This is a genomic window from Cobetia sp. BL01 (assembly GCF_056493605.1).
Genome location: NZ_JBVBEE010000001.1, coordinates 230,685 through 288,355 on the forward strand (window position 1 = coordinate 230,685; position 57,671 = coordinate 288,355).

Annotated in this window: 49 protein-coding genes and 1 tRNA gene (2 of these 50 cut by a window edge); 17 read left to right on the forward strand and 33 right to left on the reverse strand. The window is 63.4% G+C overall.

The window, feature by feature from the left end; all coding sequences use genetic code 11:
* The 5 genes from rsxG to ACZYGA_RS00950 all read left to right on the forward strand — a co-directional run.
* A protein-coding gene (rsxG, locus tag ACZYGA_RS00930) for an electron transport complex subunit RsxG (protein ID WP_404625223.1) crosses the window boundary here: on the forward strand, positions 1–451 show its 3' portion. It extends 329 nt beyond the left edge of the window; the window shows 451 of its 780 coding nt (coding positions 330–780); its start codon lies beyond the left edge, outside the window; its stop codon occupies positions 449–451.
* Positions 444–1,154 carry an electron transport complex subunit E gene (locus ACZYGA_RS00935; protein ID WP_084208213.1) on the forward strand — a complete coding sequence of 237 codons (711 nt, stop codon included), beginning with the start codon at positions 444–446 and terminating at the stop codon, positions 1,152–1,154. The genes rsxG and ACZYGA_RS00935 overlap by 8 nt, the downstream gene beginning before the upstream one ends.
* A 134-nt stretch (positions 1,155–1,288) precedes the next feature.
* Positions 1,289–1,924 (forward strand): endonuclease III, encoded by a 636-nt coding sequence (gene nth / locus ACZYGA_RS00940; RefSeq protein ID WP_077374212.1) that lies wholly within the window; start codon positions 1,289–1,291, stop codon positions 1,922–1,924.
* Between the two features lie 149 nt (positions 1,925–2,073).
* Complete coding sequence (locus ACZYGA_RS00945) at positions 2,074–4,281, forward strand: EAL domain-containing protein (protein WP_404625221.1); 2,208 nt, start codon at positions 2,074–2,076, stop codon at positions 4,279–4,281.
* Positions 4,282–4,452: 171 nt separating this feature from the next.
* On the forward strand, positions 4,453–4,740 hold the full coding sequence (locus ACZYGA_RS00950) for a hypothetical protein (RefSeq protein ID WP_077374218.1): 288 nt from the start codon (positions 4,453–4,455) through the stop codon (positions 4,738–4,740).
* Between the two features lie 100 nt (positions 4,741–4,840).
* On the opposite strand, the gene ACZYGA_RS00955 is transcribed toward ACZYGA_RS00950, so the two are convergent.
* Positions 4,841–6,175, reverse strand: coding sequence for an NCS2 family permease (locus ACZYGA_RS00955; protein WP_404625220.1), 1,335 nt, complete (start codon positions 6,173–6,175; stop codon positions 4,841–4,843).
* Between the two features lie 477 nt (positions 6,176–6,652).
* Here ACZYGA_RS00955 and ACZYGA_RS00960 point away from each other — a divergent pair, with 477 nt between their 5' ends.
* Positions 6,653–7,546, forward strand: coding sequence for a sulfurtransferase (locus ACZYGA_RS00960; RefSeq protein WP_077374227.1), 894 nt, complete (start codon positions 6,653–6,655; stop codon positions 7,544–7,546).
* Between the two features lie 154 nt (positions 7,547–7,700).
* On the forward strand, positions 7,701–8,609 hold the full coding sequence (gene asd / locus ACZYGA_RS00965; RefSeq protein WP_289864878.1) for an archaetidylserine decarboxylase: 909 nt from the start codon (positions 7,701–7,703) through the stop codon (positions 8,607–8,609).
* A gap of 484 nt (positions 8,610–9,093) precedes the next feature.
* Here the strand turns inward: asd and epmA are convergent, their stop codons facing one another.
* Entirely contained in the window at positions 9,094–10,170 is a 1,077-nt protein-coding gene (epmA, locus tag ACZYGA_RS00970; protein ID WP_404625217.1) for an EF-P lysine aminoacylase EpmA, read from the reverse strand.
* A 120-nt stretch (positions 10,171–10,290) separates the two neighbouring features.
* On the reverse strand, positions 10,291–10,857 hold the full coding sequence (gene efp / locus ACZYGA_RS00975; protein ID WP_077374233.1) for an elongation factor P: 567 nt from the start codon (positions 10,855–10,857) through the stop codon (positions 10,291–10,293).
* A 93-nt stretch (positions 10,858–10,950) separates the two neighbouring features.
* Between efp and epmB the strand changes: the two genes are divergently transcribed.
* Positions 10,951–12,117, forward strand: a complete 1,167-nt coding sequence (gene epmB / locus ACZYGA_RS00980; RefSeq protein ID WP_404625215.1) for an EF-P beta-lysylation protein EpmB — start codon at positions 10,951–10,953, stop codon at positions 12,115–12,117.
* Between the two features lie 161 nt (positions 12,118–12,278).
* Positions 12,279–12,638, forward strand: coding sequence for a 5-carboxymethyl-2-hydroxymuconate Delta-isomerase (locus ACZYGA_RS00985; protein WP_077374236.1), 360 nt, complete (start codon positions 12,279–12,281; stop codon positions 12,636–12,638).
* A gap of 107 nt (positions 12,639–12,745) precedes the next feature.
* On the opposite strand, the gene ACZYGA_RS00990 is transcribed toward ACZYGA_RS00985, so the two are convergent.
* The 6 genes from ACZYGA_RS00990 to pgi all read right to left on the reverse strand — a co-directional run bounded on the left by ACZYGA_RS00990 (position 12,746) and on the right by pgi (position 21,557).
* Entirely contained in the window at positions 12,746–12,994 is a 249-nt protein-coding gene (locus tag ACZYGA_RS00990; RefSeq protein WP_077374239.1) for a TIGR02647 family protein, read from the reverse strand.
* Between the two features lie 221 nt (positions 12,995–13,215).
* Positions 13,216–14,427, reverse strand: a complete 1,212-nt coding sequence (serB, locus tag ACZYGA_RS00995; protein WP_077374242.1) for a phosphoserine phosphatase SerB — start codon at positions 14,425–14,427, stop codon at positions 13,216–13,218.
* Positions 14,428–14,494: 67 nt separating this feature from the next.
* Positions 14,495–16,771 carry a DNA topoisomerase IV subunit A gene (gene parC, locus ACZYGA_RS01000; RefSeq protein WP_077374245.1) on the reverse strand — a complete coding sequence of 759 codons (2,277 nt, stop codon included), beginning with the start codon at positions 16,769–16,771 and terminating at the stop codon, positions 14,495–14,497.
* A gap of 161 nt (positions 16,772–16,932) precedes the next feature.
* Positions 16,933–18,813 (reverse strand): DNA topoisomerase IV subunit B, encoded by a 1,881-nt coding sequence (gene parE, locus ACZYGA_RS01005; RefSeq protein ID WP_077374248.1) that lies wholly within the window; start codon positions 18,811–18,813, stop codon positions 16,933–16,935.
* A gap of 153 nt (positions 18,814–18,966) precedes the next feature.
* Positions 18,967–19,713: a YqiA/YcfP family alpha/beta fold hydrolase gene (locus tag ACZYGA_RS01010; RefSeq protein WP_077374251.1), complete on the reverse strand. Its 747-nt coding sequence runs from the start codon at positions 19,711–19,713 to the stop codon at positions 18,967–18,969.
* 140 nt (positions 19,714–19,853) lie between these two features.
* Positions 19,854–21,557: a glucose-6-phosphate isomerase gene (gene pgi, locus ACZYGA_RS01015; protein WP_084208205.1), complete on the reverse strand. Its 1,704-nt coding sequence runs from the start codon at positions 21,555–21,557 to the stop codon at positions 19,854–19,856.
* A 204-nt stretch (positions 21,558–21,761) separates the two neighbouring features.
* Here pgi and cmoA point away from each other — a divergent pair, with 204 nt between their 5' ends.
* A complete protein-coding gene (cmoA, locus tag ACZYGA_RS01020) occupies positions 21,762–22,508 on the forward strand; it encodes a carboxy-S-adenosyl-L-methionine synthase CmoA (RefSeq protein ID WP_077374257.1) in 747 nt (248 codons plus the stop codon).
* Positions 22,509–22,539: 31 nt separating this feature from the next.
* Positions 22,540–23,568, forward strand: coding sequence for a tRNA 5-methoxyuridine(34)/uridine 5-oxyacetic acid(34) synthase CmoB (gene cmoB / locus ACZYGA_RS01025; RefSeq protein ID WP_279875921.1), 1,029 nt, complete (start codon positions 22,540–22,542; stop codon positions 23,566–23,568).
* A 95-nt stretch (positions 23,569–23,663) separates the two neighbouring features.
* Here the strand turns inward: cmoB and norR are convergent, their stop codons facing one another.
* On the reverse strand, positions 23,664–25,409 hold the full coding sequence (gene norR, locus ACZYGA_RS01030) for a nitric oxide reductase transcriptional regulator NorR (protein WP_404625211.1): 1,746 nt from the start codon (positions 25,407–25,409) through the stop codon (positions 23,664–23,666).
* A 257-nt stretch (positions 25,410–25,666) separates the two neighbouring features.
* Here norR and ACZYGA_RS01035 point away from each other — a divergent pair, with 257 nt between their 5' ends.
* A complete protein-coding gene (locus ACZYGA_RS01035) occupies positions 25,667–26,884 on the forward strand; it encodes a globin domain-containing protein (protein ID WP_404625210.1) in 1,218 nt (405 codons plus the stop codon).
* Positions 26,885–27,129: 245 nt separating this feature from the next.
* Here ACZYGA_RS01035 and cysN read toward each other — a convergent pair whose 3' ends face one another.
* From cysN to ACZYGA_RS01065, 6 genes are all read right to left on the reverse strand, one after another.
* The gene (cysN, locus tag ACZYGA_RS01040; protein WP_404625209.1) at positions 27,130–28,581 is read right to left on the reverse strand and encodes a sulfate adenylyltransferase subunit CysN; all 1,452 of its coding nucleotides are present in this window, start codon (positions 28,579–28,581) and stop codon (positions 27,130–27,132) included.
* A gap of 178 nt (positions 28,582–28,759) precedes the next feature.
* Positions 28,760–29,671 carry a sulfate adenylyltransferase subunit CysD gene (gene cysD / locus ACZYGA_RS01045; protein ID WP_084208199.1) on the reverse strand — a complete coding sequence of 304 codons (912 nt, stop codon included), beginning with the start codon at positions 29,669–29,671 and terminating at the stop codon, positions 28,760–28,762.
* Between the two features lie 278 nt (positions 29,672–29,949).
* A complete protein-coding gene (locus ACZYGA_RS01050) occupies positions 29,950–30,684 on the reverse strand; it encodes a metallophosphoesterase (protein ID WP_404625207.1) in 735 nt (244 codons plus the stop codon).
* A gap of 220 nt (positions 30,685–30,904) precedes the next feature.
* Positions 30,905–31,351: a DUF1249 domain-containing protein gene (locus tag ACZYGA_RS01055; RefSeq protein ID WP_077374279.1), complete on the reverse strand. Its 447-nt coding sequence runs from the start codon at positions 31,349–31,351 to the stop codon at positions 30,905–30,907.
* A 268-nt stretch (positions 31,352–31,619) separates the two neighbouring features.
* Positions 31,620–32,258: an NUDIX domain-containing protein gene (locus tag ACZYGA_RS01060; RefSeq protein WP_077374282.1), complete on the reverse strand. Its 639-nt coding sequence runs from the start codon at positions 32,256–32,258 to the stop codon at positions 31,620–31,622.
* Between the two features lie 152 nt (positions 32,259–32,410).
* Complete coding sequence (locus tag ACZYGA_RS01065) at positions 32,411–33,100, reverse strand: tetratricopeptide repeat protein (RefSeq protein ID WP_077374285.1); 690 nt, start codon at positions 33,098–33,100, stop codon at positions 32,411–32,413.
* Positions 33,101–33,342: 242 nt separating this feature from the next.
* Here ACZYGA_RS01065 and ACZYGA_RS01070 point away from each other — a divergent pair, with 242 nt between their 5' ends.
* Complete coding sequence (locus tag ACZYGA_RS01070; RefSeq protein WP_077374288.1) at positions 33,343–33,882, forward strand: GreA/GreB family elongation factor; 540 nt, start codon at positions 33,343–33,345, stop codon at positions 33,880–33,882.
* A gap of 45 nt (positions 33,883–33,927) precedes the next feature.
* Here the strand turns inward: ACZYGA_RS01070 and ACZYGA_RS01075 are convergent, their stop codons facing one another.
* Both ACZYGA_RS01075 and ACZYGA_RS01080 read right to left on the reverse strand, forming a co-directional pair.
* A complete protein-coding gene (locus ACZYGA_RS01075; RefSeq protein WP_404625204.1) occupies positions 33,928–34,983 on the reverse strand; it encodes a methyltransferase in 1,056 nt (351 codons plus the stop codon).
* A 72-nt stretch (positions 34,984–35,055) separates the two neighbouring features.
* Positions 35,056–35,913, reverse strand: a complete 858-nt coding sequence (locus ACZYGA_RS01080; protein ID WP_479398301.1) for a methyltransferase domain-containing protein — start codon at positions 35,911–35,913, stop codon at positions 35,056–35,058.
* Between the two features lie 327 nt (positions 35,914–36,240).
* Here ACZYGA_RS01080 and ACZYGA_RS01085 point away from each other — a divergent pair, with 327 nt between their 5' ends.
* Complete coding sequence (locus ACZYGA_RS01085) at positions 36,241–37,410, forward strand: glycosyltransferase (RefSeq protein WP_164850279.1); 1,170 nt, start codon at positions 36,241–36,243, stop codon at positions 37,408–37,410.
* 279 nt (positions 37,411–37,689) lie between these two features.
* Here the strand turns inward: ACZYGA_RS01085 and ACZYGA_RS01090 are convergent.
* The 4 genes from ACZYGA_RS01090 to trpB all read right to left on the reverse strand — a co-directional run bounded on the left by ACZYGA_RS01090 (position 37,690) and on the right by trpB (position 42,895).
* Positions 37,690–37,766, reverse strand: a tRNA-Arg gene (locus tag ACZYGA_RS01090).
* A 96-nt stretch (positions 37,767–37,862) separates the two neighbouring features.
* Positions 37,863–40,238 carry a sensor domain-containing protein gene (locus ACZYGA_RS01095; RefSeq protein ID WP_404625200.1) on the reverse strand — a complete coding sequence of 792 codons (2,376 nt, stop codon included), beginning with the start codon at positions 40,236–40,238 and terminating at the stop codon, positions 37,863–37,865.
* Positions 40,239–40,694: 456 nt separating this feature from the next.
* Positions 40,695–41,534: a tryptophan synthase subunit alpha gene (gene trpA / locus ACZYGA_RS01100; protein WP_404625199.1), complete on the reverse strand. Its 840-nt coding sequence runs from the start codon at positions 41,532–41,534 to the stop codon at positions 40,695–40,697.
* Between the two features lie 125 nt (positions 41,535–41,659).
* Complete coding sequence (gene trpB, locus ACZYGA_RS01105) at positions 41,660–42,895, reverse strand: tryptophan synthase subunit beta (RefSeq protein ID WP_077374435.1); 1,236 nt, start codon at positions 42,893–42,895, stop codon at positions 41,660–41,662.
* Positions 42,896–43,076: 181 nt separating this feature from the next.
* On the opposite strand from trpB, the gene ACZYGA_RS01110 reads away from it, so the two are divergent.
* Positions 43,077–44,045, forward strand: coding sequence for a LysR family transcriptional regulator (locus ACZYGA_RS01110; RefSeq protein ID WP_176493383.1), 969 nt, complete (start codon positions 43,077–43,079; stop codon positions 44,043–44,045).
* Between the two features lie 117 nt (positions 44,046–44,162).
* On the opposite strand, the gene purU is transcribed toward ACZYGA_RS01110, so the two are convergent.
* Entirely contained in the window at positions 44,163–45,017 is an 855-nt protein-coding gene (gene purU, locus ACZYGA_RS01115; RefSeq protein ID WP_077374535.1) for a formyltetrahydrofolate deformylase, read from the reverse strand.
* A gap of 363 nt (positions 45,018–45,380) precedes the next feature.
* On the opposite strand from purU, the gene ACZYGA_RS01120 reads away from it, so the two are divergent.
* Positions 45,381–46,961, forward strand: a complete 1,581-nt coding sequence (locus ACZYGA_RS01120; protein ID WP_084209644.1) for a ribonuclease J — start codon at positions 45,381–45,383, stop codon at positions 46,959–46,961.
* A gap of 214 nt (positions 46,962–47,175) precedes the next feature.
* On the opposite strand, the gene ACZYGA_RS01125 is transcribed toward ACZYGA_RS01120, so the two are convergent.
* The 10 genes from ACZYGA_RS01125 to ACZYGA_RS01170 all read right to left on the reverse strand — a co-directional run bounded on the left by ACZYGA_RS01125 (position 47,176) and on the right by ACZYGA_RS01170 (position 56,045).
* Positions 47,176–47,463: an H-NS family histone-like protein gene (locus ACZYGA_RS01125; protein WP_077374537.1), complete on the reverse strand. Its 288-nt coding sequence runs from the start codon at positions 47,461–47,463 to the stop codon at positions 47,176–47,178.
* A 238-nt stretch (positions 47,464–47,701) separates the two neighbouring features.
* Entirely contained in the window at positions 47,702–48,688 is a 987-nt protein-coding gene (moaA, locus tag ACZYGA_RS01130) for a GTP 3',8-cyclase MoaA (protein WP_169477207.1), read from the reverse strand.
* Positions 48,688–49,251, reverse strand: coding sequence for a molybdenum cofactor biosynthesis protein MoaE (locus ACZYGA_RS01135; protein WP_077374541.1), 564 nt, complete (start codon positions 49,249–49,251; stop codon positions 48,688–48,690). Before ACZYGA_RS01135 ends, moaA begins: the two co-directional genes overlap by 1 nt.
* A 1-nt stretch (position 49,252) precedes the next feature.
* Complete coding sequence (gene moaC / locus ACZYGA_RS01140) at positions 49,253–50,068, reverse strand: cyclic pyranopterin monophosphate synthase MoaC (protein WP_404625195.1); 816 nt, start codon at positions 50,066–50,068, stop codon at positions 49,253–49,255.
* 167 nt (positions 50,069–50,235) lie between these two features.
* On the reverse strand, positions 50,236–51,606 hold the full coding sequence (gene moeA, locus ACZYGA_RS01145; RefSeq protein ID WP_404625193.1) for a molybdopterin molybdotransferase MoeA: 1,371 nt from the start codon (positions 51,604–51,606) through the stop codon (positions 50,236–50,238).
* A 35-nt stretch (positions 51,607–51,641) separates the two neighbouring features.
* Positions 51,642–52,265 (reverse strand): molybdopterin-guanine dinucleotide biosynthesis protein B, encoded by a 624-nt coding sequence (mobB, locus tag ACZYGA_RS01150; RefSeq protein ID WP_479398352.1) that lies wholly within the window; start codon positions 52,263–52,265, stop codon positions 51,642–51,644.
* Between the two features lie 459 nt (positions 52,266–52,724).
* On the reverse strand, positions 52,725–53,474 hold the full coding sequence (gene mobA, locus ACZYGA_RS01155; RefSeq protein WP_404625191.1) for a molybdenum cofactor guanylyltransferase MobA: 750 nt from the start codon (positions 53,472–53,474) through the stop codon (positions 52,725–52,727).
* A gap of 95 nt (positions 53,475–53,569) precedes the next feature.
* Positions 53,570–54,358, reverse strand: a complete 789-nt coding sequence (locus ACZYGA_RS01160) for an ABC transporter ATP-binding protein (protein WP_404625189.1) — start codon at positions 54,356–54,358, stop codon at positions 53,570–53,572.
* A 56-nt stretch (positions 54,359–54,414) separates the two neighbouring features.
* Entirely contained in the window at positions 54,415–55,089 is a 675-nt protein-coding gene (locus ACZYGA_RS01165) for an ABC transporter permease (RefSeq protein ID WP_205632739.1), read from the reverse strand.
* A gap of 26 nt (positions 55,090–55,115) precedes the next feature.
* Positions 55,116–56,045: an ABC transporter substrate-binding protein gene (locus ACZYGA_RS01170; protein WP_084208151.1), complete on the reverse strand. Its 930-nt coding sequence runs from the start codon at positions 56,043–56,045 to the stop codon at positions 55,116–55,118.
* Positions 56,046–56,574: 529 nt separating this feature from the next.
* Here ACZYGA_RS01170 and ACZYGA_RS01175 point away from each other — a divergent pair.
* Positions 56,575–57,671 carry the 5' portion of a sigma-54-dependent transcriptional regulator gene (locus ACZYGA_RS01175; protein WP_404625187.1) on the forward strand. 436 nt of this gene lie beyond the right edge of the window, so only the first 1,097 of its 1,533 coding nucleotides appear in the window; the start codon lies at positions 56,575–56,577; the stop codon falls past the right edge of the window.

A 57,671-nucleotide genomic window follows, 5' to 3' on the forward strand; every position in this document is an offset into this window, starting at 1 on the left:
GCTGCCGGTGGTCACCGGAAAGGGCTACAGCGGCGATATCCGCCTGCTGGTCGGTATCCGGGCAGATGGCAGCGTGGCCGGCGTGCGCGCCGTCAAGCACGCCGAGACCCCGGGGCTGGGCGACAAGATCGAAGCCCGCAAGTCCGGATGGATCCATGAGTTCGACGACCAGACGCTCAGCTCGGTGGAGTGGAAGGTGCAGAAGGATGGCGGAGACTTCGACCAGTTCACCGGCGCGACCATCACCCCGCGTGCAGTCGTGGGGGCCGTGCGTCAGGCTCTGATCTACTTCATGGCGCATCGCACGGCGCTGCTGGCCGGCGACAGCGAGACGCTGACCGCGACACGCCGCGCCGCCGAGGCACAGGACACCGCACACGCTCCCTCCGCTGACGGCACGCTTGCGCCATCAGCGACTTCTGAACACGGCGGAGATGAACCTCATGAGTGATATCTCACTTGGCAAGATCAGCCGCGACGGCCTGTGGGACAACAACCCGGCGCTGGTACAGCTGCTGGGCCTGTGTCCGCTGCTGGCCGTCACCGCCAGCGTCGTCAATGCCATCGGCCTGGGACTTGCCACCCTGCTGGTGTTGGTCGGCTCCAACGTGGCGGTGTCACTGATCCGCAATCTGGTGCCGTCGGCGGTACGCCTGCCGGCCTTCGTGATGATCATTGCCTCCTTCGTGACCTGCGCTGAGCTGTTGATGAAGGCGTATACCTATGAGCTCTACCAGATTCTGGGCATCTTCATTCCGCTGATCGTCACCAACTGCGCGATTCTCGGGCGTGCCGATGCCTTCGCCGCCAAGCACCCGGTGCTGCCGGCGGCCACCGATGGGCTGATGATGGGGCTGGGCTTCATGGCCGTGCTGGTACTGCTGGGCGGCATGCGCGAGCTGTTCGGTCAGGGCACGCTGTTTGCGGGCATGGAGCTGCTGCTCGGGCCGGTGGCCGCAGACTGGAAGCTGACGCTGTTCCCGGACTACTCCTTCCTGTTCCTGGTGCTGCCGCCCGGCGCCTTCTTCTGCATGGGACTGATCATCGCGGGCAAGAAGACCATCGATGAGCGCCTCGAGCAGCGCCGCAAGGCAGCAGCCGTGGATGCGCCCAAGGCCTCGCGTCGCGTGCGCGTCACCGGCACGATTTCCTGATACGCGGGCCTGAGCCCCGGGCCTGCCTGCTTTATTCTGTCTGTTTCCCCTGTCTGCTTTTCCCTGTCTGGAGGCCAGCTGTGTTCCTCCAGACAGACACTGACCGAACCTCGCCGACCTGACACCGAGCTGCCATGAACGCCCAGAAACGTCTCGAGATCTTCACCCGCCTGCGCAACGAGAATCCAGAGCCACGCACGGAGCTTGAGTGGTCGACGCCCTTCGAGCTGTTGATCGCGGTCCTGCTCTCGGCCCAGGCCACGGATGTGGGTGTCAACAAGGCCACCGCCAGGCTGTATCCGGTCGCCAATACCCCGGAGAGCATTTTGGCGCTGGGCGTCGAGGGACTGAAGGAGTACATCAAGACGATCGGGCTTTTCAATACCAAGGCCGAGAACGTCATCAAGACCTGCCGCATGCTGATCGAGCAGCATGGAAGTGAGGTGCCGCAGACCCGCGAGGCACTGGAAGCGTTGCCCGGCGTGGGCCGCAAGACCGCCAACGTGGTGCTCAACACCGCCTTCGGTCAGCCGACCATGGCGGTGGACACGCACATCTTCCGCGTCTCCAATCGCACGCGAATCGCGCCGGGCAAGAACGTGCTGGAGGTCGAGCACAAGCTGATGCGCCATGTACCGAAGGAGTTTCTGGTCGACGCCCATCACTGGCTGATCCTGCATGGCCGCTACACCTGCGTGGCACGCAAACCACGCTGCGGCAGCTGCGTGATCGAGGACCTCTGCGAGTACAAGGACAAGGTAGACCTCTAACACATCAGAACATCAGGCGTCATCGGGGGGCTTGACCATGCGTGGCCGGCAGGCGTGAACGTTGACTGAGCGAGGACCCCGCCTCCCTGCCTATTCAACCGAGCGGCAACGTAGACTGGAGGCTATCTCCATCGCCCCGGGAACCCGCCATGGCCGCACCTTCCGATGCCGAGGGACGCCACCCTTCGCATTCAGAAGTCTCCACCGAGACCCTAGCGTCTGACGACGACAGCCTGCATGCACGACTGCAGGCCATGTCGTCACGTCTCGAGGCGCTGCAAGCCGAGAACCATCTGCTGCGCACGCTGGTCGACACCCATCCCGACATCCTGTTCATCAAGGATGCCAAGGGGCTGTTTCGCTTCGCCAATCGCACCCTGACCGACTTCTACGGCACCACGCTCGAAGACATCATCGGACGCGACGACAGTCATTACACCGGCAATACCGAGCAGAGCCGCTTCTTCCGCCGCAGCGTGGAGCAGGTGCTCAGCAAGTTCGAGCGTGAGCAGGTCTTCGAGGATGCCACCGACGGCACCACCGGCGAGATCAATCATTTCCGCTCCATCAAGCAGCCCTTCCATGACATTCATGGCAAGCCGCTGGTCGCCGTGCTGGCGCACAACATCACCGCGGAAGTCCGTGAGCATGAGCGCAAGAGCCGTCATATCGATCATATCTATGACACCTCGCTGGAAGGCTTCTGGGACTGGAACATCACCAACAGCTCCGTGACGCACAATCGGCGCTGGTCCGAGATCCTGAACGTCCCCCACGACGAGCTGCACAACAGCCTCGAGGAGTTCGCCAGCCTGCTGCATCCCGAGGACACGCCGGAAGTCATGGTCGCCATCCAGGACTGCCTGGAAGGCGGGACACCCTACTACCATCGCCATCGCATGCTGACACGGGACGGGAATGTCGTCTGGGTCATCGACAAGGGGGACGTGATCGAGCGAGATCATGATGGCACCCCCCTGCGCATGATCGGTTCCATCACCGACATCACACGCATCGTCGAATCAGAAGCCCTGCTGCATCAGCACAGTCGCTTCGACCCTCTCACCAAGCTGGCCAATCGCGCCACGCTGATTGATGCGCTGCAGCAGGCGATCATCATCACGGACGCCAGAGACACTCACGGGGCGCTCATCTTCATCGACCTGGATCACTTCAAGAAGATCAATGACCTGCTGGGGCATACCACCGGCGACCATCTGTTGATCGAAGTGGCCCACCGTCTGACCGGCCAGGTGCGAGAGACGGATCTTGTCGCGCGCTTTGGCGGGGACGAGTTCGTCATCCTGGTACAGCCCTTGAGCCATGACCCGCAGGCAGCCTGTCGTGAACTGGATGAGCTGATGGAACGTCTGCAGCAGGCGCTCAATCAGCCCTATACGCTCTCCGACCCGCAGTCGCAGCCACTGGATCATCACAGCTCGGCCAGTCTGGGCAGCATCATGTTCCATGATCGCGCCCTGAGTGCGGAGGAGCTCATCCGCCGCGCCGATATCGCGATGTATCGCGCCAAGGAAGCCGGACGCAACCAGACCGTGCGCTTCGACCCCAGCATGCGCGTGGAGCTTGAGCGGGCCGTGCAGCTGGAAAATGACCTGCGTCGCGCCATCGAGCACGAAGAGCTTTACATGGAGCTTCAGCCGCAATTCGACAGAGGGCTCAAGCTGGTCGGCGCTGAATGCCTGTTGCGCTGGCGACATCCTCGGTTCGGCAACATCTCCCCCTATGAATTCATCCCGCTGGCCGAGAAGAGCCAGCTGATCGACAGCCTCGGCGACTGGGTACTGGAACAGGCCTGCAGGCTGCTGGCGGGCTGGCAGAACGGCACCGGTTTCGCCGAGCTCTATCTATCTATCAATGTCAGCGTCAAACAGCTGGAATCACCGCACTACGTCAGCAATGTCGCCAGAACGCTCAGCCAGCACACCCTCTCCCCTGAATACCTGCAACTGGAACTGACCGAGAATGTCTTCGCGATCGACATGCCAGCCACGGTGGCACGCATGCATGAATTGCGCTCGCTGGGGCTGCGGCTGTCACTGGATGATTTCGGCACCGGCTTCTCCTCGCTGACCTACATCAAGCACCTGCCCTTCGATGAGCTCAAGGTGGATCGCAGCTTCGTCAATGATCTCGAGAACGACGAGATGAACCGCCGGATGGTGAACTTCATGGTGCAGCTGGGGCATGAACTGGGCATGTGCGTGGTGGCGGAAGGCGTTGAGACCTCCAGACAGCGAGAGCTGCTGCTGGAGATGGGCTGCGACGCCCTGCAGGGCTACCTGATGGACAAGCCCATGGGGATCGACAATTTCACCGCCAGGTACCTGGACACCTGATGGTGCAAGAGTGGGAGTGGGACTTGGAGTGAGAGTGCGAGTGAGAGTAAAAGTGAGCAGGTGAGTGAGGAGTGACGCTCGGGCCCACATGCCGCAGTGCAACAGCACGACAGCGTCCACGCCGCATTCATGGCACACTGTGGCCTCTTTTCTGTCCGGATACCGTGCGCAATGGAAGACTTCTTCAACTGGATCGGCACTCAGCTTGGCGCCGCCATCCGCTTCATCGTGGAGGGCCTGAGCGGCTTCTTCGCCAATTTCGACGACGCCCTCAAGGGCTTCTTCAGTGGTCTGGCCGGTGAGCTGGGCATGAGCACCTCCCTGTTCAGTCTGCTGGGCCTGGTGTTCGGGCTATATCTGCTGTTCAAGGGCGTCACGTCACTGCTCAGAGGTTCGATCATCGGCGGCATCCTGCTGGTGTTCCTCGGACTGACCTTCCTGGGCTGGATGATCGCCTGATCGTGCCATCTCATCGGCCACAAAAAATCCCGCCAGTCCAAGACTGGCGGGATTTTTTCGTTCTCGACCGAGAGAAGGCGTCCGACGCAAACGCGTCCCCTCAGCCTTCCAGCAACAGCAGGATCGACAGCGCGAACAGCACCCACATGGTCGGGCGAATCTCCCGCGCCTTGCCGACCCCCAGCTTGATGATCACGAAGCTCAGGAAGCCGAACACGATCCCGTGGGTGATGGAGTAGGTCAGCGGGATCATCACCATGGCGATGAAGGCCGGAATCGCATCATCGAACTGGTGCCAGTGAATCTTGCGAATCGGCTCCATCATGAACACGCCGACCAGAATCAGCGCCGGCGCGGTGGCGATGGCAGGCACCAGCGACAGCAACGGCGCCAGGAACAGGAACGGCAGGAAGCACAGCGCCACGACCACGGCGACGAGACCGGTGCGCCCACCCTGGCTGATACCGGCCGCCGATTCGATATAGGCGTTGGCAGGGCTGGTGCCCAGCGGTGCGGAGACCAGCGCCGAGAAGGCATCGACCATCATCGAGCGACGGATGTTGCGCGGGTCACCATTCTCATCCTTCAGATTGCCCGCCTCAGCGACCGCCATGAAGGTGGACAGGGCATCGAAGAACACCGTGAACAGGATGACGAAGATGAAGGGCACGTAGGCGATCTTCAGCGAGCCCATGAAATCCAGTGCCAGCAGGCCGCTGAAATCAGGTGCCGCGAAGATGCCGGTGAAGTTGACCAGCATCGGCTGCGCGATCTCGGGCGGGAAGTAGGCAGTCCCGTCCCCCCACAGACGGCCGATGGTGGCCGCCATCAGGGTGGTCGCCACGATGCCGATGATCAAGGCGCCATGGATACGTCTGGCGACTAGAACCGCCGTCAGCGCCAGCCCGATCATGAAGATCACCAGCGAGGGCGTCATGGGGGCGACACTGACCACGGTGACGGGGTTGGACACGATCAGCTTGGCATTCACCAGCCCGATCAGGGTGATGAACAGGCCGATACCGCAGGCAATCGCATAGCGCAGCTGAGCGGGAATCGCATCGATGACCAGACGTCGCACGTTGAACAGCGCCAGGATGGCGAAGATGACACCCGCCCAGAAGACGCACCCCAGCGCGACCTCCCAGCGCATGCCGGTCCCCAGCACCATGGTGTAGGCGAACAGGGCATTGATGCCCATGCCCGGTGCCACCAGGATCGGATTGCGGGCGTACAGTCCCATCATCAGGCTGCCGAAGAAGCTGACCAGCACGGTGGCGGTCAGTGCGGCACTGAACGGCATGCCCGTAGCGGACAGGATGCCGGGATTGACCACGATGATGTACATCGAAGCCAAGAAGGTGGCAATGCCTGCCAGCACTTCCGTGCGCGTCGTGGTGCCTTCGGCGCGAAGTGAAAAGAGGCGCTCGAACAAGGTGAGACTCCCGTGGACTAGGTCGCGATTGGTTGGAGACAAGACGGATTTCACTGCAGGCGTTTCAGAGGCTGTGTGCTTTGCAGGACACTGCCGGATGTGGCGATTCGTCCCTGACAGGCAGGGACGGACAGCCGTCGCAGTGCAAGGCACTGATGCGCCAGAGCATGGCACCAGCGCAAGGCACTGCGAATGACGCACCGTCTCCGTGCATGACGCTGTGGATGACGACCAGCGCTCGCCACCACTTGCGCGTCACATTCTTCGCCCGACATGTGACGGGCAGCATTATAGACGCAAAGTCAGCACGAATTGAGCGTTTCTCGCTAGGACCGCTGCAGCGGCGCATGGCAGTGCCTGCCATCTACCGCCTGGCGTCCGCCATCTGCCCCGCAAGCCGCGACTTGACGCCACTAGCCGCCGGCATGCCATGATGCTCACAAGGATCATCCCCATCGATGAAGCAAGGACCACGCCATGTCACCCTCCTCTTCCCAGTCAACGTCTTGCGACCCGACGGCCTCCGCCTCGTTCAGCTCCGAGCAGAACCTGCTGCCCTTGATCGTCGAGCCTGCGCAGCTGCTGCCGCTGCTTGACCACCCGGACATCGTGATCGTCGATGTTCCGCTCAAGGCCGAGAGTCATGCCAGTCATGTGCCCGGTGCACGCCTGCTCGACTTCAAGCGCCTGGTCGGCAGCAACGAGGACGAGATCCCCGGCGTGCCGAGCCCACAGGCGCTGTCCGACATCATGTCCGAGCTGGGCATCACGCGGGACAGCCATGTCGTCGCCTATGACGACGAAGGCGGTGGCTGGGCAGGTCGTCTGCTGTGGACCCTCGCGCTGCTGGGCCACACGCGCTTCAGTTATCTCAACGGCGGTCTGCATGCCTGGCAGGGTGAAGGACTTGCCCTGAGTGAGGCTGCCAGCGAATGGCAGGCCAGTGAATATCACGCCGCCTATGTCGATACCAGCGTGATGGCGACCCGCGAGGACATTCTCGAGCGCCTGTCCGCCGAGGCCCCCGAGGAGAAGGTCGTGGTGTGGGATGCCCGTTCACTGGAGGAGTATCGCGGAGAAAAAGGCCAGAACGCGCGCCTTGGCCATATCCCCGGCGCCGTGCACTTCGAGTGGACCGAGGCCATGGACCGCGAGCGCGACCTGCGCATTCGTGACTATGCCGAGCTGATCACCGAGCTGGGCGCGCGAGGCATCAGTCCCGAGCAGCATGTGGTGACGCACTGCCAGAGCCACCACCGCTCAGGCCTGACCTGGCTGGTGGGGCGTGCACTGGGGTTCGAGGACATTCGCGCCTATCCCGGTTCCTGGAAGGAATGGGGCAATCGCGAGGACACGCCGATAGAACGCTGAGCGGCTGGAGGGGGCTCGCTGCTGCCCCTGCCTGCCCCCGCGCTTGAGCGGCCAATGACGATGGGCTAAGGTGCTGCCAGCCTGCTGGCCGCCATCTCGTTGGTCAGCGCCCGCCCTTCGGGGCGGGCTTCTCTTTTCTGCAAGGATCAACATCGTGGATCGTGCCAAGCTGTTTTCTCTGAGCCAATACCCGTTACCCCAGCACCTGATCTCACGCCTCATCGGGCGCATCGCCGCCTGCGAGAACCCGTGGGTCAAGAACACCTTCATCGAACGTTTCATTAAGGCCTACGACGTCAACATGAGCGAGGCGCTCGAGGAGAATCCGCGCGCCTACGCCTGCTTCAACGACTTCTTCACCCGTGCCCTCAAGCAAGAGGCCCGCCCCATCGAGGAAGGACTCGTCTCGCCTGCCGATGGTGTGCTGTCGCAGTTCGGAGCCATCAGCCACGGCACCCTGGTGCAGGCCAAGGGTCAGGCCTTCTCGCTGACCCAGCTGCTGGGTGGCAGCGAGGAGCGTGCCGCCCCCTTCCGCAACGGCCGCTTCGCTACCGTCTATCTGTCACCGAAGGACTATCACCGCGTCCACATGCCCCTGGCGGGCCGCCTGGTGGAGATGGCCTACGTGCCGGGACGCCTGTTCTCGGTCAATGAAGCCACCGCCACGCATGTGCCGGGCCTCTTCGCCCGCAATGAGCGCCTGGTCTGCATCTTCGAGACCGAACACGGCCCGATGGCCATGGTGCTGGTCGGCGCGATGATCGTCGCGGCGATCAAGACCGTGTGGAGCGGCCAGGTCACGCCACTGTCCGGCGATGTCGAGACGACCCGCTTCGATCAACTCATCGAGCTGGCACGGGGCGCCGAGATGGGTCGCTTCCAGCTCGGCTCCACCGTGGTGATGTGCTTCCCGGACAGCGTCGAGTTCGATGACACCCTGATGCCGGGCCAGAAGGTCAGCATGGGGCAGTCACTCGGCATGCGGCCAGCCTCCTGCGAGTCGCAGGTCGTTGACGAGTCGGCCCTCGGCGATGAAAAAAACTTCGCGCCAGACAGCGAATGACAGGCAGGAGCGCTGCCGAAGGCAATGGATGACACATAAAAAAGGGAAGCCGCCAGGCTTCCCTTTTCAACTGAGGCACCAGTATCAACCGGCCCCCTCTGGCATCCTTGCACGTCAGCATCTCGCCAACGTGCCTGGACATGCCTGTTCGTCCAACTGCGAGTCTTCCTCCCTGAATGGCGTAGTTCTCTTGAGGCTCTACTGCCGGAATCTCTCATGAGCGGCTCCGAGAAGCTCATGCGAAACCCCTGTCGACACCTTGTCACCATGCCCGATGAAAGGCGCCCGACAGCCACTCCTTCGGTCATGTGAATCGCCTCACCCCGTGCCGATCGATGGAGCAGGTACCCAGAGGGAATGTCTGCCCCGCTACGACGCCGGTATGACGACATCAGACTCCCTGTCTGATACCTGCAGTCTAGACGACTCAGATGTCCCTAGCGTGTCAAAGATAAACGCAATTGCTTGCGAGCAACGAGACACCTCAAGCACGTGCTGCCGGAAAGGCAACCACTGCGGCAATATCACGCTCACCCAGTGCCAGCATGATCAGACGATCCAGCCCCAGCGCCACACCGCTGCCTGCCGGCATCCCGGCGTGCAAGGCGGCCACCAGGCGCTGGTCTGCCGCGACCTGCGGCAGGCCTGCCGCATGACGCTCGGCATTGTCAGCCGCGAAGCGCGATGCCTGTTCGGCGGCATCGGTCAGCTCATCGTAACCGTTGGCCAACTCGATCCCTGCGACATACGCCTCGAAACGCGAGGCCACCCAATCCCCTTCAGCATCCCGATGCTTGCGTGCCAGCGCCGCCTGGGTCGCGGGATAGTCCGTCACCAGCTCCACGGCGCCCTGCCCCAATGTCGGCTCGATCACCAGACTCATCAGCGCATCCAGGCAGGTCTCATGGGACCAGTCACTGGCATCGACAGCGCACTCACGCCCGCATGCCGCGCGTACCTCGTCCAGAGAGGCACTGAACGGGTCCAGTGACAGCACTCGCCGGAAGAGATCACGGTAGGCCGTGACGGCAGGACCAGCCCCTGAGGCGTCTGATGCATCAGAGGTGTCCAGCAGCGACGACTTGCCGGTCAGCTGCGCCCCGAGCGCCATCACGCGCTGGATCAGCTCACAGGTTTCTTCCCTCAGGCCCTCGAGACTCATGCCGGGGCGATACCACTCCAGCATGCAGAACTCGGGGTTGTGGCGACGACTGACCTCACCATCGCGGAAGGCACGCGCGATCTGGAAGATCGGCCCGCTGCCGGCCGCCAGCAGACGCTTCATGTGGAATTCCGGCGAGGTCTGCAGCCACATCGGCACCCGTTCACGCTCACCGGGCAGTTGCAACGACGATGACAACGAGGCCAGCCCCACGTCGGTCGAGCCTGCCTGCCCCAGCACCGGCGTCTCCACCTCCAGCACCTCACGCTCGGCGAAGAAGGCCCGCACCTCATTGATCAGTCGTGCGCGCTGCACGAGTCGCTCTCGCGTCGCAGTGGGCGCCCAGTCTTGCGGCAAGGGGGGCTGGGGAGAATCAGAGGGAATATCGACGTCTGACATGGCGAGCTCGACGAGTGGATCAGCAAGGAACAGTGGCCAGCCTGCAGGATTGACCGGCACAAACGATGATGCCCCGCACGAGGCGAGGCATCAGAGGGGTCACGACGTGAGCGAAAAGGCTCAGGCGCGCGAGACGTACTCGGCGCTGCGCGTATCGACCTTGAGCACTTCGCCCTGGTTGATGAACAGCGGGACACGCACCACGGCACCGGAAGACAGCGTCGCCGGCTTGGAGCCACCGTTGGCGGTGTCACCCTTGAGGCCCGGATCCGTCTCGACGACTTCCAGCTCGATGAAGTTCGGCGGAGTCACCGCGATCGCGTTGTCATTCCACAGCGTGATGGTGTAGACGACCTGCTCTTTCAGCCACTTGATGTTGTCGCCCAGCGCCTTGCCATCGACGGCATACTGCTCGAAGGAGCCATCGGTACGCATGAAGTGCCACATTTCCCCGTCGGTGTAGAGGTATTCCATGTCGACTTCCATGACGTCGGCAGCTTCGATGCTCTCACCGGACTTGAACGTCCGCTCCCACACACGACCGGTCTTCAGGTTGCGCAGCTTGACGCGATTGAAGGCCTGCCCCTTGCCCGGCTTGACCAGCTCATTGTCAACGATGGCACAGGGGTCATTGTCCAGCATCACTTTCAGACCGGACTTGAATTCGTTGGTAGAATAATTGGCCATCTTGCTCGCTCTCGACTCGTTAACGGGTCTTGCCCGCCATGAATTCCAGATTGCCGCCTCACGGGCAGCAACCATGACTAAGAAGTGATGCGCATGATAACCCGAACCTCGCCATCCTTGCATACCATCACGCATGAGACGTGCGAAAGTCACGATGTGACACCCCTCGCACTCCACTCGAGTCCGCGCGGTGACTGGCGTGCACAGCTGCGCGACGTCATTCGCTCTCCCGAGGCGCTGCTGGACCGCCTGGGACTGGATCACGAATGGCTTCCCGGCGCCAGAGACGGCCATGCCCTGTTCTCGATCCGCGTTCCCGAGGCCTATGCCAGTCGCATCCGCCCCCAAGACCCGAATGACCCGCTGCTGCGCCAAGTGTTGCCACTGGACAGCGAGACGGACGTGCTCGACGGCTATGTCACCGACCCGCTGGAAGAAGCGGAGCACACCCCGCTCCCGGGACTGATCCACAAGTACACCAACCGAGTGCTGCTGATGGCCAGCGGTGGCTGCGCGATCAATTGCCGCTATTGTTTCCGGCGCCATTTTCCCTATGAAGACCACCAGCCCAGCCGCGCGCAATGGCAGGACATTCTCGACTACCTGCGCGCCGATGAGCGCATCCACGAGGTCATCCTCTCGGGTGGCGACCCGCTCGTGTCTCCCGACAGGCGACTGGCCTGGCTGGTGGAATCATTGGGCGAGATACCGCATCTCAAGCGTCTGCGTATCCACACCCGCCTGCCGGTGGTGATACCGGATCGCGTCAATGCCGAGCTGCTGGACTGGCTGAAGGCGACGCGACTGCAGAAGGTGCTGGTCATCCACAGCAACCACGCCAACGAGCTGGACACGGAGGTCGCCGCGGCCATGACACGCCTCAAGGCAGCCGGGGTCACCCTGCTCAACCAGAGCGTCATCCTGCGCGGCGTCAATGACTCGGTGGAAACGCAGACGTCCCTCGCCGAGCGACTGTTCGAGTGCGGGGTGCTGCCCTACTACCTGCATGCCTTCGACCCCGTCCAGGGCGCCGCCCACTTCGCGGTCAGCGATGAAGACGCCTGCGCCCTGATGGAGGCACTGCTGGAGCATCTGCCCGGCTTCCTGATGCCACGTCTGGTGCGCGAGATCCCCGGGCGCCGCTCCAAGACGCCCCTGAGTGGCGCTCACTCCCCGGGCCACCTCGCAGACCACGCCCAGACTGTCGGCCATGATGACCATCCGGACCCGACGAGAGCCACGCTGATTGCCCGCAGTTGAAATCCACCGATGAGATCAGACCTTGAGGTCAGCACTGCGCCATGCGCGGTGCGCTTGCGAAAATCTGCTACCATCGCGGCCCCATTTCGCTAGAATCGCTGGCCATCATCACCATCGGCACACGCCCCAAGAGGCGTGGCCACGCTCAAGGAGCCCATCACATGCCTCATCTCGTCATTGATTATGCCGACAGTCTGGCCCCCAGCCTCGACATGGACGCGATCATGGATGACCTGCATGCCGCCGCCATGCAAAGCGGCCTGTTCAAGGAAAGCGACATCAAGGTGCGCGCGGAAAGCTGGCGTCACTGGCGCCTGGCGGGCAATCAGGCACCGCTGGCGCACAAGCATGGCTTCGTCAACCTTCACTGCCATCAGCTGGAAGGCCGAAGCGATGACGACAAGTCGCGTCTGGCGGACATCCTGATGGAAGCCCTCAAGCCGCACTGCGAGGCCGCTCGCGAGGTCAGCGTGGAGATCGTCGAGATCACGCGCGCGACCTATCGCAAGCACAAGGCCTGACCCCTCAGGCAATAACGCAAGACGCCCCGCCGGCAGGCTGCCGCGGGGCGTCTTGCGTTATTGCACCTGCCCCGTATATCGCCGTATCCGGGGCTCATGCGCGGTGTTCAGGTCCCTGTCATGGCCTGGGGAACGTGCAGCAGATCGTTCAGACGATGGGCATGCTCGGCAGCCTCACGACCCACGGAGGTCAGATAGCCACCATCGGGCAGCGTGGTCAGGCCCTTGGCGTGCAGACGTTCTGCCGCAGCGACCATATCAGGACTGGCATCGTGGCGAATCTTCAAGCCCTTGAGGGCGGCGTCATGCGGGAACAGACACAGCAGGTGCAGTTCATCGTCATAGGGTGACGGCATGGGCAAACTCCTGACGGCGTGGCGAATGGCGTTTTGGGAGGGCGACAACAGACAGACTCCGAGTCGTCGGCGTCTGTCACCAGTCTAGTCACCGTGCGCAAAACCACCCTGCTGCTTTGGGACTAGGCCCCGTCCCATCCGCCCCGAACATCGAAAACGCCCCCACCGCAACCGCGGTGAGGGCGTTTTCGATGAGGCACCGTCAGGCACTCACTGCAGACTCAGTGCTTGAGGTCCTGCTGGCGGTAGCCCATTAGATAGAGCACGGCATCAAGCCCCAGCGTCGAGATCGACTGACGCGCCTGTTCACGTACCAGCGGCTTGGCGCGGAAGGCGATGCCCAGCCCCGCTTCAGCAAGCATCTTGAGGTCGTTGGCACCATCCCCGACGGCGATGGTCTGCTCCATGCGCAGGCCGTGACGCTCGGCGATCTCGCGCAGCAGCAGCGCCTTGCGCTCGGCATCGACGATAGGCTCACGCACCTCACCGGTCACCTTGCCATCGACGATCACCAGCTCGTTGGCGTGGATCTCATCGAAGCCCAGCAGCTGCTGGAGGTGACGCGCGAAGTAGGTGAAGCCACCGGAGAGAATCGCGGTGCGATAGCCCAGCGCCTTGAGATTGGCCATCAGACGCTCGACCCCATCCATCAGCGGCAGGTTGGCGGCGATCTCCGCCAGCACCGACTCGTCCAGCCCCTTGAGCTTGCTCATTCGCTCACGGAAGCTTTCCTGGAAGTCCAGCTCACCGCGCATGGCACGCTCGGTGACTTGCGAGACTTCCTCGCCGACACCATGACGACGCGCCAGCTCATCGATCACCTCGGTCTTGATCAGGGTCGAATCCATGTCGAAGCAGATCAGGCGGCGATGACGACGCCAGATATCGTCTTCCTGGATCGCGATATCGACACCATGCAGCGCGCCCAGCGCCAGCGCCTTCTCGCGCAGCGCATTGATGTCGGTCTCGTGCTCCGGCAGGCGCAGCCAGCACTCGACACAGGCGCCTTCGGCCGGTGACTCGCCATCCAGCGGTTCACGCCCCGACAGGCGATGCATCAGCTCGACGGTGATACCGAATTCCGCCGTCAGGCCGCCGACCTCGGCGAGAATGCCCGCCGGCAGCCGCGGCGCCAGCAGCGTCAGAATCCAGCGCGGGCGCTCCAGCTGATGGCTCCAGCGTGCATATTCCTCGGCGCCGACCTGCACGGCCTGCACATCCAGTCCCAGCTGTTCCCCGGCAGCACTCAGCGCCGCTTCCAGTTCGGACTGCGCCTCCAGTGCCACCAGCGCTTCCAGCGACACAAGCCCGAAGGTCACGCTCTGGTTGATATCCAGCAGACGTGCGCCACTGCGGGCCAGCGCCTGACCGAGCCCTGCCAGCTGTCCCGGACGAGCCGCACCGGTGGCGCGGATCAAGATACGTTGTGTCATCGGAAAATCGTTCCTGAGCAATGAATCATCAAGAGGTTACCTCCAGGGCAGCTCGCCACTGGCATCATCAACTGTCTACGGCCAGACGATCGACCTTCTGGAAGCCCTTGGGCAACTTGCTGCCGCGTCGGCCACGCTCGCCACGATAGTAGTCAAGATCCGCCCCCTTGAGCAGCGTCTTGCGCTTGCCGGCGTGCACCACCAGCGTGGCCCCGGCAGGCACGACCACCAGCGAGCGCACGAATTCCTCACGATTGGCGGCGCGTTCGCCCGGAATCGACAGCATCTTGTTGCCCTTGCCCTTGGACATTTCCGGCAACTCGGCGAGCGGGAAGACCAGCAGACGCCCTTCGTTGGACACCACCGCCACTTCCAGCGGCGCGGCATCCCCCTGCGCCGTCTCAGGCACCTCGGGGATCGCCACCGGCGGCAGTACCGCACAGCCGCGCGGCAAGGTCAGCGCCGCCTTGCCGGACTTGTTCTTGCCGGTGAGCTGCTCGAGCGTGGTCACGAAGCCATAGCCGCCATCGGAGGCCAGCAGATAGCGCGCGGAAGGCGCATCGAGCAGCAGTCCGACCATCGAAGCCCCCGCCGCCGGATTCATGCGCCCGGTGATCGGCTCGCCCTGCCCGCGCGCACTGGGCAGATTGTGCGCGGCCAGGGTGTAGGCGCGCCCGGTGTCATCCAGCAGCACCAGCGGCTGATTGGTCTTGCCGCGCGCCGCCAGATGGAAGCGATCGCCGGCCTTGTAGGACAGGCCTTCGGGGTCGATATCATGCCCCTTGGCGGCACGGATCCAGCCCTTCTCGGACAGCGCGACGGTGATCGGGTCGGCGCCCATCAGCTCGACTTCCGACAGCGCCTTGGCCTCGCCGCGTTCAACCAGCGGCGAGCGACGTGCATCGCCGAAGTCAGTGGCAGCCTGCTCGAGCTCACTGTCGATCAGGTCCGTCAGGGCCTCGTCATTGCCCAGCAGATGCTTGAGGTGCTTGCGCTCGCGCTTGAGCTCGTCCTGCTCGCCCCGCAGCTTCATCTCTTCGAGGCGTGCCAGGTGACGCAGACGCAGCTCGAGGATCGCCTCGGCCTGACGCTCGGAAAGCTGGAAGGTCTCGATCAGGCTGGCCTTGGGGTCTTCCTCCTCGCGGATGATGCGAATCACCTCGTCGAGATTCAGGTAAGCCGTCAGCAGCCCCTCGAGGATATGCAGACGGTCCTCGACCTTGGCCAGGCGATGCTCGAGACGGCGACGCACGGTGGCACGACGATAACGCAGCCACTCGGCCAGCATCTCGTGCAGCGCCATCACGCGCGGGCGACCCTTGAGGTCGATGACGTTCATGTTGACGCGCGCGTTCTTCTCGAGATCCGTGGTGGCGAACAGGTGCGCCATCAGGCCTTCGATATCGACCCGATTGGAGCGCGGCTGAATCAGCAGGCGCGTCGGGTTCTCGTGGTCGGACTCATCGCGCAGGTCCGCGACCATCGGCAGCTTCTTGGCCTGCATCTGGGCGGCGATCTGCTCGATCACCTTGGCGCCGGAGACCTGATACGGCAGCGCCGTGATCACGATATCGCCTTCTTCCAGCACATAGCGGGCGCGCATCTTCACGCTGCCACGACCGGTGCGATAGAGCTTTGCGAGGTCGGTGCGCGGCGTGATGATCTCCGCCTCGGTGGGGAAATCCGGTGCCGGCAGGAAGTCCATCAGCTGATCGCTGTCGGAGTCCGGGTTGCGCAGCAGGTGGCGTGTGGCGGCCACGACTTCATGCACGTTGTGCGGCGGAATGTCGGTCGCCATGCCCACCGCGATGCCGGTGGTGCCGTTGAGCAGCACATTGGGCAGACGCGCCGGCAGCACCTTGGGCTCGTTCATGGTGCCATCGAAGTTGGGCACCCAGTCGACGGTGCCCTGGGAGAGCTCGGACAGCAGCACCTCGGAATATTTCGACAGACGCGATTCGGTGTAACGCATGGCCGCGAAGGACTTGGGGTCATCCTGGCTACCCCAGTTGCCCTGCCCATCCACCAGCGGATAGCGATAGCTGAACGGCTGCGCCATCAGCACCATGGCCTCGTAACAGGCGCTGTCACCATGCGGGTGGAACTTGCCCAGCACATCGCCGACGGTACGCGCCGACTTCTTGTACTTGGCGTTGGCCGTCAGGGACAGCTCGCGCATGGCGTAGACGATGCGGCGCTGTACCGGCTTCATGCCATCACCGACATGCGGCAGGGCGCGGTCGAGAATCACGTACATCGAGTAGTCGAGGTACGCCTTTTCGGTGTAGTCACGCAGGGCCAGACGTTCGACGTCCCCCTCCGCGACCTGGATATCCATGCTCATGGGCACTTGACCTTGATTACGAGCGTAAAACCGGGGAGCGCAAGACTCTGGCGCTCCCGAAAGAATGCTGTCGCGCAGCTTGTCTGGCTTTCGAAGTTCAGCTGCTCTCGAAGCCCAGTTGGCTTTCGAAGTTCAAATGGCTGTGAAAGCTCAACCGATGATCAGACCTCGATGTCAGCCATGTTGCCGTAGTCCTCGAGCCAGCTCTTGCGATCACTGGCGCGCTTCTTGGCCAGCAGCATGTCGAGCATCTCGTGGGTGCCGTCATCCGCGCTGCGTGTCAGCTGCACCAGGCGGCGAGTGTCCGGTGCCATGGTGGTCTCGCGCAGCTGCAGCGGGTTCATCTCACCCAGCCCCTTGAAGCGCTGCACGTTGGGCGTGCCACGCTTGCTCTCGAGCTGCTTGAGGATGTGCGCCTTCTCGCTCTCGTCCAGGGCGTAATGGACTTCCTTGCCCAGGTCGATGCGGTACAGCGGCGGCATGGCGACGAAGACGCGCCCGGCATCCACCAGCGCCGGGAAGTGCCGCACGAACAGCGCGCACAGCAGCGTGGCGATGTGCAGGCCATCGGAGTCGGCATCCGCCAGGATGCAGACCTTGTGGTAGCGCAGCTTGGTGAGATCATCCGAGCCCGGGTCCAGCCCGATGGCGACCGCGATGTCGTGGACTTCCTGGGAGGAGTAGATGTCATGCGACTCGACTTCCCAGGTATTGAGGATCTTGCCGCGCAGCGGCAGGATCGCCTGGGTCTCGCGGTTGCGACCCTGCTTGGCGCTGCCGCCAGCCGAGTCCCCCTCGACCAGAAACAGCTCACTGTCGGCAGGGTCGGAGCTTGAGCAGTCCGAGAGCTTGCCCGGTAGCGCAGGCCCGGAAGTGACCTTCTTGCGCGCGACCTTCTTGGCGCTTTTCAGACGGCGCTGGGCCGCCGAGATCACCAGTTCCGCCAGCGCTTCGGCCTGGTCGACATGATGATTGAGCCACAGCGAGAAGGCGTCCTTGACCACGCCGGAGACGAAGGCCGCGACACTGCGCGAGGACAGGCGCTCCTTGGTCTGACCGGCGAACTGTGGATCGAGCATCTTCACCGACAGCACGAAGGCGGCGCGCTCCCACAGGTCATCCGCACTCAGCTTGACGCCACGCGGCAGCAGACTGCGGTAGTCACAGAATTCCTTGAGCGCCTCGAGCAGGCCGGAACGCAGGCCATTGACGTGGGTGCCGCCCAGCGGCGTGGGGATCAGATTGACGTAGGGCTCCTGCACCAGCTCGCCGCCTTCCGGCAGCCACTGGATGGCCCAGTCGACGCCATGCTCCTCATCCTCGAAATGACCGACGAACGGCGATTCCGGCAGTCGCTCGAAACCATCGGTGGCACCGAGCAGATAGTCGCGCAGGCCATCCTCGTAATGCCAGGCCGTCTCGCTGCCATCCGTCTCGGTCAGCACGACCTTGAGCCCCGGGCACAATACCGCCTTGGCGCGCAGCAGGTGACGCAGGCGCGCCATCGCCAGACGCGGACTGTCGAAGTAGCTCTCGTCCGGCCAGAAACGCACCAGAGTGCCGGTATTGCGCTTGCCGACGGTACCGATCTGACTCAGCTCCTCGACCTTCTCGCCATTCTCGAAGGCAATGCGCTGACGCAGACCCTCACGGCAGACTTCCACCTCAAGGCGTGTCGACAGGGCGTTGACCACCGAGACCCCCACGCCGTGCAGGCCGCCCGAGAAGCGATAGCTGTCCTGGGAGAACTTGCCCCCCGCGTGCAGCTTGGTGAGGATCAGCTCGATCCCGGTCACACCATGCTCGGGGTGGATGTCAGTGGGCATGCCACGACCATCATCCGCCACCTCGATACCGCCGTCTTCCAGCAGCTTCACGCGTACTTCCTTCGCGTGACCCGCCAGCGCCTCATCGACGGAGTTGTCGATGACTTCCTGGACCAGGTGGTTGGGCCGAGTGGTATCGGTATACATGCCGGGCCGCTTGCGGACCGGTTCGAGGCCGGAGAGAACCTCGATGGAACTGGCGCTGTACTGACTCATCGCAGCCTTGTGTCCTTGGTGTTGACGTCCGGCAGACGCATCACGGATGGCGATGCCTCTGCCTGATTTCTGAAGAGAGTCGCCGCTGGCCGAACGATCCGATGACGGATTCATCTTCCTGACCGGCCCGCACGCCCAACCGTCCTCGACACGTTAGCAGGGTGCGACGTGGAAGGATGTCGCAAGCGACGGGGCCAGACGATGGCCGGCATGCGCCATGATGGCAGGCAGGTACTCCGCCAGTCTGGCAAATCCATGATCCCCTCCCGGCGTGAGGATCAGCCGGCAATCCTGATAGAGGCTTGCGGCATCGTTGACGTCCAATGTCTCGTCCGCCGTGGCAAGCAGCACGAGGGTGCGCTGCGGCGTGACGGGGATCGCTTCCAGTGCGGCCAGCGCCGGCCCGAATGCTTCGGTGACGGTGAAGGACTCGCCGGTATAGGGGTTGGCGTGGGTCGACCCCAGCCATGCCGTGACAAGCCTGACCGGGCGCACGGCTGGATTGATCAATACCGTGCGCGGCCCCTGACGCCATACGCTCTGCTCGCGGCCCTGGGGTCCATCGAGTCGCGCAGCCTCACGCGCGGCAAGCCAGGTGCTCAGAAAGCCACCCATGGAGCTGCCGATCACCACGATGGCGTCGTCACAGGCAGGGTCAGCCGGGTCGAGATCCAACTGCGCGCAGAGCGCCTGGTAGGCCTCCTCCACCACCGCCTGCCCGGCAGCGGGTTGAGGTGGGATGTCAGGCGCGACGCAGGGCAGACCGAATTCGGCGGCCGCACGCTTCATCAACTGCGCCTTGGGCGAGCAACTGGCCGAGTTGAAACCATGCAGGTACAACACGCCCCTGACCGGAGGAACGACAACGCCTGCCTGCGCAGGGTAATGGGGACGGCTCATCAGCGCTCCCGACACGCGCGAACCGAACGGCTCACGCTCGGTTCGCGGCAAGGTGTCTAGTGTAAACGATTGATTCCCATATAGGATAGCGAGAATACTGTATAAATCAACAGAGGATGATCGCCTGCGTGATCCCCCCGTCAGCGCGGGTCCTGCCCCTGGGCGGCCCACACGGACTCGATCAAGGCACGACTGGAAGCGTCCAGCTGCTCGAAGCCTTCTCCCGTGGTCATGGTCGCTTCCGTCGCGGTGGCGATCTGCTTGCCCAGCTCCACGCCCCACTGATCGAACGGATTGATGTCCCAGATGGTGGCCTGGACGAAGACCTTCTGCTCGTAAAGCGCGATCAGGGCCCCCAGGGTTTCCGGCGTCAGCGCTTCCAGCAGCAGGGTGGTCGAGGGCTGATTGCCACGATAACGCTTGTGATTCGGCTGGGCCTCGTCACCCGGTATCGCGTCATCGCCCAGCATCAGCACGCGCGACTGGGCAAAGCAGTTGGCCAGTGTCAGACGGTGCTGCGCCTTGAGGTGGGCACGGGTCTCGGCGTCCTCGACGTGGTCATAGCGACGCATCGGCGCGATGAAGTCACATTCCACTGCCTGGGTGCCCTGATGCAGCAGCTGATAGAAGGCATGCTGGGCGTTCGGGCCCAGCTGGCCCCACAGCACCGGGCAGGTGGAGTAATCGACCATCTCGCCATCGTTGGTGACCGACTTGCCGTTGGATTCCATTTCCAGCTGCTCGAGGTAGCTGGCGAAGTATTCCAGGCGGCCGTCGTAGGGCAGGATGGAGTGGGCGCGAATATCGAGGAAGTTGTTGTTCCAGATCCCCGCCAGCGCCAGCAATACCGGCAGATTGTCTTCCAGCGGTGCGGTGCGGAAATGCTCATCCAGCTCATGCGCCCCCGCCAGCAGGCGACGGAAGTTGTCCATGCCGACATTGAGCGCGATGGGCAGTCCGATGGTGCCCCACAGCGAGTAGCGCCCGCCGACCCAGTCCCAGAACAGCAGCTGATGTTCCGGCGCGATGCCCCACTCGCTCATCTTCTCCGGCTTGGCGGAAGCGCCGATGAAGTGCTGGCGATTGATCAGTCCTTCCAGACGGCCTTGCGGGTCAAGGCGCGACTTCAGCCAGTCACGCGCGGTGCGCGCATTGGAGAGCGTGTCGATGGTGGAGAATGACTTGGACGACAGGATGAACAAGGTGGTTTCCGGACTGAAGGACTGCAGGTAGTCCGCCAGCTGTGAGCCATCCATGGTCGAGGCGAAGTGCACGCCGACCTCATGGACGCCCTTGGGACGGCAATCGCTCAGCGCGCTCGAGACCATCAGCGGCCCCAGGTCCGAGCCACCGACCCCCAGATTGACCACATCGGTGATCGGCTTGCCGGTGGCGCCACGCCACTGCCCGCTATGGAAGGTCTCGACCATCTCGGCGAGCCGCTCGAGGCTCTCGTGGATGGCAGGTACCACATCCTCGCCATCCACCTCGAGACTTGCTGAGCGTGGCAGACGCAGGGCCGCGTGCAGGGCCGGGCGATCTTCCGAGCGATTGACGTGCTCACCGGCCAGCAGACGCTTGATGCCCTGCTCGACACCGGTTTCCCGCGCCAGCTCCAGCAACAGCTCCAGGGTCTCCTGCTTGAGACGCTGCTTGGAGAGATCCAGGCGCAGGCCCGCGGCAGAACGGGTGAAGGTCGTCACTCGATCGCGCCCTTGCGCCGCATCCTCGGCGAACAGGTCCTTCAGGTGCACATCGGCCATCTGCTCCTGATGATGACGCGCGAGGGCCTGCCAGGCCTGACTGTTACGGCGGGCAGAACGTGCAGACGATGGAGTGGACATGGCCACCTCTCTCCTTGAAGTGTCGCGACCGGCCCTGCGTGGCCCGGTCAGAAATCGGTTGATGGAGGCATCATCGGCAAGCCGCGGCGGGTGCGTCAGGCACCTCGAATGCGTAGAATGGCGGGCCCAGCAGGGCACTCAGCCCAGCCGCTCCCCGGCCAATGGCATGTCGCCCAGGCCCTCTGCCCGATGAAGCCTTGATCCATGAGTGATGCATCTTACCGTGACGCGATATTTACGACACCCCTTGACCGTGTTGCCAGCTTCTCCTTCGACGAACAGGTCGTCAGCTGCTTCCCGGACATGCTGCGCCGTTCGGTGCCGGGGTACGGTCAGATCATCGCCATGCTGGGGCTGATGGCCCGCGCCCACCTGCGCCCTGGCGCACGCGTCTATGATCTGGGCTGCTCGCTGGGGGCTGCCAGCATGGCACTGGCACGTGAGATGGCGGCCCAGGACATCGAGATCGAAGCCGTCGATCTGTCCCGGCCGATGGTCGAGCGCGCCAGCCGCGAGCTCGCCGACGCCTTCCCGGACCATCGCATCAACGTCAGTGAAGCCGATATCCGCACCCTGGAGTACCAGCCTGCCGGCATGATCGTGGTCAACTTCACCCTGCAGTTTCTGCCGCCGCAGGACCGCGACGCCGTGATCGACAAGCTGTTTGCGGCGCTGGAGCCCGGCGGCGTGTTGATCCTGTCCGAGAAGATCATCAGCGACGACCCGGTCGAGAACGCCTGGTTGATCGAGCGCTATCATGACTTCAAGCGCGCCAACGGCTACTCCGACCTCGAGATCTCGCAGAAACGCGAAGCGCTGGAGGACGTGATGAAGCCCGACAGTCTCACCACTCACCATGCGCGCCTGGCACGCGCCGGCTTCGCGCGCAGCCACACCTGGCTGCAATACCTGAACTTTGCCTCGATGGTCGCTTTCAAAGCCGCCGAATGACCGCTACGCCTGCACGGACCCGACCCAGCGCATGAGCATCTCCCCCTACGATCGTGATCTTTACCGCGCCTTCACCGAGCTTGCCTGTGAGCCAGGCGCCGTCGGTGACGGCTTCGCCCGCTGGCTGGGCGCCCTGCCCGAGCAACTGGCCAAGGGTCTGGACCGCAAGCGCCATGCTGACCTCAAGGCCTGGCATGGGGCACTGGAGAAGCTGCCGACGCTACCTGACGAGCGCGAGGTGCAGCTGGACGCCGACCGTGTCGGTGCATGCTTTCCGACTGGCCTGAGCACGGGCCAGCAACGCCAGAGCGAGAATCTGCTGCGCGCCATGATGCCGTGGCGCAAGGGCCCCTATCAGCTCGACGAGATCCATATCGATACCGAATGGCGCTCCGACTGGAAGTGGCAGCGCCTCGCGCCGCATCTGTCGGATCTCACTCACCGTCGCGTGCTGGATGTCGGGGGCGGCAATGGTTACCACGGCTGGCGCATGGTCGGCGCTGGTGCCGCCTTCACGCTGGTGATCGACCCTTCCCCGCGCTTCTACTGCCAGTTCCATGCCGTGCGTCACTTCATCGGCGCGGATCACCCCCAGGGGCGCAACCTGCACTTCCTGCCGGTGGGCATCGAGGACGTCCCCGCGAAGATGGCCGCCTTCGACACCGTGTTCTCGATGGGGGTGCTCTATCATCGCCCCTCGCCGATGGACCACCTTTTCCAGCTGCGCGATGCCCTGCGCCCCGGCGGCGAACTGGTGCTGGAGACCCTGGTGGTGGAAGGTGACGTGACGACGGTACTGATGCCCGGCGAGCGCTACGCCGCCATGCCCAATGTCTACTTCCTGCCGTCCTCCCGGGCGCTGGCCCACTGGTGTGAGCGCGCCGGTTTCAAGGACGTGCGCATCGTCGATGAAGCGGTGACCACGCTGGATGAGCAACGCTCGACCGAGTGGATGACCTATCACTCGCTGAGCGACTTCCTCGACCCTGACGACCCACGCCTGACCCGTGAAGGCCATCCGGCACCACGGCGTGCGGTGCTGATCGCCACGCGCGCCTGATCTGCGCAGCACCTTCTCTCCCAGCGATGTCTGCGCCAGGGCAGACGACACACGACGGCGGCGCTCATCGAGCACCGCCGTCTTCGTCTCTCGCGTCACACGATGCCCAACCGCCGGGCCTGTCGATACAGATTGCCGCGATCGACCTTGAGCCTGCGCGCGGCCTCTGCCCAGTTGCGATCACTCGCCAGCCAGACCCGCGAGATGTGCTCGCGCTGAAACGCCTCGGTGGCGTCACGCAACCCCAGCGCTTCATCGATGTCCTGCAGGACATGACGCTGCGCCGGGTTCGCTCCCCCCGCCTGAATCGTGCCATGCCCCTCCTGTGCGGCGTGGAGGGCAATGCCACCGGCCTGCTCGTGCGCCACCTCGGCACTCGTCTCCAGCCCCAGCAGCTCCGGCGTGATCACCACCAGCTGACGCCCATCGGCGCGCAGGCGCGTCGGATGAGCCCCCTGCGCCAGCCGCGCATGCAGGGCGGCGCGACTCAGACAGTGCTCCAGCTCACGCACGTTGCCGGGCCACGGGTAGTCACACAGCAGACGCTCCGCCGCCGGCGTCAGGCGCAGATTGCCCAGCCCGAGGCGCGTGCGGTTGTGCTCGAGAAAGGTTCCCGCCAGCGCCAGCAGATCCGCTCGTCCGCGCTCACGCAGCGGCGGTACCCTGAGCGGATAGACGCTCAGGCGGTGGTAGAGATCTTCGCGGAAATGCCCGGCGGCGACTTCGGCCTCGAGATCACGATTGGTCGCCGCGATGACGCGCACGTCCACCCTGACCACGCGATCGCTGCCCAGCGGCTGCAATTCACCTTCCTGCAGCACCCGCAGCAGCTTGGGCTGCAGCGCCAGTGGCAGCTCACCGATCTCGTCCAGCAGCAGGGTGCCGCCATCGGCCATCACGAAATGGCCACGGTGATCATGGGACGCGCCGGAGAAGGCCCCTCGCCGATGCCCGAACAGCGCACTCTCGACCAGTTCCGGTGCCAGCGCGGCACAGTTGATGCGCACCAGAGGCCGACTGGCGCGACGCGACGCATCGTGCAACCGCTGGACCACACCCTCCTTGCCCACCCCGGTCTCGCCCGTCACCAGCACCGTCATGTCGGTATCGGCCACCGCTTCCAGCTGTGCCTCCAGTCTCGCCATCGCTGGCCCGCGCTGCGGACAGGTCCTCTGGGCCTGCGGTGTCATGCCCGGCGCAAGCGCTGGCATGCCGGTCAGCAGAGCGGCCCCACGCTCAAGCCGTGATGCCAGCGCCAGACAGCAGGTGGGCAGCCTCAGCAGGTCATGAAGCTCCTGATGCTCCTGATACTCCTGCGCCAGGACGTCTGCCAGCTCGGCATCGCCGATCTGCCGAATCTCCAGCGCTTCCAGCGGGGCCAGCACGCCGGGTGTCAGCGCATCGAAGGTCATCACGCCCAGCAACCTGTCCCCTTCGCGCAGCGCGATACCCGCACAGTCGTGCACCAGCAGATCCGGCCCATGCACTTCCCCCAACAGGCCATCGAAGGGGTCCGGCAGGTCACTGTCCACCGCGAAGCGATAGACACCGGTGTGCTCGGCAATCGCCTTGAGCCGCGGATGCTCTGACAACGCAAAGCGCCGGCCGCGCACCTCGGCAGGTAGCCCATGCGTGGCCAGCGGCAGCAACTCGTCACGCTCCGGCAGATAGCGCATCAGCGTCGCGGCCTCACCGGGCAGACGCTGCATGATCGCGGCCAGCAGACGGGTCCATGGCAAGGCACGCCGCTTGCCGCCCTCCTCTTCCGTCAACCAGGCAGCAAGCCAGGCGTTCAGGGCGGCAAGGGGCGTATCATTGCGTGGCAAGGGAGTCTCGGGCATGCGGGATTCCTGACGTCAGTCAACCGGAAATGGCGGGCGAGGTACTGGGTGATGAGCACGCGGCTCACGCGACGGCGTGTCGCAAGACATCGTCATGGCGACAGATGATGTCATCATGACACGCAAGATGTCATCTTGACACATTCTCACGTCGTGTATTTTTCACATCACCACTCTCGGGGACGCATGGATACTGGCCTGACGAGTTGGCATGGCCCTTGCTCTCTTCATGGCGACATTCATCACGAGGTACCGTCATGCTGACCAACGCCCAGGAAGACCTGATCGCCGCCACCGCTCCCGTCGTCGCCGAGCACCTCAACGCCATTACCGCGCGCTTCTATCCGCTGATGTTCGAGCGCTATCCCGAAGTGAAGCCGCTGTTCAATCAGACGCACCAGGCCAGTGGTGGTCAGGCCCGTGCGCTGGCCGGCGCCGTGCTCGCCTATGTCGGCGCACGCCACTCGCGTGAAGCGGTGGACCGCCTGCTCGCGCCCGTGGTCAGCAAGCACGTCTCGCTCAATATCCTGCCCGAGCACTACCCCATCGTCGGCGAGTGCCTGATGGCCGCCATCGGTGAGGTGCTGGGAGACGCCGTCACGCCGGAGATCGCCGACGCCTGGGGCGCCCTCTACGGAGAGCTGGCCGCCGTGCTGATCGCCGCCGAGCAGGGCCGCTACGACAGCTTCGCTGCCACTCGCGGCGGCTGGCAGGGGCTGCGCCGCTTTCGCATCGTGCGCACTGAGGACGAGAGCCGCGAGATTCGCTCGCTGTACCTGGCGCCGGTGGAAGGGCCGATGTTCTCCTTCCTGCCGGGCCAGTACATCGGCATGCGCCTGACGACGCCGCAGGGCGTGATCCATCGCCACTACAGCCTGTCACACGCGCCGGACGAGCGCTTCTGCCGTATCTCGGTCAAGCGTGAAGACCACGGTCAGTCCAGCCAGTATCTGCATGCGCTGAACGTGGGTGACGAGATCGATCTGCTGCCGCCGGCCGGCGAGCTGACCTTCGAACATGCCACGCCCCAGAGCCCCGAGGCCCCGGTACTGCTGCTGTCTGCCGGGGTCGGCCAGACACCGATGCTCTCGCTGCTGGAGGCAGCGCTCGCGGCGGGCCGTCAGGTGATCTATCTGCATGCGGCCCGCAATCCCGAGGTACATGCCTTCGACACCACGCTGCAATCACTGGTCGCGCAGTATCCTGAGCAGCTGCATTATCAGGTCTGCTACGAGAAGGCTGACACTCTGCCGACGCATGCGCACCTGGGCATCATCGAGCGCGACTGGCTGGCACGTCAGATTGCCGCGACAGGTGCCAGTGCCGAGTCCCTGCAGGCCTTCGTGATCGGTCCGCATGGCTTCATGCAGAGCATGATCCAGCACCTCAATCGCATCGGCGTACCGCTCACCCAGTGCCATCATGAGCACTTCGGCCCCTCCACACCGCTTGCCATCGACGCCGCTGCCGCCTGATGCGCTGACGTGACCCGCACCATGCAAAAAGCCCCCATCGCCTTGCGGCCATGGGGGCTTCTGCGTTCTCCGGCTTCATATCCAGCAGGCCGTGTTGTTATCGCGTGTCCAGCGTTGTTGTTATCGGGTCATGCGACGGAGTCGACCGTGCCGGCTCGACTCCGTTACCGCGACTCATGTTGCCAAGGCTCTGTTGCCAAGACTCATTTGCCAAGACTTAGTTGCAAAGACTCTGTTGCAAAGACTCAGTTGCCACGGCCCAGCAGCTCACGCACGTCGCGGGCTTCCCAGTGCGGGAAGTGCTTGCGTACCAGCGCGTTGAGATCGGCTTCAAACGCGGCCCAATCGGTCTGCTGCGTGGTTGCCTGCGTGCCGGAGCGGCCCACGCCACGAATCATGCCCGCGCCGACGGTCACGTTGCTCAGACGATCGATGACGATGAAGCTGCCGGTGCCCGGGCTTGAACGGTAGTCGTCCACCGGCACCGACTGGGTCAGCTCGAGCTGGACGCGGCCGATGGCGTTCAGTGCCAGGCTGTCACCCTCGTGATGCTCCAGCGTGTTGACGTCGTAGAGGTAGTCGATGGCGCTGACCTGACCGGTCAGGTCGCGGGTCGCCAGCTTGATATCGTACTGGCGGCCCGGCTGCAGCGGCTTCTCGTGCATCCAGACGACATCCGCTTCCAGCGCATTGGAAAGCGGCAGTTCGGCATCCGCCGCCACCAGCCAGTCGCCACGCGAGATGTCGATCTCGTCGTCGAGCGTCAGGGTGATGGCCTGCCCCGGATAGGCAATCTCCAGATCACCATCGAAGGTGACGATGCGCTCGATGGTCGAGGTCTTGCCGGACGGCAGCACCTTGACGCTGTCACCCGGACGCACGACACCGGCCGCCAGCGTGCCGCAGTAACCGCGAAAATCGAGGTTGGGACGATTGACGTACTGCACCGGGAAGCGCAGATCGCTGAGGTTCTGATCGCGAGTCAGTTCGACGGTTTCCAGCACCTCCAGCAGCGACGGTCCGGCCTGACCATCGACGGTGTACCAGTCGAGTGACGGGCTGCGATTGACGACGTTGTCGCCCTTGAGCGCAGACATCGGCACGAAGCGGATATCCGGTGCATTCAACTTGTCGGCGAATTCCTGATACTCGGCGACGATCTCGTTGAAGCGCGCCTCGGAGTAGTCGACCAGATCCATCTTGTTGACCGCGATCACCAGATGCTGGATACCCAGCAGGTCGGCGATGAAGCTGTGACGACGGGTCTGGGTCTGCACGCCGTAGCGCGCATCGATCAGAATGATCGCCAGGCTCGCGGACGAGGCACCGGTGGCCATGTTGCGGGTGTACTGCTCATGCCCCGGGGTATCGGCGATGATGAACTTGCGCTTGTCGGTCGAGAAGAAGCGATAGGCGACATCGATGGTGATGCCCTGCTCGCGCTCGGACTGCAGGCCATCGACCAGCAGGGCCAGATCGACCTCGTCACCGGTGGTGCCGCTGGTCTTGGAGGCCTGGGTGATGGAGGCCAGCTGGTCTTCGTAGATCAGCTTGGAATCGAACAGCAGACGACCGATCAGGGTCGACTTGCCGTCATCGACGCTACCGCAGGTGATGAAGCGCAGCAGGTCCTTGCGCTCGTGTTCTTGCAGGTAGGCTTCGATATCCGCGGAAATCTTGTCTGACGCGTGGGACACACTCTTCTCCTTGCCGCTGTCATGGGCCTGATGAGCTGGCGAGCCAGTATCACGAGCCAGTGCCTCGTGAGGCTGCGAGCCGATTCATCAGGCGAATTGTTCGTTCAGGTCATCAAGCACGAGGCGGAATCAACAGGATGGGGCCTCGTGAGGAAATGGGCCTAGCGAGAATTGGCGACTAGAAATACCCTTCGCGCTTCTTCTTCTCCATCGAGCCTGCCTGATCGTGATCGATGGCACGACCGGAGCGCTCGCTGGTACGGGTCAGCAGCATTTCCTGGATGATTTCCGGCAGGGTCGCGGCGGTGGATTCCACGGCGCCGGTCAGCGGATAGCAGCCCAGGGTGCGGAAGCGCACGGACTTCATCTCCGGCACTTCGCCGTCCTTGAGCGGCAGACGGTCGTCATCGACCATGATGTCGAGGCCATCACGCTTCACCACCGGACGCACGGCGGAGTAGTAGAGCGGCACGATCTTGATGGACTCGAGGTAGATGTACTGCCAGATGTCCAGCTCGGTCCAGTTGGAGAGCGGGAAGACGCGGATGGACTCGCCCTTGTTGATCTTGGAGTTGTAGATGTTCCACAGCTCCGGACGCTGATTCTTGGGGTCCCAGCGGTGGTACTGGTCACGGAAGGAGTAGACACGCTCTTTCGCGCGTGAAGCTTCCTCGTCACGACGCGCACCGCCGAAGGCCGCATCGAAACCATGCTTGTCCAGCGCCTGCTTCAGAGACTGGGTCTTCATGATGTCGGTGTACTTGGCGCTGCCGTGCTCGAACGGATTGATGTTCGCCTCGACGCCTTCCTGATTGATGTGCTCGATCAGTTCCATGCCGACTTCCGCGGCCATCTCATCGCGGAACTTGATCATCTCCTGGAATTTCCAGGTGGTGTTGACGTGCATCAGGGGGAACGGCGGCACGCCCGGCGCGAAGGCCTTGCGCGCCAGATGCAGCATCACGGCGGAGTCCTTGCCGATGGAGTAGAGCATGACAGGATTGGAGAACTCGGCCGCCACTTCACGAATGATGTGGATGGACTCGGCCTCGAGCTGCTTGAGGTGGGTCTGACGTTCGGGGGTAAGCATCGCGTGCGGCAACCTCGTGAGCGCTGGGAGTCGCCCTGGAAGGCGGCCCGTGACAATCAGTGGGCGTGCCCGCGGGTCGTGTCGATCGAGATGACTCTCACTCTCTCACCCCCCACGGAGCATGCTGGATACCGATACGGTACCCGCGCCGCCTTGATAACGTCAAAGAATCAGAAAATATCTTTTAAGATCAAAAATGAATACATGACCTCCGCTGCCCCGGGGCACGTCAGCCCCACGCCGATGGCGAAACGCCGCGAGCGGGAGCGCGAAGGCGCTCACAGGCTGACACGCTCCACCCAGGTCTCGAGGCGCTCTCCGTCGAGATCCACGACCCTGAAGCCAGGCCGTGCCGCTTCATCGACGGCGAAATCATGGCTGAGCGGCGCGAACTGGTCTGACGTGGAGGGCACGCCATAGACGGCGACACTGCCCTGCCCGCTCGGGCGCCGGGTGGCGAAAGCCTGATGGATATGGCCGCACAGGATGGCCCGCACCTGCGAGTGATGACTCAGGGTGTCCCACAGGGCTTCACGGTCGGCCAGGCCCAGCTGATCCATCCAGTCCGAGTCGATCGGCACTGGATGATGATGCATCGCCAGCAGCGTCGGCCTCGTATCCTCCTCGAGCGACAGCGACAGCGCCGCCAGCTGCTCGCGGCCAAGCTCGCCCCCTGCCTGTCCAGAGATGCGCGAGTCCAGACACAGCAGACGCCAGTCACCAAGATCAAGCTCTTGATGGAAAGGACGCAGCTCCTGCATGAAATCCGGGTGGTCATGATTGCCGGCGAACCAGAACCACGGACACCCCAGGGCATCGAACAGCTCCCCCGCCAGACGGTAGGAGGCAGGGCTCTCATCCTGGCTGACATCCCCGGTCACCAGCAGGATGTCGGGACGCAGGCTTGAAGCGTGCGCCATCACGGCCTCCAGCTGACGCAAGGGGAAGCCCAGTCGTGAGCGCGCGTCAGGGTCGGCACGCAGATGACAGTCACTTATCTGGATCAGTCGCATGGGTCTCTCGAACAGCGGAAAAAAGAACAGAACCGCGATGGCCGGGCCATCGCGGTTCTTTCAGGCAGTCAAGCGGACAGCCGGTCAGGTGTGGAATCCGCAACGCGAATTCTCTTTCTGATCATGACGCTGGCGCTGCCCTCACTCCCCCATCCCGGCGGGCCTCACGACAGCCTCGTCACGGCAATCGCGTCACGGCAGCCTCGTCACGAGAACCTCGTCATGGCAACTCGGGCACATCGGCTTGCCCGAAAGCCTGAGCATGGCTCAACCACTCGCCGAGAAAACGATTAAGCTGAAGCTTTTCATCCGGCTGGTGCATGCGAGGGTTCGGATAGCGGTTGCGCCCCGAGAAATGCCGTTGACGCTGGAAGTCGGTGACTTCGGCCATGCGTACATCGTGATAGAGATGCACGCTCATCCGCGGGGAATCGATGATGTGATCCAGCACGCCAGTCTGGGCAACCGTGACCATGGTGGTATAGGGCGCGCACTCGACCACCTCGAGCAACAGGGTACCGAAGTGGCCCTGATTGCCCGCCAGGGGAAAGGCGAAGCTGTCCCCCGCCTCGGCCTTGCCGAGGATGCGCGTGAGGCGCAGATAATTGGACCCGCACTCGGCATGGAGTGCTTTTAGGTCGGCCACATAGGCTTTCTTGACCTGCATGGGCAAACTCCTTGCGAATCTCAGAACATTGGCGTGCTGTCTAGCAGGGCACACCCTGTATCGTGCATGGCATGATGCGGGCAAAGCGCGACAGATCAAGCGCCGTGAGAGCGCCCGGCAGCGGGGTTTCGGCGCTCGGCACTGACGCAGGCATTGATCGACTGCCGGCCTGCCGGTGGCAGCAAGCCTCTAGAATAGCAGTTCTGGTGGGCAGGTTGAGGAACCCTGCGTGAGCCACGGGGGATTGCCAAGCAACGCCTTCGCTGTCTCAGGCGTGCATCACCCGCAGTGCAGCACGCTCCCGCAACAGCCACTGCATGGCCATGATCGCCATGGCATTGCCAAGCCTGCCCTGCTCCAGAAGCGACAGAGCCGCCTGGAAATCGAGCACATGCACGCGAATATCCTCGTTCTCTTCCGCCAGCCCATGCACCCCGCCCAGTCCGCTGCTGTCGCATAGCCCGATGAACAGGGTGACCTCTTCGGTGCAGGCGCCGGGGCTGGGGTAATAGCGGTAGAGCTCGATCAGCTCCTTCAACTCGCAACCGGCCTCCTCGACCGCCTCACGCCGCGCGACCTCCGCCGCACTTTCCTGCTTGTCCACCAGGCCGGCGATGGGCTCCAGACTCCAGGGGGTGCGCTCGTCCTCGAGCATGCCGGCCCGGATCTGCTCGACGAAGACCACACGATCCGTCACCGGGTCATAGGGCAGCACACCGACGGCATCATGGCGAACATGCACCTCGCGCTGGATCACATCACTCCAGCCACCGTTGAAACGCCGATGGCGAAGCTCGCGCTGCTCCAGGCGAAAGAAACCGTCCTGCAGCACCCTGGTCTCGACCCGTTCGACATCGTCATGCGCAAAGACCTGCTGCCCTGCCACGTGCTCTGGTGTATCGCTCATGCATCCTCCTTGGCTGAAGTCGCATTATCCCGACCTCGCCCTGCGCTGGCCAGCCCGCCCACTGGACGTGAAAGCGGCACTGTCCGAAGGAAGTGCCCCTCGTCCAGTGCCGCCGAACGGTCACCGTTGTCCTGAAGCCGCGTGCGCGACACTCACTCCAGTCGTGTGATCAATGCCTTGATCTCGCGCTTCAGCTCCTGATCGGCCAGCTCACGATTGGGCCGAGCCGGGCCCTTGAGCGCGAGCCGTGCATGCTTGAGTGCCTCGGCCTTCCTGCCCTCGGAGGCCAGATAGTCGGCATAGTAGAAATTGGTATCCATGCCCTGAGGATTGACGGCCAGCCCCTGACGCAGCACCTCCCCCGCCTTGTCATCATCGCCAAAGCCGACCGGCCAACCCGGCGCCTTGTCATACAGCGCCCCGAGCGTCACGTAGGCAGAGGCATTGTCGCCCCGGGGGTCAAGCTTGATGGCCTGCTCAAGGGTGGCCTTGGCTTCCTTGGCCAGATCCAGCGCCCCCAGTCCCCCTCGCGCCTTGGCCCACGACGCCAGGATGATACCCTCCCAGGTCAGCACATGGGCGTTGTCCGGGTATTGGTCCGCCAGCGCGCGCACTTCCTTGCCCAAGGCCTCCATGCCGGTTTCCTGAGCGTCCCCGGAGGACTGATAGTTGACCTGGGCCCAGCGTTTCATGAGTCCGAAGACGGCATCATCTCCTTCGGCGGCCTGGACGCCGGTCATGCCGGCCAGCGTGATGCCCAGCGCCATGCCTCCTGAGAGCATCAGCTGGTAGACACGATGCGTGGCGCGACGAGTACGGCGTAGCGATGACGGGATTGGCATGGACAGCTCCCTGAAATTCATTATTGTTGGCGGGATGATACGGCAATGCCCTTGAGACCTGCGCCTTGGCAGGCGTGCTGGCGAATTGCCGCAATGGCGATATCACGAGAACGTGAACGGCATGCCAAGACTGTAACGAACGTTTGAATCTGCCGCCACCCCCCCTTGGTCGCAGGCCTCAACGCAAGACAGCGCCCTTTGCGGGCGCTTGCCCTTCATTTTCGCAGGCTGTGGAGAAAGACATGCAAGGTCGTAACATGACGCGCTGGCGCGATCCCAAGACCGATCCGCGTCAGGAAAAGAAGAGCAACGTGATCACTCCGCAGGGCCACGCGAAGATGAAGGCGCTGGCCGACCACCTGAGGCGCGTCAGGCGGCCGGAGCTGTCGCGCAAGACGGGCGAGGCCGCCGCCATGGGGGATCGCAGCGAGAATGCGGATTACACCTACAACAAGAAGGCACTGAATCAGACCATCGCCAAGATCGCCTATCTGGAAAAGCGTCTGGATGAACTGACCATCGTCGACCGCCTGCCCGCGGATCTGGAGCGCGTGTATTTCGCGGCCTTCGTGACGCTGGAGGATGAACAGGGAGAGGAGATGGAGATACGCATCGTCGGCCCTGATGAGACCGACAACGCGCGCCGCTGGATCAGCGTCGATGCCCCCCTCGCCCGGGCACTGCTGGGCAAGGGGCTGGATGATGACGTGAGCGTGGCAGCGCCGGGCGGCGAGACCACCTACATCATCACGGCCATCCGCTATCAGTCGCCGGAGGCGTAAGCGGCGGGCTTGGCATCAGGTCGCAGGGAATCAGTCCACAGAGGGTCAGCGTGCCTTGCGTGCACGATAGACCTTGAACTGGCGCGTTTCGGCCAGCACCTCGAATTCGCCGAAGGCCGTCTGCAACAGATCCGGATAGGGCAGGAAGGCATTGGCCACCAGCGTCAGGGTACCACCCGGCACCAGGTGATCCGGCGCCTGGCTGATCAGACGCGCCGCCGGTCCGTAATCGATATCGCGCTCATGATGGAACGGCGGATTGGCCACGATGGCCTCGAACCGCTCGCCCTCGAACGCCGCGAAGACATCGCTCAGGCGTACGTCCGCCTCAAGCCCGTTGAGCGCCAGACTGCGCCGGGTTGCCTCCACCGCGAAGGCACTGACATCGCCTGCCATCACGCGCGCACCGTGACGCGCCATCCAGCAGCTGATGATGCCGTCACCCGCCCCGATATCCAGCGCCCGCTTGTAGCCACGGGTCGGCAGGTTCTCCAGCAGCAGCGCGGTACCCGGGTCCAGCTTGGCATTGCCGTAGAGGCCCGGATGGCTGGTCAGGCGCAGCTCCAGCGCCTCGAATTCGCCCCAGCCTTCTGTCCATTCTCCAGCCACTGCCAGTGGCGATTCACTGCTGGCGGCCTGTTCGGCCGTCAACTCACGCGTGGCGGATGACCACAGCTGGCAACGACGCGCAGTATCGTCCTTGCGGGCCGTCATTCCCAGTGCCTTGAGGATGCGCTCAGCGCGCTTGATGCCACCGTTGACCTCGCCCACCACCTTGATCGGCGTACCTGCCGGCAATACATGGCACAGCGCCACCAGCCACCACTCGCCCAGCGCATGCGCCTTGGGCCAGAACAGCAAGGCACCCGCCGCCTCGCCAATCGTGCTATCCGCGCGGGCTTCGGCAAAGGCCACCGCATGGCTGACCTGGTGCCCGGCCTCCCGCGCGGCATTCACGATGCCGGTGTCATGCCCCCAGACACGCCGCTGGCGGTCCGATGACAGCCACCAGTCATCACGCGGTGCAGCGACCCACAGCCAATCACGGAAATCACTGTCCTGGCGTTCAAGCAACTGGCAGGCGGGGGTTTGAGCAGACATGAAGACTCCGAAAAGATAGGAAACGGCAGATGATGAACAGCAAGACGGCGTAGAAGCCTGCGCCGTGACACCTCAGGCAGGGCGCACCAGCTCATAGTGCAGATAGCGTCCGAGATGGACGAAGGGGGGCGTGCGCCAGTGCTGGCACTCGAGGGCCAGCAGTTTCTGCATGTCCCCCTCACTCAGCGGGTCGCGCGAGCGCAGATAATCATGGAAGACTCGCAGCCCTGTCAGCTCACGCACCTCAAGCCCGGCCTCCTCGGCCCACTGGCGAATCTCGATATCACGCAGCGGCGAGATGGGCGTCAGACGCTTGCCCGTTCCCCATCCGGCCAACCGCCCGTCCAGCACCTTGTCGAAGTTGCCCTTGGTGACGTTGGAGAATGCCAGCGCGTCGCGATTGAAGACGCTCAATGACATCACGCCACCCGGTGCCAGCAGCTGTGCCAACAGCAGAACCCCTTCACGCGGAGAGACCAGCCACTCAAGAACGGCATGGCAGACCACCACCGGCCATTGTCGGTGGGCCGCGGCGGCGAACCCCTGCAGATCACGTCCATCCCAGGTCAGGCGCTCTGTTAGGGTGTCCTGCGTCAGCGGGGCCGCATCCTCCTCTGGAGAGGACAGTCGCTGCATGGCGCGCTCACGCATCTCACCGGAAGGCTCGACCAGCGTCAGCTGATGGCCACGCGACAACCACCAGTGCGCCATCTGACCAAGTCCGGCCCCGATCTCGAGCACCTGGGTGGCCGGCAGATGGGCGAAACGCTCCTCCATCAACTGGCGAGTCAGCGCCAGACGCACCCTGCCACGCTCGGTGGTATAGAAGCCGCGCTCGAACTTTTCCGCCAGCCCGTCGAAATGACGATCCGCCGTGGCACGACGGACACGGGACTCCCCTCGGACAGGCGGGTTGGAAGCATCAGACATGGCAGACAGGATCTCGAACGTGAAGGAATCGGAGGTCACGACTGAACGACAGTCGGCAGTGCAGACGCCGAAAAGGCGCCGCGCGGGACAAGGCGGCAGGTAGGCTACTCCATCAAAGCCAGAATGCAAGCAGACTGCGGCGCAGAGCCCTGACATCCGGCCGGGAAGGCGGCATTCCCCCGCTCATTGAATCCACGTAACATGGCACCCTCCGCTCATCCCGCTCCCCTTGCCTCAGACCGAGCGCCGGATCCCCGGCAGTCTTCCGTCACTGGCACCGCTGGGAGTTGATGGCTCATCCCACATCTTTTCGGACAGATGGCCACCATGAAACAACGCGTCCTGCTTGTGGTACGCAAGCTCAACATCGGCGGGATCCAGCGAAACACCGTCAATCTGGCCAATGTCCTGTGCCGCGAAGGTCACGAGGTGCATGTGCTCGTGCTCAAGGGTGAACTCGAACTCATCCCGGACCCGGGCGTACATGTCCACCAGATCGACTTCGACAAGGCATTCCGCAAGACCGGCATTGGCCTGGTGTATGACCTCTTCACCCGCGCAGTGCTCAACCCTCTGATCAAGGGCTCTGGATTCGTCTGGCGCGGCTATTACGGTGGCGCCTACCTGCGGCGATTCATCCGTACCCTGGAAACACGCCATGGCCCCGTCGACCGGGTGATCATGCGCGGCCAGGGCGCCTTCGAGACGGTCTGGTCACTCAAGGACCCGCGCCTGTGGCAGGTCACCGTGTCCTGGCCCGGTGACATCCGCCAGGGCTGGCGTCAGAAATTCCTGCTCAAGCGCCTGTACGCCGACAAGCAGATCATCTGCAATACCGACAATGTCCGCGAGCAACTCGAGCGACTGCTCTCGCAACACGCTGTCACGCCTCGACGCCTCGCCACCATCGGCAACGTCTGCGATCTCGATGCCATCGCGCAGATGGCGGATGAGCCCGTGGAGCTGCCATCACGCCCCTATGTCGTGCAGGTATGTCGCCTGTCGGACGTGAAGCGCCAGGATGTCCTGATCAAGGCCTATCTCGCCGCCGATATCGAGGAAGACCTGGTCATCGTCGGCGATGGGCCCAAGCGCGAGAGTGTGGAGAACCTGATTCGCGAGCTCGGGGTGGGCGACCGGGTCCATCTCATCGGCAGCCGGGTCAATCCCTACCCGTGGATGAAGCATGCCCGTCTGTTCATTCTCAGCTCGCGCAGTGAAGCCTTCGGAATCGTGCTGGTGGAAAGCATGTGCTGCGGCACGCCATGCGTCGCGCCGGATGTCCCCGGTGGGGTCCGCAATGTGCTGATCCATGATCAGGCGCGGCTGATCTCCGAGAACAGCATTGAAGGCCTGGCAGCCAAGATCCGCGAAGGGCTCGAGAACCCGCCGTCACTCGCCGAGGATCCGGAGTTGATCGAACGTTTCCGCGACACCCGTATCATGCAGGAATTTCTGGCCCTGCCAACGGATGCCGAGGCAGCACATCGCGACTGAACACAACGCGATGGAATGACGAGATGCCCTGCCCCGCCCGGCACGACTGCCATTCTCCGGGCAACAGGTCAGGGCATCATAAATGACGTGCCATGCATGAGGCGCCGTGCTGCTCAAGCCGGGGTCCGGCTCACCCTGAAAGCTGCTGGCGCATGGGCGCGCAGGATGTGACCCGGCCCGGAAGCCAGAGGGCAGGCAAGCGAGAGACAGCAGAAAGACACCCTGTACAGAGAGTGACGAGAGATGCAGGAAAGAATGATGCGGGGATGAATGAAGGGCTGGCGCCCCCTGCAGGAGTCGAACCTGCGACCTGCCCCTTAGGAGGGGGCCGCTCTATCCAGCTGAGCTAAGGGGGCGTAGCGCTGCGCAGTATAAGCCATTGAAGTGGCAAGATAAACCCGTTCGGCCCGCGCGTGCCGCCCTCCTCACGCCAGGCAAGAGCATCATCGGCCTCATGCACCGAGCACTCCGGCTTCGATCTCATCGAGCACGTCCTTCATGGGACGGGGGCGCCCCAACAGGTAGCCCTGGACACGCTGACAGCCCAGCTGACGCAGCACCTCGAACTGCTCGGAGGTCTCCACTCCCTCGGCCACCACTTCCAGCGACAGGGCGCGCGCCATCACCAGCATCGCACGCACGATCTCGTTGGCATGGCAGACTTCCTGTCCGGGAGTCTCGCCAGGTGCAGGCGCTGTCAGCCCGTCGTCATCGATGAGACGCAGATCCTTGATGAAGCTGCGGTCGATCTTCAGCTCACTGAGCGGCATGCGGCGCAGGCGTGCAAGATTGGAATAGCCGATCCCGAAATCGTCGATGGAGAACGTCAGCCCCAGCGCCGCCAGCTGGTCGACCTTCTCCAGCATGTCGGCCTCATCTTCCGCCGCCAGGCTCTCGGTGATCTCCATGCGCAACATGTCCGGCGCGAAGGCATGGCGCTTGAGCAGGGCTGCGACCTGCGGCACGAATTCCGCGCTGCGAAACTGTACCTGACTGACATTCACCGCGATCGGCAGCTGATGTCCGCGTGTCGCCATGTCTTCCAACACCGCACAGGCTTGCCCCAGCACCCAATGGCCCAGCTCGACGATCAGCCCTGATTCTTCCGCGATCGGGATGAAGGTCGCGGGCGAGACATTCCCCAGCAGCGGGTCATTCCAGCGCAGCAACGCCTCAAGACCACAGAGCCTGGGCAGCTGATGCTCAAGCGAGGCATCCGACTGCAGGGAGAATTGCGGTTGAAGATGGACTTCAAGATGCTGACGGGAAAGCGCACTGCGCAGGGATTGCTCCATCTGGGTGGCAGCGATGATGCGATTGCGCATGTCAGGTGAGAAGAAGCACATGCGTGCACGCCCGGCCCCCTTGCTCTCATAGAGCGCGATGTCCGCCTCGTGCAGCAGATGACCCCAATCGTCTCCCTCGTCTTCTGCCGCCCCGGAAAGCGTCTGATACCCCTCGCCCGCCTCATCCGGACGCGGATACAGCGTGATGCCCAGTGAGCCGGACAACTGATGCGCACGCCCTTCCAGCTCGACCGGTACCCGCAGACGTGCCAGCAATTCCTCGCCGACGTGCATCGCTCGGGCCCTGGCGTCCTCCATGCTACCGAAGCGAGGCGCCAGCAGCACGATGAACTCATCCCCGCCCTGGCGCGCGAGCACATCGCCCGGCTCCAGCAACTGCTCCAGCCGGGCGGCAATCTGGATCAGGGCACGATCTCCCGCGTCATGCCCCAGTACATCGTTCAGGCGCTTGAAATGATCCAGATCCAGGAACATCAACGCCCCGACGCGCGCTTCTTCCAGAGCGAGGTCCGCGAAGGCTCCGAGCTTGCGACGCAACAGCCGACGATTGGGCAGGCCCGTCAATGCATCATGCAGCGCCTGATAGGTGAGCTGCTCATCACGCCGATGGCGTTCTATCGCCAATCGAGCCACGTTGACGGCGACCTTCAGCAAGCCGAGATGGCTATCGTTGAAGACATCGCCGGACGTGGCATAGAAGGCGAAACTTCCCAGCGGATTGCCTGCATCATCGAGGATGGGCATGGAGAGACAGGCATCCAGTCCCAGCGCGTGGGGATGATTACGGAAGCCCTCCCAGGCGGGGTCCTCGCCGATGGCGGGGGTCAGCACCTGCTCACGCCGCCACATCGCCGTACCACAGGTGCCCACCCCCTCCCCGATGCGCAGGCCGGAGGTGAACTGCATGAAGCTGGGGGGCAGGCTCGGCGCCTTCCCTCCGATGATTCGTGTACCTGCCTCATCCAGAAGCAGCAGCGAGGAACGCACGCGAGTCGCGACGGCCTCGATGGCCTGACACAGGTCCAGCAGGGTCTTGTCCAGCGGCTGGCCAGCCGTGACGGACTCAAGCAATCTGAGCTGGGAATGGCTGAGCTCCAGCGCCAGATGCGCCTGGGTCACATCGGTATGCACGCCGAGATAACCGGTCAGGGTGCCGTCGGCGGCCATGAGCGGTATGCAGCGCAGACGAAGGCGCAGCGGTCGTCCATTCGCATCGTGGTGGAGCAGCTCCTCGTCACTGGGCTCACCCAGCTCGCACTGCTGATGCATTCTGGCGATTACCGTCCTGTCGGAATCCTCACCCGTCAGAAATTCACTGAGCACCTGACCGGCCAGGTCTTCTGCCCGGTATCCCGTCAGCTCCTCGAAGGCCGGATTGACCCACTGCACACGCCCTTGAAGGTCGTATCCACACACTCCATTGGAAGTATGCTGCAACAGCTGATGCAAGCAATTGCTGCCTTCCAGGCCGTCAACCGAAGCAGCAGAGGTGGCCGCGGCGGAGGACGCTGATGGATTCATGGACATGTCGTTTCAATCTCCCTGCCGATGCTGCCTGAAGGTTCATGGCTTCTGGCACAGTCAGCATGTCTGTCGCACTCGATCTTTCCTTCCTGAAGTGCCGGGCGCCTTGGCACCGACTCTCCTCTCATCCTGCTGGTCAAGTGTCACTTGTCCTTGAGTATAAGTAACCCTCAATCTGCGTTGAATGAAGGCGAAATCTCATGAAACCTCTGCCTCGAGCGCGAGGCAGGCACTGCCATGTCGAGCCTTCGCGGTAGGATGGTCTTCTCTGGCGTGGTGGGATCCGAGAGCGCGCGAGACCCTCCCGCGCAATGCTCGAAGGACAGCACAACGTGATGACACAGCCGGACGGATACGACCGAACGAAAACAGCCACGCCCCGACCAGAGGTCGAGGCGTGGCTGTGTCACTACCCGAGGGGAAGAGGCGAGCTGGCTACCCCTGAGCGAACCCTCAGTGGCGCGCCGTCTTCAGCGCATCCGCCAGTTCACGGGTCAAGGCATGTACCGCTTGGGTGCCCTGCTCCGGTGTCTCGGCGTTGGCCTGCAGATCGATCAGGGCCGAGCCGACCACGACTCCGTCGGCGAAACGACCGATACGCGCCGCCTGCTCTGCGGTACGGATACCGAAACCGACCGCGACGGGAATCTCGGTGTGCTCACGGATACGGCCCACTTCGGCCTCGACCTTCTCGGCAGTCGGTGCCGCGCCACCGGTCACGCCATTGCTGGAGACGTAGTAGAGGAAGCCTGAGGTATTGGCCAACACGCCCGGCAGGCGCGCGCTGTCAGTCGTCGGTGTCGCGAGGCGGATGAAGCTGATACCGGCGGCATTGGCCGGCTCACACAGCTCATCGTCGTGCTCCGGCGGCAGGTCGACCACGATCAGGCCATCGACACCGGCCTGGCTTGCCTGCTCGAGGAAGGTGGCCACACCGCGACGATAGATCGGGTTGTAGTAACCCATCAGCACGATGGGCGTGTCCTGATCCTGCTTGCGGAATTCCGTGACCATCGCCAGGGTACGGTCCATCGTCTGGCCGGCCTTCAGGGCACGCTGGGTGGCATGCTGGATCGCCAGACCATCGGCCATCGGGTCGGTGAACGGCATGCCCAGCTCGATGACATCGGCACCGGCCTCGGCCATGCAGAGGAAGGTCGCGAGGCTGGCATCATAGCCGGGGTCACCCGCGGTGATGTAGGTCACCAGCGCTGCGCGATTCTCGCTGCGTACGGCAGCGAAACGGCGGTCAAGACGGCTGCTGGAAGTGGTGTCAGTAGCGGAAGTGCTCATCAATAGACTCCGAATTTGCTGACCTGCAGGCAGCGATTCACCTGCAGGCGAAGAAGACATGGGGCGGATGGACCCGGTCAGCGTCTGACCCCTCCATCGCCGGGCATTGCGCGACAGGCGCGGCGTTACTCGCCGTCAGGATTCAGGCCCAGCTCGTCCGCCAGATGATGGGTAACGGTGGCCATGTCCTTGTCACCGCGGCCGCTCAGATTGACCACCATCAGATGGTCCTTCGGCAGGCCCGGTGCACGCTTGATGACTTCCGCCAGCGCGTGGGAAGACTCCAGCGCCGGAATGATGCCTTCCAGGCGACACAGCATCTTGAAGGCGTCCAGTGCTTCCTGGTCGGTCGCGGCGACATACTCGGCACGCTTGATGTCGTGCAACCAGGCGTGTTCCGGGCCGATACCCGGATAGTCGAGCCCTGCGGAGATGGAGTGCGCATCACCGATCTGCCCCTCGTCATCCTGCAGCAGGAAGGTGCGGTTACCGTGCAGCACGCCCGGCAGACCACCCTTGAGACTGGCGGCGTGGCGCGGCGTGTCCAGACCTTCACCGGCAGCCTCGACCCCGATGATCTCGACGCTTTGCTCGTCCAGGAACGGATGGAACAACCCCATGGCGTTGGACCCCCCGCCGATGCAGGCGACCAGCGAGTCCGGCAGACGGCCTTCCTTCTCCTGCAGCTGGACGCGGGTTTCCTGACCGATGATAGACTGGAAGTCACGCACCAGCTGCGGATACGGATGTGGGCCCGCGACAGTACCGATGATGTAGAAGGTATCGTCGACGTTGGTGACCCAGTCACGCAGCGCCTCGTTCATGGCATCCTTCAACGTGCCATCACCGGCGGTGACCGGGATCACCTTGGCGCCCAGCAACTGCATGCGCTGAACGTTGGGCTGCTGACGGTGAATGTCGGTGGAGCCCATGTAGATCACGCAGTCCAGACCGAAACGCGCCGCCACGGTGGCCGTCGCCACGCCGTGCATGCCGGCACCGGTCTCGGCGATGATGCGCTGCTTGCCCATGCGGCGTGCCAGCAGCACCTGGCCCAGTGCATTGTTGATCTTGTGAGCGCCGGTGTGCATCAGATCTTCCCGCTTGAGATAGACCTTGGCACCTCCGAGATGCTCGGTCAGACGCTCGGCGTAATACAGCGGGCTCTGACGCCCGACATAATCCGCGGAGAGACCGGCCAGTTCCTCGGCGAAGGCCGGATCCTGCTTGGCGGCTTCATACTCGCGCTGCAGGTGCAGAATCAGCGGCATCAGCGTCTCGGCGACGAATCGGCCGCCGAAGTCACCAAAGAAGCCCTTGGCATCCGGGCCTTGACGCAGGGTAGCAGTCGACTGGCTCATGCAAATCTCCTCGAAGTCATGTCAGTGGCGGGGCACGCTGGTGCGGCGTCTGCGTTCTTGGCCTGCGTGGTGCACCCGACAGTATGCTGACCATCCTAGCGCTCGGCACGCGGGATGAAAAACGATATATTCGCCAAGATGTGTGAGTTTATCTCACAGGACACTCAGCAGGAGACATCCGATGGCCCGCCTGACTCCGCCCGATTCATCCTCTCCCGCCTCTCTGGAGGCATTGCCCTCGCTGAATGCCTTGCGCGCCTTCGATGTGGCGGCTCGCTTCGAGAGCGCGTCGCGTGCCGCCGAGGCGCTGCACGTGACCCACGGCGCCGTCAGTCGTCAGATTCGCCAGCTTGAGGAAACGCTGGGGACACAGCTGTTCGACCGTGCTGGCCGCGGGCTGAAGCTGACGCCGGCGGGTCATGAGCTGGCGGCCGCCACACGCCATCACTTGAGCGGCCTGGCACGGGTCTGTGCGGACCTTTCCCGCAGTGATGCCCGCGCGCCCTTCGTGCTCAGCTGCCCGGGCTCCTTCCTCGCCCGCTGGTTCATTCCGCGGCTGGGTGCCCTCAAGGCAGCCCTTCCGGAGCTTGAACTGCATCTGACTGCCAGTGATGACAACGAAAGCCTGCGCTCTGGCGTGGATGGCGTGCTGCGCTTTCAGACTCCCCCCTTCACCCAGGCTGAGCATCAGGAAACGCGAATTCTCGGCACGGAGCGCATCGGCCCAGTGCTGCGTCCGGACACTGACTGGCTGGGCGAGACCACCGCGACACCCGCACCACAGACTCTGCTGACCTTGCCGCTGCTGCACACCCGCTCGCGCCCGCAGGCCTGGCCGGACTGGTGCTCACGCCAGGGCCTGTCCAGCGATCAACTGCACTACGCGCAAGGCTTCGAGCACCTCAACTATCTGCTGGAAGCGACGCTGGTGGGGTTGGGCGTGGGCATCACGCCGGATTATCTGGTCGAGGAGGACCTGCGCAGCAGACGCCTGATCGCGCCGTGGGGCTTCGTCGAGACACGCGCCTGCCTGACGCTGACGCTGCCCGAGAGCGGTCGCACACGGGCACGACACCCTCATGCAAAAGCCCTCGCCGACTGGCTGGCACGGGAGCTGAATACTCCGCCTGTCACCTCTCGCAACCCATGACAGGCGCCTGCGCCACGCCGTCCTGCGGGCAGGTGCAGGAAACAAGAAGACCGGCACCCTTTCAGGTGCCGGTCTCGGTTCAGCCGCTTGGCTCAGGCAGTCAGCCCAGAGCACGGATCAGGCAAAGACGATGGTCTTGTTGCCGTGGATCAGCACGCGGTCTTCCAGGTGCCAGCGCAGGCCACGCGACAGTACCTTCTGCTCCACGTCACGCCCGATGCGCACCAGGTCTTCCGCGGTGTGGCAATGGGTGACTCGATGGATGTCCTGCTCGATGATCGGGCCGGCATCCAGCTCCTCGGTCACGTAGTGACAGGTAGCGCCGATCAGCTTCACGCCGCGGCCGAAGGCCTGATGGTAAGGCTTGGCACCGATGAAGGACGGCAGGAAGCTGTGGTGGATGTTGATCAGGCGGCCGGCATAGCGCTCGCAGAGGCTCGGCGGGATGATCTGCATGTAACGCGCCAACACGATGCTGTCGGCCTCGGCCTCTTCCACCAGTCGTTCGACCTCGGCAAATGCCGGCGCCTTGTCATTCTTGTCCACCGGCACATGGTGGAACGGAATGCCATGCCATTCGACCAGTGAGCGCATGTCTTCGTGATTGGAGATGACACAGGGGATATCGCATTCCAGATCCCCCGACTGCCAGCGGTGCAACAGGTCCACCAGGCAATGGGAATCCTTGGACACCATCAGCACGACCCGCTTGCGAGCGGCCGTGTCATGCACCCGCCACTCCATTCCGAACTCTTCCCCGATCGGCGCGAAGCGCTTGCTGAGTTCAGCGGCGCTGAGGCCGATGGACTCGGGATTGATCTCATAGCGCATGAAGAATCGACCCGCACCCAGATCGGAATGCTGATTGGCTTCGGTGATCCAACCGCCTTGCTCGGCGATGAAGGTAGAGACTCGGGCAACAATTCCCACCTGATCAGGGCAGGACACCACCAGGCGATAGGCGTGTGACATCGTATGTTCAACCATTGTGAAAGCGGGGAATGATATTCAGCCGGTAACGACTACCGACACGCTCGGGAGTCCGGCCATCGACGCCATGGCTCCCGGCAAAAGGTGCGCCATTGTAGCCGATCACACGCGACGAAGCAGCGCCCTTCAACGAGAGTGAATGAATTGTCAATTCGACCTCGGTTTCGCCCCTCGGGGTGGCCGGCGAGAAGTGCCGTCATTTGTGGCGCTTTGCGGGATTCCCGTATAGTTGAGTGACATTTTACTGATGGCATGACATCCATGTTGAAACCCCGCGTTCAAGTCCGTCAGAGACAACGTCCACCGCTGCATCTTCTGCCGCTGGGCGGCTGTGGCGAGATCGGCATGAATCTGACGCTGTATGGTTACCAGGATCACTGGATCGCCGTGGATTGCGGCATGATGATTCGCCAGGATCTTCCTGAAGGCCCCTTGCAGGTACCCGACACCGAATCGCTGGCAAGCCTGGGCATCTGCCCGGAGATGCTGGTGATTACCCATGGTCACGAAGACCATATCGGTGCCGTTGCCTGGCTGTGGCCGAAATGGCGCTGTCCTATCATCGCCACACCACTGGCCGCGGGCCTGCTGCGGGCCAAGTTCGCGGAACGCGAACTCGAGACGTCCAGCCTGCAGATCATCGAGGTCGATGAAGGCTTCGAGTCCGGGCCCTTCGCATTGCGCCTGCTGCCGTTGACCCACTCGATACCCGAGAGCTGCTCGCTGCTGATCGTCACGCCGGAATATCGCGTGATGCACACCGGTGACTGGAAGCTGGACCCGGAGCCGCTGATCGGTGAGCCCACTGACCCGGAGCGCTATCAGGCGTTGGCACCGGTCGATCTCGTGGTCGGCGACTCCACCAATGCCCCTCTGCCCGGCCACTCACGCAGTGAGGGCGAGGTGGCGCGTGCACTGGAGAAGACGCTGGCCGGCTGCCGTGGGCGGGTCGTGGTGACCTGCTTCGCGAGCAATCTGGCGCGCATCCTGGCACTGGGTCGTGCGGCGGCTCGCAATGGCCGTCGGGTCACGCTGCTGGGCCGCTCGATGGAACGCATGGTGCGGGTGGCACGCGGACTGGGCTATCTGGAAGATTTCCCGCCGCTGGTGCCGGTAAAGGACCTGGGCTATCTGCCGCCGGAAGAGGTGATGGTGATCGCGACCGGCAGCCAGGGCGAGCCACGCGCGGCACTCTCACGCCTGGCCAACTCGCGCCACCCTGATTTCGAGCTGGCGGCGGGCGACACGGTCATCTTCTCCTCCAAGGCCATTCCCGGCAATGAACTGGCGATCGGCAAGCTGCACAATGCCCTGACCCGCCTGGGCGTCGGCATCATGGAAGAGAAGCAGTTCCCGGATCTGCATGCCTCAGGCCATCCCGCCCAAGAGGAGCTGCGCACCTTCTACGGCTGGCTGAAACCCACGCGGTTGCTGCCGGTGCACGGCGAATACCGTCACCAGCTGGCGCACACCCAGGTAGCACAGTCCCTGGGCATCGAGGCACCGCTGATTCCCGTCAATGGTGACGTGATTCGTCTCGATGCTCAGGGGCTGTCCGTGGAAAAGCGTCTGACGTTGCAGGAGCGGATCATCGAGCACGACAAGGTGCGGCCACTTGACTCGATGGACCGTCGTGCACGAGCGCGTCTCGGACGCCATGGCAGCGTATCGCTCGCCTTGCCCCTGACGCTGCAGGAAGCCGGTTGGGTGCGTATCGGCCGCCTGATGCTGGACGTCAGTGGTACGGCCAGACTGGATGAAGACAGCTTCGCCGAGTGGCTCGATGACACCCTGGCCGGACTCGAGACCACCGACATCGACACCGTGAAACAGCAATTGAACAGCAGAATCAATCGCTGGCTACGCAATCATCTGCGTCACGAGCCGGTGCTCTTTCTGCATGTGATGACCATGGGTGACAGCTGAAGACGCCATGACAGGCAAGCCTGTCAGGCTACTGCGATTCCCCCGGCCTTTCACCTGCCTTGAAGCATGAAAAAGCCCGATCGGAAAAATACCGATCGGGCTTTTTCATGCCTGAATGCACGCTGGAACATCCATCAGCAGAGACGTCCCACTCTACCGTCATGACCGCCAGTGTGATCCACCTCATCCACTGGGGCCCCGTGCCGGGCAACGCTTACTGTGCTGACTTGTTCTTCGGCGGACGACCGCGACGCTTCGGCTGGTCACTGACCAGATCATCGACGGAAAGACCCGCTTCGATCATCGCATCACGAATCTCGGCAAGCTTGCGCTCCTTGGCGATTTCTTCTTCGCGACGCTGTTCATCTTCCTCGGCTTTCTGCTCAATGACTTCATTGATAACTTCAGAAAGCTTGTGCAGTTGTTCCATGGACAACTGGCGTGCCGCTGCACGTGCGACATTCTTGTTGCGAGCGATCTTTTCCAGGGATTCTGCGGTCATCTTGCTACCTCCACCATGCGGGCGAAACTGGAATCCAATGAGGGACACGATAGTTGATTGGATGTTGCAGCAAAGTATAAGCCTTAATTGAAAGCTGACAAGCCTTGTCAAAAGCAAGGCAGTGTTGCCACAGCACCGCCCAACAAGAACCCTGCTCGAAGGCAGGGTTCTTGTGAAGGTTCATCGTGTTGTCGAGTGGATATCCCAAGCCAGCCAAGAGATTCAGATGGCGATTTCGTCAGCCACCGGTCATGTTCATGAAGCGGACGATCTGGACATCACCATCGGTCGTGAAGTGGTGACGCTCCGGCTTGAGATGCATCGCCTCGATGATGGCCGCCTTGAGAGGTTCGATATTGCCGGGGTCGCGGCGCATGATGGCACGCAGATCCAGCGAGTGCTCATTGCCCAGACATAGCAGCAGACGCCCTTCTACCGTCACTCGAACACGATTGCAGGTCGAGCAGAAGTTGTGACTGTGCGGCGAGATGAAGCCTACGCGCGTTTCACTGTCTGCCATGCGGAAATACCGGGCCGGTCCCAGACTGTCTTCCAGCGTCGGTATGAGCGCGTGATGCTCCTCTATCCGCGCCTGCACTTCATCGCTGGAACAGAACGTCTCCTCACGTCCGTGATCGGACACCTGCCCAAGCGGCATTTCCTCGATGAAGCTGATATCCAGCCCTTCCTGGCGCGCGAAGTCGACCAGAGAAACGACCTCATGATCATTGCGCCCCTTGAGCACGACAGCATTGAGCTTGATGCGAAAGCCTTCTGCCCGCGCGGCCCGGATACCGGCGATCACCTTGTCGAGATCCCCCGTACGCGTCAGGGCCTTGAAGCGCTCAGGGTCCAGAGAATCAAGACTGATGTTGAGGCGCTGCATGCCGGCGGCCTTGAGACGAGCGGCATGCTTGACCAGGCCCGCCCCATTGGTGGTCATGGAGAAATCCTTCAGCCCGTCAAGCGCGCCGATATCTTCCACCAGAGTACCGATATCGCGTCTGACCAATGGCTCACCACCGGTCAGGCGAATCTTTTCGACCCCAAGCTCCACGAAGGCACGTGCCAGCAGGGCGATTTCCTCGAGACTCAATACCTCGTCTCGCGGTAGAAATGTCATCTCCTCGCTCATGCAATAGACACAGCGAAAGTCACAGCGATCCGTCACGGAGAGACGCACATAGCGAATGCGACGCCCGAAATCATCGACCAGGGTTTCCATCAACCATCTCCCAGGGTCTGAGGTGTCACAGGAGTCAGGGAATCCTGCTTGGCAGAGTGTGTCCGAGCGCCTTCTGCCGAAGAGTGCCAGCGCTCCAGAGCATCGCGGTCACTGGAGCGCTCCTGCACCCAGTAATCGCCAGAGGCGGTATGCTCCTTTTTCCAGAAAGGCGCACGCGACTTGAGGTTGTCCATCAGAAAGTCACAACCGGCAAAGGCGGCCTGACGATGCGCGCTCGCCACCAGCACCAGCACGATATTGTCCATGGGCGCCAGGCGACCGATGCGATGGATGATACGCGCCCCTGTCAGCGCGAAACGTTCCTGCGCTTCCACCAGCAACGCCTGCAAGCTGCGCTCCGTCATGCCGGGATAATGCTCCAGTGTCAGTGCCTGGACATCGGGGCGTTCATTGAAATCACGCACCAGCCCGGTAAAGGTCACCACCGCACCGATATCCCCCCGAGCATGGGTCAGGGCCGCCTGCTCGGCGCGAATATCGAAATCCGCTGACTGAATGCTGACCGAAAAGGCCCGATCGGCAGTCGCAAGGGGTGTCGTCATCTCAGCCTCCCGTGACGGGCGGGAAGAAAGCGACTTCATCACCGGCCTTCAGAGGATGATCATCACGCACCATGTCCTGGTTCACGGCGCACAGCACGCGCGAGTCATTGAGCGCTTCCAGCTGCGGATCACGCAGTGCCAGGGTGCGCTTGAGCCCACCGACCGTGGCATCGGCCAGGGTGGCAGGGTTGAGCGAGAGTGACTCAAGGTCGAGACGCTCACGCAGCTCGGCCAGAAACAGGATGCGCAGATTGTCGTTCACCGCCGTGACAGGCGACACATCCTCGGATGCGACTGCCAGGGCGGCCGGCACTCCCGTCGGTGCCGGCGCCTCCTCCTGCATGGCCTCACGCTGCCAGTCACCACTCTTGCCACCCGTCTTGGTTTCCAGCTGGATGTCGCCGATCACGATGCCCTTGTCCACCGCCTTGCACATGTCATACAGGGTCAGTGCTGCCACGGAGGCAGCCGTCAGCGCTTCCATCTCGACACCTGTGCGCCCGTTGAGGCGACAGAACACCTGTATCTCGACACAGCTGTTCACTTCATCCAGCGTAAAATCGACCGTGACCTTGGAGAGCATCAAGGCATGGCAGAGCGGGATCAGCTCATGGGTGCGCTTGGCTGCCTGGATGCCGGCGATACGCGCCGTGGCCAGCACATCTCCCTTGGGCAGGCCGCCCTCCGCCAACAGGGCCAGCGTGGCAGGCAGCATGCTGACCCGCGCACTGGCACGGGCCTCGCGCCGGGTTTCCTGCTTGTCCGCGACATCGACCATATGGGCTTCGCCGCGGGCGTTGAGATGGGTAAGGCTCATTAGCTGTCTCGTATCCGTATCAGGTCCGCCGGGGGTGGCGGTTACCTCTGTAAGCATGGGCGGTCGTCACGACAGCCCGGTAGATCCTGGTTCGTGGTCTGTCGGCGGCCCGAGGATGTCGGACGACGCGCCGAACTCCGCGTTCGATCGCTCGGCCTGGCAGGCCATCATGACAGGCCACGCGTCCCCAGCCATTGCACCATGACCGGGTCGCCGGCCTGGAGGGAGGCGCAGCCTGCCGGGATCTCGATCAGACACTGCGCGGCCAGCATCGAAGTCAGAATCCCCGATCCCTGGCGGCCAGTGGTAGTCACGACCTGACGCCCCTGGTCATCGAGCGTCACCCGGCCGCGATGATAATCGACTCGTTCAGGGCGTGAGCGCAGCGTCTCGCCTGCCACCATCTGCAGACGCGGTGACTGCCAGCATGCCAGGGTCCCCGGATGGTCTGCCGGTGCCGGGCTCAGCGGACCCAGCCCCCCCAGCATGCGCAACGCCGGCAGCACGAACTGCAGATAGGTCACCATGGTGGCGACCGGATTGCCGGGCAGACCGAAGAATGGCACCTGCCGGCCTTCCTCTGCCGCCAGTACGCCAAAGGCCAGAGGGCGCCCGGGACGCATGGCAATCCGCCACAGCGCCAGCTGGCCACAGGCCTCCAGCGCGCTGCGCACATGATCTGCCTCGCCGACCGACACGCCGCCGGAAGTGATCACCAGATCCGCCCGCGCCGCGGCATCTCGCAGGGCTATGCTCAACGCCTCGCGCTGGTCACGCAGAATGCCGAGATCCAGCACCTCGACTCCCTCGGCATGCAAGGCAGCCGTGAGGCTGAAACGGTTGGCATCATAGATGCCGCCGGCCGGCAAGGGCTCTCCCGGAGCCGTCACTTCATCACCGGTCGAGAAGATCGCTACACGCAGCGGACGATGAACGGTGAGTTCGGCCAGTCCCAGCGATGCAAGTACCCCGATGGCCGCCGGCGACAGCCATTGCCCCGCCGAGATCACGTCACTGCCACGGGCGATATCCTCGCCTGCCTGACGCACATTCTGCCCTGCGCGAACGCTGCTGGCGCCGTCAATCACGACCTGCTCGGCAGTCTCGGCGCCACCCGCCTGGCTATCGGCATCAAGCATTGAATCAGGCGAGGCGTCGGGCGTGAAATAGTCGAGCTGCTCCTGCATGACCACACTGTCAGCCCCCGCCGGCAAGGCCGCACCGGTCGTGATGCGCAATGCCTCCCCCGGAGCCAGGGCGCGCCCCATCCAGGGGTGCCCTGCCAGCGAGCTGCCGATGACTCGGAGCTGGCATCGATCCCCCTCATCCAGCGCGCCGGCACCCAGCGACGCGTGGGCCAGCGCGATACCGTCCATCGCGGCATTTGTCTGGGCAGGCACGTCCAATGGCGATATCACCGGCTCAGCCAGAACATGTCCGACGGCCTGGGCGAGTGGCACGCGCTGGGTGGGCCGTGTCGCCGCGAGCTTCGCCAGACTGCCTCCCAGCACCGCAAGCGCCTCGTCGACACTCAGCATCCGCTCACCGAATCTTGGGTCAAAGCACGACAGACTCAAGAGGCCACCTCCTGACGGGGCTGGCCGCCATTCAATCGCCATTGCACCGGCCAGGCCGCCACCCAGGCCGCCAAGGCATCGATATCATCGAGGTCCAGCCGCGTCAGATCCGCGGGAAGCGCCACCGGGAATTCGCCATCTAGCTCATCATCTGGCTCATCCATTGGACCCGGCACGGCAAGTGCCCGTATCCAGGGGTCATGCAAGGCCCGCAGCGGCTTGCCGACGGCCGCGCGATGCAGCTCAAGCTTGGGCAATGGCCACTGCTTGAATCCCTCGACGAGAATCAGATCCACCGCCAGCCCATCGAGCTGCCCGACAAGCTGCTCCAGATCCGCCTCCTCTTGATCAGGCGTCTCCATCATCAGCGCAAAGCGCCGGGCAGAGGCAACCAGCATGGGAGTTGCCCCCGCCGAGCGCAGGCGATGACTGTCCTTGCCCGGCGTATCCACATCAAAGGCATGATGAGCGTGCTTGATGACGGCGACTCGCAGACCACGCTCACGCAAGGCCGGCAGCAACTGTTCCAGCAAGGTGGTCTTGCCCGTGCCGCTCCAGGCAGCGATGCCCAACAGCGGACAGGCCGAGGCGGCAAGTCTCGCCGCCCAACCGGGTGACATCGCCCCGCCGCCGGTATCAGCGGAAGAGCAAGAATGAGAGACAGTGGACGCTTCGCGCCCCATGGCATCAGTGGGCAACTCGGGCATGACGATTCTCTTGAGGTTTCCGGCGTGCTCACGACGTGATGGCCGATACGATTCGATGATTCTGATGGCATCGACCCACATGTCGGGCCCTTTTCTCTCAGCGCCGCTCATGAGGAGCGCTGGCGACATGATGAAAAAAGGGTGGCCTGCCGCAACAGGCTTGCCTGTAAATCTGCAAGTCCAAGGCCAGGCATGCCTGCCGCGGCAGGACAATACGCCGCTGAATTCCAACATGTACGGCAGGTGAGCACTGACCGTGGATCATTATGACTCGCCTGGCCAGCGGAGTGGGGGTCGGATGACACGCCTTGAATGTCCTGCGGCTCAGGCTCGGCAGCGGCCGCGCCGCAATGGCAATCGATGCGGGCAGTCTCAGTGGGGGCCGGATTCCATCGCTCTGCACTCATCCAGCGTATTGAGATTGGCGAAGTCTTCGGCCTTGCCCGCCTGCACCGTCAGCCAGACATGTTGCGCGAACCAGCGGTCGATCTTGCGCTCACCTGCCGCCAGAGCGGCTTCCAGTGATGGCAAAAGGCCACGGTGCAGGAGGCAGATGACAGGGTGATAGCGCTCGGCATCGGCGGCCACCGCCAGCAGCGCCGGCTCAGCCGAGGTGTCATCTCCCTGCACACGGTAGCCGGCCAGCCTGTCACCGTTGGCGTGATCTATCAGCGCCACGCTCAGGGTATCCACGAGGTCATTGGGCAGATGCGGCACGTCGCAGGCCACCACCATCACCCACTCGGTATGCGCGGCGGCCAGCGCACTGGCCATGCCCATCAGAGGGCCGTGATAGCCCGCCTCACGGTCTTCCACCAGCGGATGACCATAGACGGCATATTCCTGATGCGAGCGATTGGCATTGATCAGCAGCTCACCGACCTGGGGCGTGAGGCGTGCCAGCACATGCGCGATCAAGGGCACCTCATTGAGCATGACCAGCCCCTTGTCGACACCGCCCATGCGCCGAGCCTGGCCGCCGGCCAGGATCACACCGGTGATGTTGGCCGGCGTCAGCGAGGCCGCCAGCTGTTCACCACTGGCCGGCAGAGGTGTCACGCCAGGATTGGCTTGGCCATCGCGAGAGGGGCCGGAGTTGGCATCAGAGTGGGGTCTGGACATGCGAGAGGGTCTCGATGCAGGCGCGGCGGACGCGCGAGAAAATTCCTCTGATCACGCAAGACACGGGAACCGACGATACCTTACCCGTGTCGGGCTCAACCAGGCATGCGCTCAGTGTGCAGGCTAGCTTCCGCCAACGTCCAGCGTGCCGTACAGCCATGACTCAGCGCGTTGTCCTGATGCGAGGACAGAATCACCGCGCAACCCGCCTGGGACATCTGCTCGAGACGGATGGCCAGCTGCTCCACGGCGGCCTGGTCGAGATTGGCCGCTGGCTCATCCAGCAGCAGGACGGGAGGACGCGACAGCCAGGCGCGCGCCAGTGCCAGACGTGCACGCTCGCCACCGGACAGCGAGCGTGCCGGCTGACGGGCGTGCTCGCTCAGACCGCTCCACTCCAGCATGGCCTCGACCTGATCGCGCTGCTCGCCGGCAGAGCGCCGTTGCGGCTGCCAGCGCGCCGCCAGCACCAGGTTGCCGGCCACGCTGGTATCAAAGAGATAGGGTTGCTGGTGCAGATAGCGTATCTGGCCGGCGGCCCCCTTCTGCCAGCGAAGCTCTCCACCGCTGGCAGGCTGCATGCCGGCCAGCACTCTGAGCAAGGTGGTCTTGCCACTGCCATTGTCTCCGCTCAGATGTACCCAGCCGCGCCTCTGGTCTGGCGTCCACTCCAGAGAGGGTACCTGCCACAGCAAGCGGCCAGGGCTCGTGGGAGCGTCAGGCAGACGATACTGCAGGTCACGCACCCACAGCAGGCTTTCCTCGGCGACAGCTCGGGGCTCTGGCACAGACTCTGCCACGGGTTCTGACGACGAGGTCAGCACGGCCTCATGGGGAGATTCGCCCGGCGAGGAGGATGAGGGCGAAGAGTTGAGGGGGGACATCGAAACTCCAGACGACAATTCAGACTTGCGCGATGCGGTGATCCACGGCACGCCACTCAGACCTGTACGGCCAGCTGACCACGGCCACGCAGCAGCCCCAGCAGCAGATTGAGCACCAGGGCCAATACCAGCAGCACCATGCCCAGGGCGACCCCCTGAGCGTATTCTCCCTTGAGGGTCTCCAGGGCGATCGCGGTCGTGATGTTGCGGGTAAAGCCGGCAATGTTACCACCCACCATCATGGCGCAACCCACTTCCGCGATGATTCTACCAAACGCCGCCACCAACGCGGCCATCACCCCGAAGCGTGCCTCCATCACCAGCCGCCACAACGCCGCAGGCCGGGATGCCCCCAGTTGCAATGCGGTTTCCCAGGCACGCCTGTCCACGCCAGCCAGTGCTGCATGCAGCATCACCACCAATATCGGCAGCGCCAGCAGAATCTGGCCCAGAATCATCGCTGGCTGGGTGAACAGCAGATGCCAATCCCCCAGAGGGCCTGCCCGTGACAGCAGAATGAACAGCAGCAGCCCCACCACCACGGTAGGCACGGCCATCAGGGTATTCACCAGCGATATCAACAGCCAGCGCCCCGGGAAGGCGCAACGCACCAGCACGAAGGCGATCAACAGAGCCGGCGGCACAGCCACCAGCATGGCCATCAGCGAGACCCGGAAAGAGACGCCGATGATTTCCCAGAGTGCGGCGTCCATGCTCAGCAGGAGGCCCATGGCCTCCTGCGTGGTATGCCAGAGCGTCACGAACGCGGCGCCGCCTGCTGGGTGGCAGTCTCACCGCCGGCTGCCTGACCTGCACCACTGCCATCCGCTGTCTTCTGGGCATCGAAACCGGTTTCACCGTGGCTGGCATGGAACAGCGCCTGCCCCTTGAGACGGAAGTCATCGATCGCCTGCTGACCCTCACGGGAAATCAGCCACTGAGCCAGCGCACGGGCGCCTTCGGTGTTCAGACCTTCATGATTGGCCGGGTTGACCAGAATCACCTGGTAGGGATTGAACAGGCGCGCATCTCCCTCCACCAGCACGGAAAGGTCGAGCTTGTCCTGCATGGCAAGCCAGGTGCCGCGGTCACTCAGGGTGTAATCCTGCAGCTCGCTGGCCATGCTCAGCACCTTGCCCATCCCCTGCCCCACGGCCTTGTATGCCGAGAAGTCGGGGACGACATCGGCGCTCGCCCACAGCGACAGCTCCTTCTTGTGAGTCCCGGAGTCATCACCGCGTGACACGAAGCCGGCATTGCTCTCGGCAATTCTGGCCAGGGCCGCGTCCACGTCGGACATGCCCTCGACATTGGCCGGATCCGCCTTGGGCCCCAGCAGCACGAAGTCGTTGTACATCACGCCATGTGGCTCGATGCCATACCCGGCATCGACGAACTTGCGCTCCGCGCCCGGCGCATGCGTCATCACCAGATCCACATCGCCATCCTGCCCCATGCGCAATGCCTTGCCGGTCCCCACGGCGATCACCTGGATAGTGACATCGTTGGCCTGTTCGTATGCCGGCAACAGATTGTCCAGCAGGCCGGAATTGTAGGTACTGGTGGTGGTCGCGAGGCGGATGATGTCATCCGCGGCCTGAGCGGGCTGCAGGCTCAGCGCGCCGAGAGACAGACCGGCGATGGCACCCAGCAGATGGCGGGCGGAGAGGATGTGGCGATGCGGCATGAGGTAGCTCCCTGGCGTGTCATTATCGGGGTAATTCACGAGGGAGATGATCCTCCAGCGATGGCTGGCCATCTCCCCGCGGCAAGACATTGCAAGCAGCGTGCCCGCAAGGCCACGCTCTCGCCATTCACCTGGTGACTTGTCCTGCACATGGCCCGCTGGCAATGCCTGGATGTCCGGGTGAGCGCCGGCGAGAATACTGACAGGATATCGCCGTCCTGCCACAAGCGGGTCATCTTGACCCACCCGTGAGCCTGCGCGGGACGACACGATACACTGTTCCTTCGCGCTGGCCACCCGCTCGCGGCCCTGTCTCTCGCTGCCGCGATGGCGCCATGCGCGAGCCTCTGGACCTCGCTTCACCCGACACCGTGGTGACTGTGGCCGCGCCGGGCGAAAGCGAATGCCGAGAGAATGGCTAGATAAAGTACCGTGCGCCGCGCGACAATGAGCGAACGAACGCCACCCTGACACGCCATACCCGTATGACCATCGCCCCGATGCACGCCACGCATGATAGAGGAACGCCATGACCGTCCACGCCACCTCTCCCGCACGGGAGGCGCGTCGCGCCACGCACGACCAGGCTTTGCCGACCGCATCGGTCCTGATCGTCGATGACGAGCCGGGCATGCGGCGTTACCTGGAAAAGGCGCTGGCATCCCGCTTCGCGATGATCGAAGCCGTCGAAAGCGTCGAGCAGGCCGAATCGCTGCGCTCGCGCCTGCATTTTGATCTCATCCTGCTCGACATCCGCCTGCCGGGACGTGATGGCCTTGAGTGGGAGGAAGCCCTGTCACCGTCATCGGTCAGCGACGTCATCTTCATGACGGCCTATGCCGATCTCGATACCGCCGTACGTGCCCTGCGCGCAGGTGCCAGTGATTTCATCATCAAGCCGTTCCGCCTCGAACAGCTGCACGCCGCGATAGACCGCTGCCTCGAACGCCGCCAGCTGGCACGCGAGAACTTCCTGCTGCGTCGTGACAATGCACGCCACCAGGGTGAGGAGGCCAGCCTGCAGGGCGAGACCCCCGGCATGCAGGAACTCGCGCAGATCATCGCGCGCGTCGCGCCGGCCCCCTCTCCCGTGCTGATACTCGGGGAATCCGGCACCGGCAAGGAGCTGGCGGCACGTGACCTGCACCGCCTCTCCGGACGGCGCGGTGCCTTCGTACCGGTCAACTGTGGCGCCATCAGTCCGGAACTTCTGGAGAGCGAGCTTTTCGGTCACCTCAAGGGGGCCTTCACCGGCGCCCACCGCGGACGTGATGGGCTGTTCAGCTTCGCCGATGGCGGCACCCTGTTCCTGGATGAAATCGGCGAGATGCCGCTGACCATGCAGTCCAGGCTGTTGCGGGTACTGGAAACCCGACGCGTGCGCCCAGTGGGCGGTGAGCAGGAGCAGGCCGTCGATGTGCGCATCGTGGCCGCCACCCATCGCACGCTCGAGACGGAGGTCGCGGCGGGTCGCTTCCGGGAAGACCTCTACTACCGCTTGAACGTGCTCAGCTTGCAGCTGCCGGCACTGCGGGATCGCCCCGCGGACATTCCTGCCCTGGCCCTGCATTTCTCTCGACAGCTGTCGCGCGAACTGGGACTGCCCGAGGTCCCCTGGGATCACAC

Excerpts from the sequence above, each read along its gene's own strand:
- ACZYGA_RS01080 (WP_479398301.1), bottom strand. The coding sequence starts at position 35,913 with ATGTCTGATGCTTCCAACCCGCCTGTCCGAGGGGAGTCCCGTGTCCGT.
- moeA (WP_404625193.1), bottom strand. The coding sequence starts at position 51,606 with ATGCTGAGTGTCGACGAGGCGCTTGCGGTGCTGGGAGGCAGTCTGGCG.
- purU (WP_077374535.1), bottom strand. The coding sequence starts at position 45,017 with ATGTCACACGCCTATCGCCTGGTGGTGTCCTGCCCTGATCAGGTGGGA.
- ACZYGA_RS00950 (WP_077374218.1), top strand. The coding sequence starts at position 4,453 with ATGGAAGACTTCTTCAACTGGATCGGCACTCAGCTTGGCGCCGCCATC.
- ACZYGA_RS01075 (WP_404625204.1), bottom strand. The coding sequence starts at position 34,983 with ATGTCTGCTCAAACCCCCGCCTGCCAGTTGCTTGAACGCCAGGACAGT.
- ACZYGA_RS01120 (WP_084209644.1), top strand. The coding sequence starts at position 45,381 with ATGAATCTGACGCTGTATGGTTACCAGGATCACTGGATCGCCGTGGAT.
- ACZYGA_RS00985 (WP_077374236.1), top strand. The coding sequence starts at position 12,279 with ATGCCTCATCTCGTCATTGATTATGCCGACAGTCTGGCCCCCAGCCTC.
- ACZYGA_RS00960 (WP_077374227.1), top strand. The coding sequence starts at position 6,653 with ATGTCACCCTCCTCTTCCCAGTCAACGTCTTGCGACCCGACGGCCTCC.
- epmA (WP_404625217.1), bottom strand. The coding sequence starts at position 10,170 with ATGTCAGACGTCGATATTCCCTCTGATTCTCCCCAGCCCCCCTTGCCG.
- cmoB (WP_279875921.1), top strand. The coding sequence starts at position 22,540 with ATGAGCATCTCCCCCTACGATCGTGATCTTTACCGCGCCTTCACCGAG.
- ACZYGA_RS01065 (WP_077374285.1), bottom strand. The coding sequence starts at position 33,100 with ATGCCAATCCCGTCATCGCTACGCCGTACTCGTCGCGCCACGCATCGT.
- ACZYGA_RS01170 (WP_084208151.1), bottom strand. The coding sequence starts at position 56,045 with ATGCCGCATCGCCACATCCTCTCCGCCCGCCATCTGCTGGGTGCCATC.
- ACZYGA_RS01125 (WP_077374537.1), bottom strand. The coding sequence starts at position 47,463 with ATGACCGCAGAATCCCTGGAAAAGATCGCTCGCAACAAGAATGTCGCA.
- ACZYGA_RS01010 (WP_077374251.1), bottom strand. The coding sequence starts at position 19,713 with ATGAGCCGTCCCCATTACCCTGCGCAGGCAGGCGTTGTCGTTCCTCCG.
- trpA (WP_404625199.1), bottom strand. The coding sequence starts at position 41,534 with ATGAGCACTTCCGCTACTGACACCACTTCCAGCAGCCGTCTTGACCGC.
- ACZYGA_RS01110 (WP_176493383.1), top strand. The coding sequence starts at position 43,077 with ATGGCCCGCCTGACTCCGCCCGATTCATCCTCTCCCGCCTCTCTGGAG.
- serB (WP_077374242.1), bottom strand. The coding sequence starts at position 14,427 with ATGACACAACGTATCTTGATCCGCGCCACCGGTGCGGCTCGTCCGGGA.
- ACZYGA_RS01055 (WP_077374279.1), bottom strand. The coding sequence starts at position 31,351 with ATGCAGGTCAAGAAAGCCTATGTGGCCGACCTAAAAGCACTCCATGCC.
- moaC (WP_404625195.1), bottom strand. The coding sequence starts at position 50,068 with ATGAGCCTTACCCATCTCAACGCCCGCGGCGAAGCCCATATGGTCGAT.
- ACZYGA_RS00990 (WP_077374239.1), bottom strand. The coding sequence starts at position 12,994 with ATGCCGTCACCCTATGACGATGAACTGCACCTGCTGTGTCTGTTCCCG.
- ACZYGA_RS01060 (WP_077374282.1), bottom strand. The coding sequence starts at position 32,258 with ATGAGCGATACACCAGAGCACGTGGCAGGGCAGCAGGTCTTTGCGCAT.
- epmB (WP_404625215.1), top strand. The coding sequence starts at position 10,951 with ATGATAACCCGAACCTCGCCATCCTTGCATACCATCACGCATGAGACG.
- pgi (WP_084208205.1), bottom strand. The coding sequence starts at position 21,557 with ATGTCCACTCCATCGTCTGCACGTTCTGCCCGCCGTAACAGTCAGGCC.
- ACZYGA_RS01085 (WP_164850279.1), top strand. The coding sequence starts at position 36,241 with ATGAAACAACGCGTCCTGCTTGTGGTACGCAAGCTCAACATCGGCGGG.
- cysD (WP_084208199.1), bottom strand. The coding sequence starts at position 29,671 with ATGCTTACCCCCGAACGTCAGACCCACCTCAAGCAGCTCGAGGCCGAG.
- parC (WP_077374245.1), bottom strand. The coding sequence starts at position 16,771 with ATGAGCATGGATATCCAGGTCGCGGAGGGGGACGTCGAACGTCTGGCC.
- mobA (WP_404625191.1), bottom strand. The coding sequence starts at position 53,474 with ATGTCCAGACCCCACTCTGATGCCAACTCCGGCCCCTCTCGCGATGGC.
- ACZYGA_RS00945 (WP_404625221.1), top strand. The coding sequence starts at position 2,074 with ATGGCCGCACCTTCCGATGCCGAGGGACGCCACCCTTCGCATTCAGAA.
- ACZYGA_RS01160 (WP_404625189.1), bottom strand. The coding sequence starts at position 54,358 with ATGTCCCCCCTCAACTCTTCGCCCTCATCCTCCTCGCCGGGCGAATCT.
- ACZYGA_RS01050 (WP_404625207.1), bottom strand. The coding sequence starts at position 30,684 with ATGCGACTGATCCAGATAAGTGACTGTCATCTGCGTGCCGACCCTGAC.
- ACZYGA_RS01035 (WP_404625210.1), top strand. The coding sequence starts at position 25,667 with ATGCTGACCAACGCCCAGGAAGACCTGATCGCCGCCACCGCTCCCGTC.
- parE (WP_077374248.1), bottom strand. The coding sequence starts at position 18,813 with ATGAGTCAGTACAGCGCCAGTTCCATCGAGGTTCTCTCCGGCCTCGAA.
- ACZYGA_RS01070 (WP_077374288.1), top strand. The coding sequence starts at position 33,343 with ATGCAAGGTCGTAACATGACGCGCTGGCGCGATCCCAAGACCGATCCG.
- efp (WP_077374233.1), bottom strand. The coding sequence starts at position 10,857 with ATGGCCAATTATTCTACCAACGAATTCAAGTCCGGTCTGAAAGTGATG.
- mobB (WP_479398352.1), bottom strand. The coding sequence starts at position 52,265 with ATGTCACCCGGTTGGGCGGCGAGACTTGCCGCCTCGGCCTGTCCGCTG.
- ACZYGA_RS00935 (WP_084208213.1), top strand. The coding sequence starts at position 444 with ATGAGTGATATCTCACTTGGCAAGATCAGCCGCGACGGCCTGTGGGAC.
- ACZYGA_RS01135 (WP_077374541.1), bottom strand. The coding sequence starts at position 49,251 with ATGACGACACCCCTTGCGACTGCCGATCGGGCCTTTTCGGTCAGCATT.
- cmoA (WP_077374257.1), top strand. The coding sequence starts at position 21,762 with ATGAGTGATGCATCTTACCGTGACGCGATATTTACGACACCCCTTGAC.
- nth (WP_077374212.1), top strand. The coding sequence starts at position 1,289 with ATGAACGCCCAGAAACGTCTCGAGATCTTCACCCGCCTGCGCAACGAG.
- ACZYGA_RS01095 (WP_404625200.1), bottom strand. The coding sequence starts at position 40,238 with ATGAATCCATCAGCGTCCTCCGCCGCGGCCACCTCTGCTGCTTCGGTT.
- ACZYGA_RS01165 (WP_205632739.1), bottom strand. The coding sequence starts at position 55,089 with ATGGGCCTCCTGCTGAGCATGGACGCCGCACTCTGGGAAATCATCGGC.
- moaA (WP_169477207.1), bottom strand. The coding sequence starts at position 48,688 with ATGGAAACCCTGGTCGATGATTTCGGGCGTCGCATTCGCTATGTGCGT.
- trpB (WP_077374435.1), bottom strand. The coding sequence starts at position 42,895 with ATGAGCCAGTCGACTGCTACCCTGCGTCAAGGCCCGGATGCCAAGGGC.
- norR (WP_404625211.1), bottom strand. The coding sequence starts at position 25,409 with ATGCCCGAGACTCCCTTGCCACGCAATGATACGCCCCTTGCCGCCCTG.